Origin of the sequence: Thalassovita sp., from assembly GCF_034670005.1 — a bacterium.
Taxonomy (GTDB): domain Bacteria; phylum Pseudomonadota; class Alphaproteobacteria; order Rhodobacterales; family Rhodobacteraceae; genus Thalassobius.
In genome coordinates, this window is record NZ_JAXMOH010000010.1 from 1 (window position 1) to 57671 (window position 57671).

Consider the following 57671-nt stretch of genomic DNA (forward strand, 5'->3'; position numbering starts at 1 on the left):
CCCTTGAGCATCGAACGCCGAGGGAGGCATATTGGCACGGTCGAGAACAGAAATTGGCAGCATGAAACTTAAATCGGATACACCTTAGAAAGGCTGCAAACCTGTCCGGAAAACTGGGACCACTTCAACTGTCTGGACAGCGAATCCGAGGTTAACCTCACCCGCATCACCCGTTCCAAGGCATTGAGCCGAGGTGCAGAAGGCTTGGAACGTATGGCGCAGCTTGCGCACCGGTTGTCTCATGATCGTGCAAGTTGTGAAACCATCTGCGCTAATATGAGCGCGCATTTTGCCGAAACGAAAGACACTGGCACCCTTATTGATGAGATTCGACATGAGTTGGCGCGACTAGAACCTGTTGTCGACAACCTGAAAGGCAAGATCGCGCAACTGATGAACACGCCCGGTGGGGCAGCTGAATTGGTCCCAGACGACAAGCGGAAGTCCGTGGACATGCGTCGGCAACTCGTTGTTCAAAGCTGCTGCCATATCTGGATGGATGCTGGCAGAAAGGTAAGCTACACGACCAAGTCACACGATCCGGGCGCCCCGCAGCGAAGCGGCCCGCTGATCGCATTCATACAAGCAGTCGTAGGTTTCGTGACCATCCCCTCCAAAGAAATTCCGGTCGAAACCCTTCGAAGAGACATTGATAGGTTCAAGAAGCTTCAACAAGCACCGGACCCACTGAGCACACCGCCGGAGAGAGGATAATCGGCTTAGGAAAAAGCTGACAAATGTTAAGCTTTACAAATGATTTGTGACCGCACATCCCAGATCGACATCCGCAAACTGGCGAAGATGGTGACCGCAATACCCGAAGTCATCGACTTCGCGGGTGAGCGACTTGTGACCACATGGTCAGAAACTGCCTTTGGTGGTCGCAGGCAATGGTTTCTGTGCCCCGGCCCAACATGGCCATCGGCGGGATCACCTCGCCATGAAACTGAAAACAGCCGCGTGAATTCTACGGCTGAGTCCCATTAGAAAAGTGGGGATTACCGTGTGTCTGGCCTCGAAGTTGCGGCCTTTCATGCGCCGCGGGTCTTTTAAGGTGCGTTTTCGCCCGAAAAATTGGGACCACTAATGCCGGGCGGGTCACGGTTTACAGCTCTCTCTTTCCGAGGGTTATCCGCGCGATGTCAAGCCATGCTGCGCGCTGTTCTTTGTTCATTGAGCGAAAGGCCTCAACAAGCAATCCCTCTTCGGCCTTATCGGGCGCATCAAAATCGACTAGTTCGGTGGGAGCAACGCCGAGCCCCAGCGCGATATTGGACTGGTTTTCGGTTGTAAGTTTCCGCACCCCGCTCTCGATCTGGGCAAGATAGGCACGCGAAATTCCGATCTTCTCAGCCAGTTCTGCTTGTGTAAGTCCCGCTGCGGCTCTCACTTCTGCGATTCTAATTCTCATCGTTTCCCCGGTTTCTCAGGCTTGGAAGATTGCAGCGATTTAATTGCCAGTTACGCTAAGTTGTGAGCTCACATCAACTATCATCGTGGACATTAAAGTGCGGATCAGCACCACTTAACCGGTCCAATCCACTTAGTGGCGTATGGACCGCTATTCCACATCCTTTGGTGGTGAATCTTGACAGTCCTATTTCATATCACCTAGGAAGCGCTCGACCGGATTGGGGCGCTTGACGACATTGAGCGCGAGATCACCGCTATTCAATAGCCTCCACCCGAACCCGCCCCAGCCCTTCAACCGCGTGCCAGCCGATATGGGCGCGTTCGGCGATGCGCAGGAGTGGCCAGATATCCGAAAGATCTCCACGCACAAAAAGGCTTCCGGCGAGGGTCGGGTCCTGCCGGGCCTGCCGGTGGCGATTGGGGCTCGCGTAGCGACCTAAACGCAGGGCTGTGAGATCATAGTCGAAATCGCGCAACCGGCCCGCGAGCGCCGCGCCCACTGCCGGGTCCAGCGCCACGCCATTCCATCGCCCGAGCGCATCGGAGCGGCGCAAAGCGCGGGCGAGAATGGTGTGCGGTTTGGCAACAGCATCGGCACCGCTGGCATCCATCGGTGAAAGAAAGGTGAACCGGATAGCCACGCACCGCAATCTGATGCACCGCATCGCGCTTGAAATCGTCGCTGTAGTTGCTTGTCCCCATGTCGGCCTCCTTGCCTCAAAGTTAGGGGGCAAAGTGTCTACAAATCTAGGGGAACCTCAGTCAGCATCAGCGCGGTGATCTCGTCGCACTCTTGCTCTGTCATTTTATTCTCCGTTGAGCTTCTTGCTAACAACACAACCTTATTGAAACATGTTGCAGGGCGCAAACGGTTTTTTTTCGATAGGTTGTGCTTTTTTTATTTTTTCTAGTTGGGCCACAGATGGGCCACTGTTTGGGCCACTGTTTGGGCCACATAACTAAATGATATATAATATTAAAACCTGATCGCTGGGCCACTGTTTGGGCCACTGTTTGGGCCACAGATGGGCCATAAAAGGAACAAATTAACAATCTTGGTGGTGGTGGCGCGCGAGTCCGAACATGGTTGCAATAGGTTTGCTTGTGGCATTATCGTCGCCATCAGCAGGCAACCGGCGTGAAGACACGGAGCGATGAGCAGTCAGGCAGACACCACCACCAGCACGGAATGGCTCGATCAGTTCGATCTATCGGATCGGCAGCGAGACTTTGTGCTTGCCTATCTGAAAGACCCCAACGCCAAGCAGGCAGCAATTGAGGCCGGTTACAGCCCCAAGACCGCGAAGCAGCAGGGATCGCGCCTGTTGACTAATGTTGACCTTCAAAGGGCTATCGCTCGGGGCCGGAAAGAGGCCGAGAAAGCCGCCATGCTGTCCGTCGAGGACGTGGCGGTCAGATGGGCCAAGATAGCCACAGTCGACGCCACCGAGCTGGTGGAGCATCGCATTGGGGCCTGTCGCTACTGCCACGGCATCGACAACGATTTCCAATGGAAAACAGAACGTGAGTTCCGTGAAGCCCTACAGAGCGTGGCTTACGAACTATTTGCCGAAGACGACCTTCGCGCCGCCGCAATCGCCAGAACCATCATCGACCACCGCCTGCCGAACGACTTGGGCGGATATGGATACCGCATCACCGTCGATCCTAACCCAGACTGCCCTGAATGCTCCGGGCTGGGCGTTGAGTACACGCGGATTGCCGACACACGCACAATGTCGCCAGAGGCCCGCATTCTGTTCGACGGGATCGAAGAGACCCGCCAAGGCAAGAAGATCAAGCTACAGGACCGGTCGAAGGCTCTGGATAGCCTCGCCAAGCACCTTGGCATGTTCGCGGGCAAGGTCGATCCAGAAGACACAGACCCGCTCACCGTCCTAGCTCAGAGGATCATGGGGAACGCCGCCGCCGTGCCGGTGCGCCCCGACCCGGAGCCCAGCCAGGGTGCAATTCCGCACCCGCTCGATGCTGCGTCTGCCGGACCCACTCCTGAAGTGAAGACGACAAAGAGGGCGACGTAGAGCCGTGCCTCAGCATTCCGAAAAATTCTGACGACGGACACCGTGACCATCAGCACCTCCGTCGCCCCGCATATGGCCGCGTTCATCTTCGACTCGGTTCAGCGCGCGAAGCCGATGTGCTTCTCAACGCGGTCAGCCAGTTGCCGGAAATCGTCAGGAAAGGCTGTCACGTATCGACAATGCCTGACAATCGCGGCCGTCATAATGTGAAGGCAGTTCATGCTTTCGAGGCCGAAATTTCCGTTGGCGGCGGCGACACGGTGACTGTGTGGTCACATGCCCGCGAAGCACCAGTCCGCTATTTCTACGATCTGACGGGTGATGTCGGCGCTGGTGCGTCAATTCGCACCGAGGGCAACTCGCAGCGCGAGATGGTTCCTGCATTGGAAGGCAACGCCGACCGGAAGAACTTAGTGCAAGTGGCCGGCGAAAATCAATGCCGCGCCCGCTGGCTGGGGCGAAGCCGAAGGGGGGGGGCGCCACGCCCCACGCCCTTCGCCTTGAACGGAGGAGATGCGATGGCAAACCCCATGCCCGGCGACCACCCGGACCTGAAGATGGTCAACCCCAATGCGGCGGCGATCGATATCGGCTCGACCATGCGCATGGCTGCCGTGAACCCTGACGCTGACTCTATGCCGGTGCGCGCCTTACACCCTCAAGCTCGTCCACCTGCGAGAACGTGAAAGCTGGCTCCGCCCCTGGTGGCCGCTCATCATCTGCCGCTATGTGATTTGGTATGTCCATTCTCCAAGCGGCATCGGGCATGTCGCTGTCTGGACCCGTGGCCGGGGATGGACCGACAATATCCAGCGCAAGCGCGTGAAGACTTGGGCGGAAATGCACCGCAAGGGATACCGACGCAAGTACCCGATCTACGCCCCGATCATCGCCGGTAAATTCCTTCTGCGTGGCATTCTCGGAAGCAAGCGGGCGGACGCATGAGCCTCACCTGCTGAACTGTACCACCTTGGCATCGCTCATGGTCACGAAGTCGGCCCATCGCTGCATGAGAAAACGCCGCCTTTCGAGAAGGTCAGACCGCGCGTAGGATCGCTCTACCTTGTTACCAACAATGTGCCCCAGCGCCGTTTCAGCCACGTCATAGCTTGCCGCTTCTGTATCCTGTGCCCATGTCCTGAACGATGTGCGGAACCCATGCAACCGCCCGGCCTCGCCAAGCACATTCAAAACCTTCGACACGGCCACATCAGAGACAGGGTTCTTCCCGCCCCGACATGGAGACGGGAAGATGAAACCTGATCCGCCGGTTAGTTCCCGAGTAGCCTCGATCACCTCCAGTGCGGCAGCGGACAGCGGCACACGAAAATTGGATGCGTCTGCTTCTGAACCTTTCATCCGCTCCGCAGGGACCGTCCACACGTCGCCTTCGACCTCCTCATATCGCGCCTTCCGGATCGCGTTGCTGCGCATTGCAGTAAGGATCGCAAACCGCAGCACTAGGTGCGTTGACCGGTCTGGCGCGATCCGCCGATAGAGGTCTGGCACGTCCTTCCAGGGCGTTGCTGGAATAGGCTTCTTTCGATGGTTCACGAAACCGAGCATCATTTCGGCTGCGTCACAGATCATAGGATCAACATCGAATTGCGACAGCCGGGCATGTGTCAGGACGATCCGTGTCCTCTGGATAGCCTTCACCGCTGTTGGGTGCATCTTCCGCCAGATCGGTTTGAGTGCGGCGTGAATGTGGGTCTGGGTAATATCCGTCACCGGCATGTTGCCGATAGCTGGGATCACGTAAAGCCGCAGAGGCGACAGCCATCGCCCCGCCTCCCCATCGCGCCGCAACCTCGCCTTGCGCGCCTCGAATGCTATATCTACCATTTCCGCGAATGTCGGGACTGCCTGCGCGGCCACACTCTCCCGCGCCGTTTCGTCCATGATCCGCTGGCGTTCCTGAATTGGGTCTTTCCCATCCCGCACAACCGCAGACCACTTTTCGCGCTCTGCTCTCGCGTCAGACAGCGAAACACTCGGGAATGATCCCAATCCCATCTCGCGGCGTTTTCCTTTAAGGCTGTATCTGAAAATCCAGTTTCCACCGACTTTGGCGCCAACAAATCGGAGCCCGCCGCCATCCTCAAGCTTTTGCCCATGCTTCGCGTTTCTGATCTGAACTGCGGTTAGCTTACTGATCCCTGCCATCGCATCCCCCATCGACCCCCCCAGCCAACCCCCCAGACAGGACCGGCTGTGTTGCTACATTCTGCAACACTCTATGCGCTGTATTGTTTGCAGGGTGCAATAATAAAAGGGGAATACAGCATCATACTACATGTAGCAACTGCTACATGGTGCGCACCGCCCGCACCACTTTTCAGTGCAAATCTTTGAAATTATTTAGGGTTGTAGGGTGAGGTATGATGCAGCCCCCATTCAGCCCCCAATTTTCAACCACTAAACTAAGTAGTCATCGCTCGAATAAACACACAGATAACTCAGACCTGCCCCCATCCGTACCTGCTGAAAATCCACGCACCAAGAAGCAACCCCAAAGCCATCACGCGCCACCTACGCCGCTATGATTAGAGCAGTACCCAGACCGATGCCGATCCAGCCAATCTTATATTGGCATGTGAATTTTGCCGATCATGTTTTCGCAGCCCCCAACCAGTTCGCTATAATGCTCGGCGGGCGTTTAGGCGTTTGAGTATCTGAAACCGCACGGGCCGGGACAGATACACAGAGTTCAGGATACTCCCTTCCTGCCCATCTTGATTACCCTCTTTTGCAGGCTGGCCGGGTAGCTCGCGCAAACATGGCTACGGCTCTTCAATCCCAGTTCGGATTTATCGCAAAAGGGGGGGCGCCCGCGTTTTCAATATCAAGGCCAGCAGCCAATAGGATATCTTCACGATATCGAAGGCCAACCAGTTGAACGCCGACAGGCCGATTGTCTGCTTCACCGGTCGCCACACAGAGTGAAGGCACGCCGAGTGTTGGAAGAGCCCGCTGAGTAAGTTGCGCCTCCAGCATGGCCGCAAATGCCTCTTCCGAACTCACATCCTGCTGTTGCGAAAAGGGCAGGGCCCCAGAGACTGGACAGATCAATACGGGATAGTTTTGCAGGAACAGCTCCCATTCCCGCACCAGTGCCACGCGGGCCTGGAGCGCATGCATCAGGTCATCGAACCCAACCTCGCCAGCATTTCTGGACATTTGCTCGAACACGAACTGAGAATCCGGTTCCGCCTCGCGCTCTATCATGTCCTTGGCGCCGAACTGTGTGTCGGCCATCCAGAGGCAAGCATTGATTTCGGCGGCACGACGCATTGGCGGGCAGTCCACTTCGTCAACAGTCCAGCCAGCCGATTTCAGTTTTTCTGCCGCATTGATCAGAGCTTTGCGCACCTCTTCGGCAACAGGCATGCCATCCGGCGCTATTGTCAGCGCCGCACGTTTTGGGAAATCCCGATTGCCGATTGGAACAGGCACATACCACGGGTCGCGAAGATCGGGGGCCGCCATGGCTGCCAGGGAAATCTCGAGGTCGGCAATGGATCGTGCGATCGGCCCAGAGACGGCCATCATCTGCGCACCGATAAAGCGGTCCGCTGCGGAAGAATTATAAGCCGGAACCCTGCCAAGCGTGGGGCGTAGACCGTGAAGCCCGCAGGCGTAGGCAGGGTAGCGGATGGACCCTGCGATATCCGTGCCGTGACCTACGGCACACAACCCGGCTGCTACGGCTGCCGCTGCGCCACCGGACGACCCACCCGGTGTTATCGCTCTGTTTCGCGGGTTCAACGTCTGCCCGTGCAGATTATTGTTCGTGAACCAGCGCAGCGAAAAGGCCGGGGTGTTGGTGCGTCCGACGATCACGGCACCCGCTTTGCGGATGTTGGACACCACTGGGCTGTCGTCCTGCGCCACCAGATTTTCCTGCAGGGTGATCCCATTTGTTGTGGCATGGCCTTTCTGGTCGACATTCACCTTGATCGTAACGGGGACACCGCAAAGCGGGCCTGGATCCTCGCCCTTTGCAATGGCGTCATCAACCTGGCGGGCGGCCTGCAAAGCTTCTTCGGGGAATTCCTGCACCACTGCGTTTATCTTCGGGTTAATGTCGGCGATACGCGCGAGATGTGCCTCGGTCACTTCAGTTGCTGAAATGGTCTTGCTTCTCACCGCCTTGGCGATTTCGGACGCAGTCATTTGCCATAGTTGTGACATGAGTTCTCTCTTCTTTCTCTTTTGGTCAAGCTTTGCACGGATCGCGCCGCAGAGACTATGGAAAGAACAAAAAAAATTAAAACGGGCGTGAACGGGCGATATTCCCATAGTCCGTTCCGTTTGTTGCAGTAAATGCGATCGAAGGAGCAGCACGAAACCGCGACAGGTCCAAGAAAGGCACGCACGCCTTCTATCGCCGCAGAGGTCTCAAACGGAACGCTTCCATCACGCCGCAAACTGGCCCAAAATCTCTGACGACGGACACGGGCGGCAACCACAAAATTTGCGCATACCGCCGCACATTTTCTGGCCCGTCTCTTAAAGCAGCAGTGGTCGGAGTTCGCTGCGCGCAGCATCTTTATCAAGATGCTGCTGCATTTATTTTCCTGCGGTGATGGTGCATCACGCGGCGCGCACGCCGGGACTGGCCCAGACAGTGCGCGGCGTTACCTCAGCCGAAGACGAAAAAGCAAAGCTTGTTGCCGTCGGGATCGCGCACATAGGCACCGTAGAACCGGTCCGGGATGCGTTGACCCGGCTGTCCCTCGTCGGTCGCACCCAGCGACATCGCCCTGTGATAAAGCGCTTCTGCTTCGTCCTTGGTGCTGGTCGGGAAGGCCACCATCACACCATTGCCAGGTGTCGGGGCTTCCTTGTCATAGGGTTCGCAAACCGCCAGCATCGGCTTCCCGCGCTCGGTCCCGATAAAGGCGATGCGCCCGGAATCGATGACGACTTTCGCGCCCTGATCCGCGAAAAGGTCGGTGTAGAATTTCTTTGCGCGCTCCATATCGGAGACGCCAACAGTCATGTAGCCGATCATTCATTTGTCCTTTGTTTGGATGATTTTTTTGTCCATCCGGCCAGTCAGGCCGGGTAGAAATTTTACCCCTCGAACCCGCCAAAGCGCCGGTTCAGTTTGCGCATCCCGCCGATCCAACGGTCGTAGTTTTCGGTCTTGGCACGCATATAGCTCAGCACTTCCTTGTGTGGCAGCACCAAAAAACTTTCCTCGCGGATCGTCTGCACGCAGGCCTCGGCTACCGGTTCAGGCTCCATCATACCATCGATAGCCGCGACGTGATCCTCGTGGCCGCGCGTCATTTCAGTTCGTACCGCCTGTGGGCACAGCACCGAGACCTTGATCCCCTGATCGCCATAGCTCATCGCCAGCCATTCGGCCAAGCCCACGGCGGCGTGTTTCGTGACGCCGTAGGGGGCCGAACCGACCTGATTGAGCAGTCCCGCCGCAGAAGAGGTGTTGAGCAGATAGCCTCCGCCCCGCGCGGTCATTCGTGGCACCAGCGCGCGCGCGGCCCAGATATGGGACATCACGTTGATTTCCCATATGCGTTGCCAGTCATCATCCGGCACTTCCACCCCTCCGGCCAGGGAAATGCCGGCGTTTGAGCAGAACAGGTCGATGGGTCCGATGTCACGCTCTACCGTATCGATCAGCGCGACGATCTCGTCGGCCTTGCCGACATTCACCTGATAAGCCGTGCCTCCGATCTCGTCCGCAGTCGCTTGCGCGCCATCAAGATTAATGTCGACGCAGACGATGTGGCGGGTGCTCTCCTGGGCAAAGCGCAGACACATCGCCCGCCCAATCCCGCTAGCCGCCCCTGTGATGACGACGATTTTGTCTTTAAGTTCCATAATCTTATGTCCACATATTGGAGCCGCCGCAGACGGTAAGCGCCTGCCCCGTCATATAGCGGCTGGCGTCAGAAGCGAGGAATACTGCGAGACCGGCGAAGTCCTCCGGCTCGCCCAGGCGGCGCAGAGGGATTTCCTCCTTAATGCGCGTCTCGACCTCCGGGTTTTCCCATAGTTCGCGTGCGAACTCGGTCTTCACCAGACCGGGGCAGATCGCATTGAACCGCAGGCCCTTGGGGCCGAACTCGGCCGCCAGATTGCGCACCAGACCGATCAACGCCAGCTTGGACATACCATAGGTGCCCAGCATGACGGAGGGTTTGAACGCCCCGATGGAAGAGGTAAATGCCATCGACCCGGTCCCGTTTGCCACCATGTCCGGTGCCACCATCTGTGCCAGCCACAAATTCGACTGCACGTTGACGTTCATCGTCTTCTCATAAGCATCATCGGGGATTTCAGATGTTTTGCCGTAATAGGGGTTCACGCCCGCATTCCCGATTACCACGTCAATCGGCCCGGCCAGTTCGTGTGTCTTGTCCACCAGCGCCTGAAGCTGATCCTTGTAGCCCACATTGCACGACACTCCGTGCGCCCGGCCTTTGCCCCGCGCATTGATCCCTTCCGCCGCTGCATCCAGCTGATCCTGCTTGCGCGCGGAAATCACGACCGTCGCGCCGTGATCAGCCAAGGCGGTGGCCATCGCGAGTCCCATGCCCTTGGATGCGCCGGTCAGCAGCGCGACCTTGCCGGTTAAATCGAACATACTCATCCTGCGACCCCTCCTGCCGGTTCGGTCATCGCAAATGCCGAACGAATTTCACCAGCCAGCAGACCCAGTTGATCTGGCGCGCCGGACCAGCGGTCCGCGCGACCTTCGCACAGACGCTGGAATTCATCCGACATCAGATCGACGTTTTCGCGAATATGATTGATCACGACGGCCGAAAGCGGCCTGGCCTTCTCGGGTATGTCGAGATTGTTCAGTTCAAGTGGTGTGCCCTCAGACATTGGTGCCTCCCTTGTTTCTATTTTCCGTTTCCCCAAAACGAGAGTGTTACTTGTTCACCCAGTTGGGTGCGCGTTTTTCGACGAAGGCGTTAACGCCTTCCTTGAAGTCTTCGGTCTTTGCCAGATCAGCGATAACTTCGCGGGAATAGGCAATGCTGCCCTGCACCCCGTCGCGGGCGTTCATGTCGTTAAGTACCCGCTTGGTGGCTTTCACGGCAGAGGGCGAGACGGTGCAAAGCTGCTCGGCTTTCTCCATCGCCTTGGCCATCAGTTGACCGGCTGGGTGAACCTCATTCACACAGCCCAGTGCAAGCGCCTCCCGGGCGTCGATCGTTCGTCCCGTCAGCATCATTTCCTGCGCAGCCAGCCGCCCGATATAACGGGACAGGCGCTGCACACCCGAAGCGGCGGCAAAGAAGCCGACCTTAACTTCGGGCAAAGCGAATTTCGCACTCTCCGAAGCGAGGATGATGTCGCAGGACAGTGCGGTTTCAAACCCGCCGCCCATGGCAAACCCGTTCACCGCGGCGATGATAGGCTTTTCCAGGTCAAAGCGTGAAGATAAGCCAGCAAATCCCCGGTCGGTCATCTTGGCTTTGCTACCGCCCTGCGCAGTGGCCTTCAGATCGTTGCCCGCCGAAAATGCCTTCTCCCCTGCGCCGGTCAGCACCGCCACCCAAAGATCCCGGTCCGCCGCGAAGGCGTCCCAGCAATCGGCCATCTCGTTGTGCATGTCTACATGCACGGCGTTATAGACCTCGGGACGGTTCATTGTGACCACTAGGATATGACCCTGCTTTTCGGTCTTGATATAGTTATAGCTCAAACTTTCAGCCCTCCGGTATCGATCTCTGTGAACTTGCCACCCTCTTTGACCAGCCTGCGCAATGTTTCTGCCGGCGTGAACTCGGTATCCTCGGCACCCAGCTTTTCCATCCGGTCGAGGACGGCCTGCGCCCCAACCATGTCGCCATAAAGCATCGGACCGCCCTTTTCAGGCGGCCAGCCGTAACCATAGAGCCAGACCACATCGATATCCGAGGGGCGCTGTGCCTTGTTTTCTTCGAGAATTTTCACCGCCTCGTTTATCATCGGATAAATGCAGATTTCGACGATCTCATCGGCACTCATGCTGGAAGGTTCCGCGCCGGTGATGTCACGGATGATTCCGGCCGTCACATCCGACGGAACAGGCCGGCGGGTTTCATCGTAGTCGTAAAATCCAGCCTGCGTCTTCTGCCCCCGCCGGTCCAGTTCGCACAGCGCGTCGCGGATCGGGTTGTCGGTTTTGGCCCCTTTGGACCAGCCGATGTCGAGACCTGCCAGATCGGACATTTGGAACGGCCCCATCTTGAACCCGAACTGGTTAAGCGCGGCATCCACATCCCAAGGCATGACCCCCTGATAGACCAGCTTATTGGCTTGTTTCTGCCGTGCGAACAGGATGCGGTTCCCAACAAAACCGGGGCAGACACCCACCAGCGTGGCCACCTTATTGATATCCTTGGCCAAAGACATGCAGGTCGCTACGACATCATCCGCGGTATGCTTGGCACGCACGATTTCCAGCAGTTTCATCACATTGGCGGGCGAAAAGAAATGGAGCCCAATCACATCTTGTGGCCGCGTCGTCATCCCGGCGATCTCGTTGATATCCAGCGCCGACGTGTTCGTGGCCAGGATCGCGCCGGGTTTCATCACGCGATCCAGTTCGGTAAATATCTTGCGCTTGAGGTCCATGTCTTCGAACACTGCCTCGATCACCAGATCGCAATCCCCCAGATCGGACAATTGCAACCGCCCGTCAAATCGCGCCATGCGCGCCTCGACCTCGTCCTGCGGAAAGCGGCCCTTGTCCGCCGATCGCTGATAGTTGCCGCGCACGACCTTCAACCCACGGTCCAGCGCCTCTTGTGTGGTCTCTACAATGGTTACGGGAATGCCTGCGGTAGCGAAATTCATCGCGATGCCACCACCCATAGTCCCGGCGCCGATGATGCCCACGCTTTTCACCGGCCGGTGCGGCGTGTTTTCGGGCAGTCCCGGCACCTCCCACGCATCCTGTCCTGCTTGTGCGATGTAAGCGCCGATTTCGTCTTTGTTCAAAGTGTTCATGTTCTTGCCTCTAGCTTTTCCAGACATGCCGTGCGCAATCCACGGCGGTCGATCTTGTCGGTTGCGCCCCGCATCAGGGGGCTGTGCTGACACCACAGATGTGTCGGCGTCTTGAAGGTGGCGAGATGCCCGTCCAACGCTTGCGCCATCTGCGCCTGGGTCAGCGTTGTGCCCTCGCGCAATTGAACGACGGCACCGACCGTTTCGCCCAAACGGTCGTCAGGGACCGAAAACGCACAGGCCTCCAAAACTTGTGGCAGCTGGTGCAGCGCCCCTTCGACATCCAGACAGGCGATATTCTCACCACCACGAATGATGATGTTTTTCTTGCGATCGAGGATGGTCACAAAGCCCTCTTCGTCGATCACGCCCAGATCACCGGATCGCAGCCAGCCATCCTGTATCGTCTCGGCGGTGGCCTCGGGCTTGTTGAGATAGCAGCGCATGTTGGCTGGACTCTTCACCGTAATCTCGCCCAACGTGCCCACCGGCACTTCGTTGCCCGCGTCATCAAGGATTTTAAGTTCCTGTACCGGCGGATGCAGTTTGCCCGCACTCTCGGGACGCTCAATGTAATCGTCACCGATCATCCCGACGCCTAGCGCGTTAGTCTCGGTCATGCCCCAGCCGGTGGCGATACCTGCATTGGGGAAGGTCTTGGCCAGCTGTTTCACTTGCGCACCAGGCCGCTTGGCCCCGCCTGAGCCGATGTAATCCAACAGCGGCAATGTCTCGCCCATCTCTTGCGCTGCCAGCATCAGTTCCGCAGACTGCGTAGGCACGCCCAAGAACCGCGTGATGTCGTGTTCCAAGATCAGTCGCACGGCCTTTTCCGCGTCCCATTTATGCATCAATGTGATTTTTGCCCCAGCAGGCAGGCTAAGCAAAAACAGCGGATGTGTTGCCGTCACATGGAAAAGCGGTGTCACCACCAGCGCCGACGGACGCGGTGGTTCTGGTACCCCCGGTTCGGGCGGCGTAACCAGCGGTGCCACGACCGACTGCATCAGCCAGCTGAACACAGCATTCACAGCGCCCCGATGTGTCTGTACCACCCCCTTGGGATGGCCCGTCGTTCCTGAAGAATACATCACTGCGAAGTCGTCATCAGTGTCTATCGAAACTTCGACCGCATCCGCGCTGCTGGCGCCGCTCCGTAGAACGCTGAAGTCATGATCCGCATGACCTTCCGCATCCCGGATGCCGACGATTGTTAGTCCCAGCGTTTGTTTCAAAGGAGCCAGCCGCTGTGCCCGTGGCCCGTCGGCAAACACTACCTTCGCTTCACTGTCGCCCAAAGCATAGTCCAGCTCTTCGGTGGTCCACCACGCATTCAAAAACACCACCGTCGCCCCGATGGACGAAATCGCAAGCACCGTCACCAGCATTTCGGGATAGTTGCGCATTGCAATGGCGACCCGGTCGCCCTGCCTCAGCCCCAGATTATCACGTAAAGCAATCGACATCCGCCGTACGTTTTCGGTGAACTGCGCAAAGGTCAGCCGCTCGTTTTCGTAGACGAGATATTCCAATGCGCCATCGCCATGTTGCGCCCAACTCGCCGCCAGAAGGGCGGGGACGGTTGGCGGAACGTTCTTGAACGCTTTGTACGTCACACCACGAACCTCGGTCAGCTCCACTTCGAAGGTCGGGTCGGTGCTCAAGACGTGCCGCACCGCTTCTTCTGGCGTCATCCCCGTCATAGGCACACCTTCCGGGCGCGCTTGAGAGCGATTATTTTATGCATGTTTTTCTCCTCCCGATGCAGAGGAACACGTCCGATTCTAGTGGCGGATGTGCGTCTCTGCTTCTGCTAGCTTATGCATGCAATTGACCGGAGCCAATACCGCAAGGCAGAATTTTATTCCGCAATATTCTTGGCGCGGAGAACGGTGGATAGGAACCGGCGTCGTTGATCGCTAAAGTAAAAAAATGCCGGTTGAGGTGAGGTGCCCCTAGATTTGTAGACGCTTTGCCCCCGAATTTTGAGGCAAGGAGGCCGACATGGGGACAGGCAACTGCGCTGCTCCCCACCCTTGGACCGCCGGAAGCTGGATTTTTCCGGCTTTTGCGGCGCATTCCAAGTTGGTTTCAAGCAACCGGCCGGGGCTGGTCTGGCGCATGCCCCGCAGGACGTTCAGAGTTGGTGCCACAAACAATCCCCTTCCTGAACGGCGAAAAGCCTGCACCGTTCAGGGTACCGGATGGATGTGTGCGGCCCGCGCTCTGTTTATTCCTTCACGTATGGCTTGCCGTCAGCCGCGGGTGGGCGGGCCCGGCCAATCAGGCCAGCGACAACGATCATCGTTGCGATATAGGGCGCCATCGACAGGAATTCCGAGGGGATCGGCGTATTCAAAAGCGCAAGCTTTTGCTGGAGAGAGTCGGCAAAGCCGAAAACCAACGCCGCCATGAGCGCCCCGACCGGGTGCCAGCGGCCAAAGATCATCGCCGCCAGCCCGATGAACCCACGCCCGCCGGTCATGTTTTCATCGAAGCGTCCGACCGATCCCAGGGTGAACCAGGCGCCACCGAACCCGGCGACCATACCGCCAAGCGTGACGTGGATGTAACGGGTACGATAAACATTAATCCCCAGCGTATCGGCGGCGCGCGGGTGTTCCCCGACCGCCCTAGCGCGCAGACCGCTGCGGGTGTGGAACAGGTAATAGGTCGCAAGGGCCACCAGGATCAGTGCGCCGTAGACAAAGATGTTCTGATTGAACAGCATCGGCCCGATCACCGGCAAATCGCCCAGCAGCGGGATCTTAACCGCGCGGAACACCGGGGCGTTGTTCAGGTGGCGCAGTTCGGAAAAGACTTGCGAACTGACATAACTGGTCACGCCCAGAACAAAGAGATTGATCACCACGCCAGCGACGATCTGGTCCATCCGATAGGTGACGACAAGTGCCGCGAGGATGAAACCGAAAGCCCCCCCGACCAGCACCGCGGCGACCAGTCCGCCCCAGCCGCCCAGCAGTGACCCGATCAGCGCCCCGGTAAAGGCACCGGCAAGCAACATCCCTTCGATGGCGATGTTGACCACCGCCACGCGTTCACACAACACACCGGCAAGCCCACCAAGCGCGATCGGCATGGCGCGCACGACAGTGGCCTGCAACATGCCGGTCAGAGAGAACGATTTGCCCGTCGTTGCCCATACGAGGAAGGCAAAAACCAAGATCGCCAAGCCGATGCCCAATGACAGAGAGGTCCAGCGGGTTCCGCCACGGATAAGCTCGCGCGCCCCGAGAAAGGCGAGAAGCGCGGCGGCGATATAGGTGAACGGTGCGGACGGAATGACGAGGTTGGGCAGCGCAAAGGGATCAGTCGGCCGGGACAACCGGAAGGTCGCGTCCCCAGAAAGACCCATGCCAAAGACCAGCACGACAAAAAGCGCCAGCAGGATCAAAAGACCACCGACGATCCGGGATTGGCGTTGCTTCCCGGTTTCAATATGTTGGGTGGCAATAGAGACCTCGGTCACGTTGGTCATTGCGAACCTCCAGAAGCGTTGTCAGATTTCCTGAAACCCCATGGGAAAATTGCGCGCACCAGAAGCGGCGCAGCGATGAACACGATGATCAGGGACTGAATGATGGCGATCAGGTCGATTGACACGCCCGCATCCACCTGCATCTGCCGGCCTCCCGCTTCGAGTCCGCCGAATAGCAGGCCGGCAACCAGGATGCCGACCGGGTGCGACCGTCCGAGCAGGGCAAGCGCGATGGCGTCGAACCCGATCCCGGCCGAAAATCCCGGGCTTGCCCGGTCAAGTACGCCCAGCACCTGCGCCGCCCCCGCGAGCCCCGCAAGCGCCCCGGCCGTGCCCATCGCCGCAACAATGACAAGGCCCGATTTTATCCCCGCATAGCGCGCCGCATCCGGATTTTCACCACTGGCACGGAAGGCAAAGCCAATCTTCGAGCGGAACAGAAGCCACCAGACAAGCGCGACCGCGCCAAGCATCAGGAACAACCCGGCATGCACCCGCAGGTTCGGATCCAGCCAGTCCAGCAAGCGTGGCAACTGCCCCGCGTCGGGCACCGATTTCGAAATCGGGTCGGACCTGCCTTCTTTCTGGATGAATGGTTGTCGCAGCAGGTAATTCAGCAACTGAAACGAAATCAGGTTCAGCATGATCGTTGAGATCACCTCATGCGCGCCGGTCGTGGCTTTCAAAATCCCTGCGATTGAGGCGTAAAGCGCCCCGACCACCGCCCCCGCAAGAAGCGAAAGCGGCATCAACAGCAAGAATGGGAGACCGTCAAAGGTGAACGAAAATACCACGGCCGCCGTGCCGCCCAGCAGAAGCTGACCCTCTGCCCCGATATTGAACAGCCCGGCCCTGAAGCCAAGACCGAGCCCGAGCCCGGCCAGTACAAGTGGTATCGCGGCCGTCAGTGTTTCTGAAATCGCATTGAGTGACCCGACAGATCCGCGGGCCAGAGCTACGAAGCTTTTGCCGATTGTGGGCAAATCGACACCGGTTGCTAACATGATCAGGGCGCCGAGGATCAGGGCCACGATCACCGCGAAGACCGGAACGATCACCAGGTCTTCGAAACCCTGCCGTCCGCGTGACGTGCGCTTGAGAAGCGCCCGGCCTGCGTCGTCTAGTTCGCGTTTGCCAATGGATGTGGTCATGCCGCTGCGCCTTTCGTAGCCCCCGCCATTGCCAGACCGATCGCGTTGCGATCCGCCTTGCCGCCGGTATTGTCGAATTCCGCCACGATCCGGCCCTTGAACATGACCAGTATGCGGTCGGACAGAGCCATGATTTCATCCAGTTCGGACGACACGATCAAAACGCCGTCGCCTTCGTCGCGGCTGCCGATCAGGCGCTTGTGGATGTATTCGATCGATCCCACGTCCAGCCCCCGCGTCGGTTGCGATGCGATGACGAGCTTGGTTTCGCGTTCCAGTTCGCGCGCCACGACCATTTTTTGCTGGTTGCCGCCGGACAGATTGCCCGCCTGCAGGAATACGCTTGGCGTGCGAATGTCGAAATCGACGCAAAAGGCAGCGGCGGTTTCGGACACATGTGGCCAGTCGATAGAGGTGCCGCTGGAATATTCTTCGTCATAGTAGGAATTCAGCACCATGTTCTCGGCGATGGTGAAATTCGCGATCATGCCGGATTTATGACGGTCCTCGGGGATATGCGCCATGCCACGGCGGTGGCGTTCGCGTACCGACATGCGGGTAATGTCATCGCCATCAAACACAATGGTTCCCGAAGATACCCGTGTCAGACCGGTGATGGCCTCGACCAAAGCGGTCTGGCCATTACCCTGCACACCGGCAATTCCGACGACTTCGCCGGACTTGACCGTCAGGCTCAGATGATCGACCGCGATCTCATCATTGTCGCGCATGACCACAAGGTTATTGATGTCGATCATCGAGCTGCCCGGTGTGGCCGGGGATTTGTCGACGGTGAAGCTGACAGGTCGGCCTACCATCATTTCGGCAAGCTGCTCTTCGGTCAATTTGCGCGGGTCGCCTTCTCCGGTAATCCGCCCGGCGCGCAGCACACTGATGCGGTCCGAGATTTCGAGGATCTCGTGCAGCTTGTGAGTAATGAAAACGATTGCCTTCCCCGCGTCCCGAAGCGATTTCACGATTTCAAAGAAATCTTCGACCTCCTGTGGGGTCAGCACCGCGGTCGGTTCGTCGAGGATCAGCACATCGGCCGACCGGAACAGGACTTTCAGGATTTCAACGCGCTGTTGAATGCCGACGGGCAACTCTTCGATCAGCGCATCCGGATCGACTTCAAGCCCATATTTGTCATTGATTTCGCGGACCTGCGCCCGTGCTGTGTCGAGATCGAGGTGATCGAACCGACCGGTCGGTTCGACGCCCAAAATCACATTCTCGGCAACGGTGAAGACAGGGACCAGCATGAAGTGCTGGTGGACCATACCGATACCGGCCGCGATGGATGCGCCCGGCCCATCGAATTTAACCGGCTTGCCATCGATCAAAATTTCGCCTTCGTCCTGATGGTAAAGACCGCAAAGCACGTTCATCAGGGTGGATTTGCCAGCGCCGTTTTCGCCCAGCAAACCCAAGACTTCGCCACCCTTGATTTTCAAATTCACAGCGGCATTGGCCACTACAGGGCCGAAACGTTTGGTTATTCCGCTTAGTTCGACATCCATTGATTTCGCTCCCTGCCCGAAAGGGACCGGCGCGCCATTCCGAAAACGGGCGCGCCGGGGTTTTGGTCTTAGCCTCCGACTTTGATGGAGCCGTCGATGATGCCTTGCTTGATTGCTTCGACCTCGGCTTTCAGGTCTTCGGGGATCATGTCTGCCATGTCATGATAGGGGGCCAGGCTGACCCCGCCATTTTCCAAGGTGCCGACGATCACGCCGCCTTCGAATTCACCCTTCATGGTCGTTTCCGTCACTTGGTAGACGGTCGAATCCATACGCTTCATGATCGAGGTGAGATAGACATGTTTCTTTGCCGGATCGGTGAGGTAAAGGTCGGCATCCACGCCGACGATCTTAAGCGCCTCGGTGCCCAGCTCGTCTGCCAGTGCGGCAGACCCAAGTCCGACAGGGCCAGCAACCGGCAACACGATGTCGGCACCTTCGTCATACAGGTTCTGCGCATAGGCGCGCCCGTCATCCAGCGATTCAAAGTTGTTGGTGAACAGGCCTTCACGGCTTTCCGGGTTCCAGCCCAGCACTTGCACGGTGGTGCCCTTCTGTTCGTTATAATATCCAACCCCGGCCGCGAAACCGTCCATGAAAATGGTCACAGGCGGAATGTTGATGCCGCCGAAGGTGCCGACGATACCGGTTTTGGTCATCCCAGCCGACAGGTAGCCAGCAAGGAACGCGGCCTGATCGGTTGCGTAAACCTGACCCAGGACGTTCGGGATCGTCGGGTCATAGGCAAAGTCCACGATGGAAAATTTCTGATCGGGATTCGCTTTGGCCGCGTTGGCGGTCGCGTCGCCCAGCAGGAAGCCGATGGTGAAGATCACGTCGCACTGGCCGCCCAGAAGCGAATTGACGTTCGCCTCGTAATCGGATTCGGCTTGTGACTCGAGGTAACGGCCCTCGACCCCCAGCTTTTCCTGTGCGTCCAGCACGCCCTTCCAGGCGGTCTGATTGAAGCTGTTATCGTCAATCCCGCCGGTATCGGTGACCTGGCAGGCCGTAAAGGCCGAGGCAGAGGCCGCAGTGGTTAGAATCAACGCCGAGGCGGCCATGCCGCGCAGGAAATATCGCGTGAAAGAGGTCATTTTTTTTCTCTCCCTGTTGGAAACGGGCAGAACTTGTGCTCTGCAAATTCATTGATCGGGATTTCTCCCGTTGAAGTGGTATCATGGCCTCGATTTATAGTTATTTGACCAATTAGTATATTAACTTAACGCGGTTGTTTTGCTTTAAGTCAATAGCCCTCTCACGTGTGAGCGCAGCCGAAAGTGAGATCGCCAACGCAATCGGTTTGTCGATAGCAGCAGGTTCGAAAAGGAAACTCAACCGCAACAGATTAGAATGATCCGGCGGAATTTTTATCCGCTAGTCAACACCAACTGTTGGATGCCGGTTTCAATCTGTCTCTTTTCCTTGCGAAGGAGGGGCCGGGCGTTTGCTTTCTTGGACCGACTGATCTTTTGCATCGCACAGAGTCGCGGCGGTGTCCCGGCATCTTGGGCGATGCGTTTCAATTGCCGCCGGTTTCGTAAAAAGCGTTTCGACATCTTGAAGGTCGTGTGGCGAAGCGCAACACTGGCGGTGATCAAGGCGCCTATGAGACGACATAACAGGTCGTGGATCGATGGGGTCGGGAAATTCCCCTGATGTCTGAACCAGACCGGCAAAAAGAAAGATGAGGCAATGGCAATCGAAAAAAACATCCCCGAAGAGACCAAAAAACCGCTGCGGGTCATGCTGGCAAACGCCCGTGAAAACTTGCGCAATGCCTGTGATCAGCTCAATATCCACCCCGACGTCTACGAAGAACTGAAATGGCCGCGTGAAACATTGGCCATCAGCCTGCTGATCCGGATGGATGACGGCAGCCGTCGTTCATTCAAAGCCTGGCGGTGCAGATACAACGACCGGCGTGGCCCGACCAAGGGCGGCGTGCGCTTCCACCCCAATGTATCGCTCGATGAAATCGAAACGCTGTCATTCTGGATGACCTTCAAATGCGCCGTGGCGAACCTGCCATTCGGGGGTGGTAAGGGCGGCGTTTGCGTCGACACGAAACAGCTGTCAGCGAACGAGCTTGAGCGGCTCAGCCGCGCCTATATCGAAGCTTTTGCCCCGTTCATCGGACCCGACCGCGATATTCTGGCGCCGGATATGTATACCAATGGGATCGTGATTGCGTGGATGTCGGATGAATACAGTTCGATCACCGGGCAGGCCTCTCCAACGGCCATTACCGGCAAGCCGCTGGCCTTTGGCGGTACCGTCGGGCGCGTCGACGCCACCGCACGCGGCGGATATATCGCGCTACGCCATCTGGAAAAATCGCTCGACCTCGAACCGGACAAGTCCACCGTTGTAATCCAGGGTTTCGGAAACGTGGGGTATCATTGTGCTAAGCTTTTGCATGCCGACGGCTACAAGATCGTCGGTATCAGTGATTCCTCGAGCGGAATTTACGATCCCGCGGGTCTCGATCCGTTGGCGGTCATGCAGCACAAGCACGAGACCGGTAGCGTCAAAGGTGCCAAGGGGCACGGCAAAACAAAAAACATTACCAACGCCGAACTGTTGGAACTGGAGTGCGATGTTCTGGTGCCCGCCGCACTTGAACGGCAGATCACGGCTGAAAACTGCGACCGGATCAAGGCCCGTGTCATTCTGGAAATGGCCAACGGGCCGCTTACCCCGGAGGCCGACAAGTCGTTGACCGAGGCCGGTCACATCATCGTGCCCGACATTTTGGCCAATGCCGGCGGCGTCACGGTTTCACATCTGGAATGGGTGCAGAACCGGTCCGGTTTCTACTGGGATGAATCGCGTGTTCGAGATCACCTCAAGACCACGATGGAAACCGAAACCCAGGCGGTCTGGGCGCTGCATAATGAAATGAACCTGTCGATGCGCGAAGCCGCTTATGTTCACGGGTTGCGCCGGATCGCCGAATCTGTCGAAGCCCGCGGTACTCAGGCCTATTTCGAAGATACCTGACCGCGTGGTTCAGCCGTCATGGGTTACGTGACGGCGATTGGCTGGCGGCGCAGACCATCGCGCCTCCAGCCAATCCCGCTATCAATCGTGGTTTTCCAAGATAATATGCCCCACCGCGGTATTGGATGCCGGGACGTGATAGTGGCGGTGTACTTCGGTCACCTTGTCGTCCAGCGCGCCGCGCATCACCAGCCACATCACCATTTCGATCCCTTCGGACCCGGTTTCGCGCAGGAATTCCAGATGGCTGATCTGCCGCGCCTTGTCGGGATCGTTCGCGATCATGTCGAGAAAGTTCCGGTCCCAATCGGCATTGATCAGCCCGGCGCGTTCGGCCTGAAGCTGGTGGCTCATGCCGCCGGTGCCATAGATATGGACATTCAGATCCTCGGGGTAGCTGTCGATGGCACGACGGATCGCCTTGCCAAGGTTGTAGCAGCGGTTCGCGGTCGGGGCCGGGTATTGCACCACATTCACCGCCAGCGGAATGACCGGGCAGGGCCATGCGCCATCCTGCGGGATTTCGCCGAACATCACCGACAATGGCACCGTCAATCCGTGGTCGACTTCCATCTCGTTCATGATGGTCAGGTCGAATTCATCCAGGATCACCGATTGCGCAATATGGCTGGCAAGCATCTGATGTCCCTTGACCACCGGCACTGGGCGCGGTCCCCAGCCTTCGTCCGCAGGGGCGAATTCGGCGGCGCAGCCAAGCGCGAAAGTCGGGATGCAAGAGGCGTCGAACGCCGTGCAGTGGTCGTTATAGACCAGGAAAATCACATCGGGTTTGTTTTCCTTGCACCATTCGCGGCTGAATTCGAACCCCTTGAAGACCGGTTGCCAATAGGGTTGTTCGGTGATGTGGGTGTCCATCGCCACGCCAATGGCGGGCACGTGCGAACATCCTATACCTGCGGTGATTTTCGCCATTATTCTTTCTCCCATTCGGATTTCGACCGATTGCCCTCGATGGAACGTCCGCCATGCAACATCATGTCGCGATAATCTTCGCGCGCCATACCTGTCATTTTGGCTGCAAGGTCCTGAAAGGTGATCCCGTCAAACGAAGCCAGTTTCGAGGTGTAGTAGATGTTGCCGCCCAGCTCCAACAGGTGGTTCCACGCGCGATCGCGCACGGCCTGTTTCTGTTCGTCGGTCATCGCATAGCGCGTCATGTACTCTTCTGGATCGTCGCGGAACGCCTGACGGTTCTTCTCAAGCCGAAGCGAGATGCAAAACTGATTCAGCCAGTAGCCTTCGCGCGATCTGTCCGCATCGAAGACAAAGGTTCCGGGGATATCGTCATAGTCTTTATCAGCCATATCCTGTTCTCCTGTTTGCGCGAGGTCGGGCGCTTTCTTTGGTGTTTCTACCAGTCTGTCCGCGCGGCTTCCACGGCCATTATGTGAGGGTGTCGAAAACGATCTTGAACGCCAGAACCGCAAGAATGAGCAGGGTCAGCCGGTCGAACACCGCGCGCGACAGGTGACGCCCGATCCATGCGCCGACCGGCATGAAGCCGATCAACGGGATCAGCGACAGTATGCTGTAGATGAAACGTTCCGTCGTCATGATACCATAAGCCAACTGAACCGGCAGCTGAGTCACGCCAAGCGCGATGAAAAACAATGCCACCGTGGCGATGAACATTTCGCGTTCCAGCCGGATCGCGTTGAGGAAAGTCAGCGAAATCGGGGCTGACAGGCCCGATGTCCCCTGCAAGGCCCCGGCCACGATGCCCACCGGCACCGCCAGATGCCGGGCCAGCGGCCAGGGCAATTGCCAGGCGGGACGGGCCAGCCGGAAGGTGATGTAAGCGATCAGCGCAACCGCCACGATCAGCATCAGCACATCAGGCCGCCACCCGGCCAGAGCGACAGTGCCCAGACCGGCCCCAACGCCACCGGCCAGAGCGAAACCGATGGTGAAGCGTGGTGCGGTGATCGCGCGCCGGTATTTCAGAAACTGCCACAGGTTGGGAACGATATTTGGCAGAACGAAAACGGCGACGGCAAACTGGACATCGCGCAGCAGCACCATAAGCGGCACTGCCAGCAGCGGCGCACCCGCCCCGACAGCGCCCTTGATGATGCCACCGGCGGCAAAGGCCAGCCCGATCAGGATAATGTCAGTCGGTTCCATGGGACCCCTTCAGAAAATCCGCGACCAGCGCCGCGACCTTTAGCGGCTTTTCTACCGGTAGGAAATAGGTCGCTCCGCCCGAAGTTTCGGTCCAACCAGAGTTGGATTTTCGCACCAAACCGGCATGTTCGGGCGCAGGAGGCGGGGTATCAGGCCGTCACTTCGAGATCCGAGAAGCTTTCTACCCGAAACCGTTGCAGAATCAATTCCGTTGACCAGTGGTCCCGCTCAAGGCCAGCCTTGAGCTTTAGCGTGTCGAGGAACTCGCGGGGATCGGGCAGGCTTTCCCAGACGGCTGGTAACAGGACACCGCGGCGTCCAGCCGAGGACAGGATCAGACCATCCAAACCGGGTGTGACCCGCGATAGTGCTTCTTGTTCATTGCTGAACTGGATCTTTTGCGCTTTGCTGAGAACCGCCAGCTTGATCCGCATTGCGGGCAGCTCTGTCGCTGTGACGGGTGGAAATCGCGGATCGCGGGTTGCCGCACCGATGGCGTTTTCGACAACGTCCTCGGCCAATGCCCGATGCGGCACAACCGACCCGATGCAGCCGCGCAACTGTCCCTTCAGTGTTAGGGTGACAAAGCTGGCGGCACGGGTTTGCAACGCAACAGCGGTGCGATTAGGGGCAGGGGTGTTCGATTGGCTTCGTGCCACCCGCCTGGTGATCGCGTTCCGCGCAAGGTCCAGTAATTCCGCGCGCGATCCGTCGTTCAGCATCGCAGTGTCGATCGGATAGAAGGCCCAGGCGCCATAGCCAACAACGCGGGATCGATCCCCGCTGACGTCTGCACTGTCGCCCATGCCAAGTCTCAGGGCCTTGGTCCCCTGACCGGCCTGTGACAACAGCCAGCCCTGTAGACCTTTGGAACCGCAGGCATGGGATGGGGTCAATTCAGCGGCCGCGCCCATTTCCAGCAGACGCGCAGTTTCGGCATCTTTCTCACGGGCCTCGGACTGGGACAGGAAATGGCTTAGATCGGAAGACAGCACAAACAGGGTTTCCGGACTTGCCAGAGCATCGATTGTTGTAGCGACCTGCGTGGCAGGCACATCACCACAGACCAGTGGTACTATCTGTGCCTCGGGCCAGAGCGCGCGAATGAAAGGGAGCTGGGTTTCGATACCGTGTTCGTTGTCATGTGCCGCGTCTTTTTCATGCGCGAGGCCCGCCTCAGTCAGCATCGTACATGCGATCCGGTCGATGCGCAGCGGCCCAAGCGGTGTCGAAAACACGTCCTGCGACGGAAAGGCGATGCCGCGGAACGGATACCGGTGCGATGGCGATAATACCACCACGCGCGCAGGCGTCCAGGTCACCGCGCCATAGGACAGCCCGGCAAATCGGCCTGAATAGGCATATCCGGCATGAGCGGCGACGATGGCGCGTGGCGCTGCCGCGGAAACGCTAGTGGCCGATCCCAGATGCGCCTTGACCTCGGCTGCGAGGGCGGTGGGATCGGCAGGGAAGAAAGTGCCGGCGAAACGGCAACCGCGCTCGGACATGGTTCACCTATTGTTGCAGCGCCCTACCACAGGGGCGATTGATCCCTATATAGTTTGTGATCACAAAATTTGGAGGGGTCAGCTTGAACACAGCACGTTTTTGGTCGTCCCGGCCCGAAGACGGGCGGCTCGTATGCGAATTATGCCCGCGCTACTGTGCCTTGAAACCGGGGCAGCGCGGCCTGTGCTTTGTTCGCAAGGCGGAGGGGCAACGCATCGTGCTCGACACCTATAATCGATCTTCCGGCTTCTGCGTCGACCCGATCGAAAAGAAGCCATTGAACCATTTTCTACCCGGAACCCCGGTGCTGAGCTTTGGCACGGCCGGGTGCAATCTGGCCTGTAAGTTCTGCCAGAACCACGAGATTTCCACCAGCCGTGAAGTCGACAGCCTGACCGATCACGCCACGCCCGAAATGATCGCGGATGCGGCGGCGCAGGCTGGTGCGGCCTCGGTCGCCTTTACCTATAACGACCCGGTGATTTTCCACGAATACGCGGTGGACATCGCGCAGGCCTGTCACGCGCGGGGCATTCGAAGCGTGGCAGTGACCGCCGGGTACATAAACGCGGAACCGCGCGAGGAATTTTTCGCTCACATGGACGCGGCCAATATCGACCTGAAGGCGTTCAGCGAGGCGTTTTATCACAAGCTCACTGCCTCGCATCTGGCTCCTGTTCTGGAAACGATCGAATACGTGGTAAAAGAAACCGATTGCTGGGTCGAACTGACGACGCTGCTGATCCCGGGCTGGAACGACAGCGACCGGGAACTGACCGAGATGTCGGAATGGGTGGTGGACCGGCTTGGCCAAGACGTGCCGATCCATTTTTCCGCCTTCCACCCCGACCACCGGATGCCTGACGTGCCCGCCACGCCGCAGGAAACCCTGCTGCGCGCGCGCGACATCGCCAAGGCGGCTGGTGTGAACCATGTCTATGTCGGCAACACCCATCACAAGGACGGGCAGTCAAGCTATTGCAGCGGTTGCGGCGAACAGGTGATCGGCCGCGACTGGTACCGGCTGTCGGACTGGGCCCTGACCGATGACGGCCACTGCCGCAGCTGCGGCGCCGCGTTTTCGGGGGTGATCGACGGCCCACCGGGCGACTGGGGCCGCAAGCGGCAACCCCTGCGGATTGCCTGATCTGCCCTTGCGCAGGCGAACAGGCTGCATTGCGACCGTCTCTCGGATTCCTACCCAACGGCCTGCTTATTGTCAGGATCAGATAAGCGATGGACCAGATTCGGCGGTATCGTCCTGTCCAAATGTATCCTTTGTCTGATTTTCCCGCCGGACCAATCCAAGGTCATACAGGATTGCAAGCGTTGCAGGGGTGACGAACAGGGCCAGCAGAGTGGCCCCGGTCAACCCAAAGGCCAGACTTGCCACGATGGGGCGCAGGAACTGCGCTTGCGTGCTTTGTTCCAGCAGCAACGGGCCAAGTCCTACAACGGTGGTCAGCGAGGTCAGGAAGATCGAGCGGAACCTGTCGCGGACGGCTTCTTGTCCGGCGACGAGCATGTCTTCGCCCTGTGCAAAGCGGTCCTTCATGAATGCGGCGAGCAGGATCGAATCGTTCACCACGACACCGGCAAGTGTCGCCAGACCGACAAGGCTGGGCAGGGATATCTGCATCCCCAGCGCCATATGCCCCCACATCACCCCGATCAGGCTGAGCGGGATTGCCGCGATCACGACCACGGGCTGTATAAAGCTGCGGAACTGGAAGGCCAGGATCAGGTAGACCCCGATCAACCCGATTGCCATATTGCGGGCCAGCGACGATCCGGTGGTCGCGGTATCCTCGGCTTCGCCCAAAATGCTGACCGACACGCCGGGACGTTTTTCGGCCAGCCCGGGCAGGTAGTCCGCCTTCAACGCCGCCATCAGTTCACGCGAATTTGCCACGGCTGGGTTGATAGCCCCCTGAACCGCGACCGTACGCTGACCATCAACACGGTTGATCACTGCAAAACCGCGCCCCTGTTTGACATCGGCAACCGCTGTAAGGGGCACCAAGGCACCACCAGTGCCGGGAATACGCAGATCGAGGATGTCCTGCATGCTCATGCGGTTGGTGGCCGCAAGGCGGGCGACGACATCCAGCGGGCCAAGCCCGTCGCGCACCTCCAGCGGGGTATCCCCGCGGAAGCCCGCGCGCAGTTGCGTCGCCACATCCTGCGCCGTCACACCAAGCGCAGAGGCTGCTTCCGGGCGCATCGTGATGATGAATTCGGCCTTGCCCGGTTGCAGATCGAAGGTGACATCACGCACCCCCGCGAAGGAACGGAAAAATTTCCGCATTTCCTTTGCCGTGGTGCGAAGCTGGTCCAGATCGTCGCCTTGCAGGCGGATGTCGATCGGTTTGCCGCCAGCCCCGCGTTCCTTGTCCGTGATGCGGAAGGCTGCCATATCCGGCATCGGGCCGACCAGTTTTTTCCATCGGTCGACGATCTGGGTGACTTGGGTGTCGCGTACGCCAGCGGGCAGCAGCTTGGCGCTGACTGTGGCCATGTGAGCCCCGGTTTCCGGGGTGTCGGCATTGGCGCTGTAGGTCACGGTATAGCTTTGAATCAGGGGCTGTTCGTCGGGCTGATCGGGGGTCAGTTCCGAATTTAGCTTGTCCAGTGCGGCGACCACTTTGGCAACGCGCTGTTCGGTCCGGCCCAACGGCGATCCCTGCACCAGCAGCAGCCGGGCTTCAACCGTGTCGCTTTCGAGCTGCGGAAAGCTTTGGTACTTAATGAAACCGCCCGTATAAGGCGCCAGCGATATCAGGATCAGAAACCCTGCCAGCCCCAGCGTGAAATAGCGATAGCGCAGGCTCAGTCCTGACAGCGGTACAACCACGCGATCACGCAGCCCGTCGAAGGCACCGTTCACCAAGCGCGATACACGGTTAGGCCGCAGATCGCCCTTGAGCGAATGCCGCATATGGTGGGGCAGGATCAGGAAGGCTTCGAACAGGCTGACGATCAGCGTGATCACCAGAACGATGGGTATGTATTTTAGCACCGCGCCAATTTGCCCATCCATGAAGCTGAGCGGGCCAACAATCATCACCGTGGTCAGAAACGACGCCACCACGCCCGGCGCCACTTGCCGGGCACCATTGACGGCCGCGTCAATTGCGCGTTCGCCGGCCTGACGGCGGCGCACGATGTTTTCCGAAATCACGATGGAATCGTCCATCAACAGCCCGATCGCCACCAGCAACGCGACCATCGTCATCATGTTGATGGTATAGCCCAGAAGCTGCATCATGAATATGGTTCCGAGGAATGACACCGGCAGGCCCATCGCGACCCAGAAAGAAAAGCGGAAGCCGAAAAACAGCCACATCACGGCCAGCACCAGAACCAGACCCTGAATGCCGTTTACCCCGATGATGCGCAGACGGTCGCGGGTGTTCAGCGTGGAATCCTGCGAAATCGCCAGCTCTATATTGCCTGGGGCAACGGCTTGGGCCTGGGTCATGACCTTATCCAGCGCCGCCTTGACCCGTAGCGAATCCTGCGCGGCGGTTTTGTTGACCTGCACGATCGCTGCGCGGGCACCATTGTAATAGGCGGCCTGGGCGGGATCGGAAAATTCTTCGCGGATCGTTGCAACTTCGCCCAGCCGGATTTCGGCGCCGCTGGTCGACCCGGTCAGCGGGATGGCAGCAAATTCGCCGATAGTTCTCTTTTCGCCCAGAAAACGGATCGATGCTTCGCCCTGACGCCCTGCAAGCGTGCCCGCAGGAACGTCAAGACTGTCGCGGGTCAGAATTGGAACGATATCGGCAATGCTCAGCCCGTGGCGTTGTAGCATGGCAGCGTCAAATTCGATGGCGATCTCGCGGTCCGAGAACCCTGCGATGCTGACCTGCGAAATTTGTGGGTCGGCTTTCAACTGTTCCGCCAGCATATCTGCATAAGACAGCAAAACCTTTGGGTCCTCCGGTCCGGTCACGGCAATTGACGCGACCGAGGCCACCCGTTCCACGATCCGGGTGACCGGATCGTCCGCGCGGTCAGGGAATTGTCCGATTGCATCCACCGCAGCCTTCAGGTCGTTATGAAACCGGGTCATGTCCGCGCCTTCCACCATCACGGCGACGATTACGGCCATGTTGTCGCGCGACAGGCAGGATAGTTCGTCAAGATTGTCGACGGCGCGCAGCGGGTCCTCGGCTACCTGACAGATGCCGGTTTCCACTTCGGCGGGCGATGCACCTGGATAGGCGATGCGGATTTCCACTTCGGACGGCGGCGTCACCGGGAACGTATCGCGCTGCAAGGTTGGTACTGCGGCGATGCCCAGAACCAGAAGCGCCAACATCAGGATATTGGCCGCAGTGGGATGAACGGCAAACAGACGGATCATTGCTTGGAACCCTTGCCCTGGCCACTGGCCGCCAGCGCGATCTGGGCGGCCAGTTTTTTATCTTCCATCGGCTTGACCGTCATTCCCGGCACGGCGATGGCGGGATCGGTTACGACCAGCTTGTCGCCCTCGGATAATCCGTCGCTGACAACCGCGATATCGCCGATAGTATAGCCAATCGTAACATCCCGATTTTCGAGCGTGCCCTCGGACGATACGACTAGCGCCTTGCCACCCCGCACCGCATCCAGCGGTGCAATCAGCGCGGGGCGTTTGGGCGCCATCAGGATGACTTCGACAAAGGTGTTGCGCCGCAGCGGAGGACGTGCGCCCGCCTCGGCCTGCTCATAAGGGTCTTCGACCCGAACAACGATGGCGGTGCTTTGTGTTCGCGGATCAATCGCTTCGCCGATGCGGTCGATTTTTGCGTTCCACATCACCGAATGGCCCGGCGCGGCCAAACGCACCTTGGCCTTCAGGTCAAGGACAGTTGCGCCGTCGCCCACCGCCCGCAACAACGGCCCGATCCGGCCCATCGAAAATTGAGCCGCGATTTCCGTGGCGTCCAATCCTTCGGCAGTCAAAAGGGTCTGCCCGCGGTTCACCACCTGACCCAACTCGGCAGACACTTCGCCGATGCGGATGTCATAAGGGGCCGTGATTTTGGTGAATTCCAGCGACCGCGCCACTGCGGCCTGCTGTGCCTTCAATACGTTGCGTTCGGCGGCGTTCAGCGACAACTGGCTTTCAACCTCGACCACCTTGCTGCGCGCCGACAGTTCGGCCCGCCGGGCGGTGTCCACCCTGGCTTGGGTCGACACGCCTTCTTGGGCCAGCGATTTCTGTCGGTCCAGTTCGCCGCGGCTCAAATCAAGATCGGCGCTGGCTATGTCGAGGCTGGCTGCGAGCGTCTGATCCTTGACCGCAAGTGCCGCCAACTGCGCGTCGATCTGCGCCAATGCCAGTTTCAGATCGGTATCATCAAGCCGCAACAGGACTGCGCCGGCATCCACGGTTTTGCCATTGGCCAGATCGGGCGCGGTTTCGACAACTTCGGCTTCGACCCGTGCGATTGCACGCCATTCGCGTGCGGGTTCCGCAATGCCGAATCCGCTGACGCGCGGGACCAGATCGACCGGGGTCATTGTTAATACCCGGACTGCGGTCGGTGGCCGCTTGCTTTGTTCCGCAGCCGGCGGCTGAGCCAAGTTGCCCGAATATGCAACAGTCAATGCCCCGAATGTTATCGGGAGGCTAACAGCAAGGAGGCGAGAGAGTAATCGGATCGCTTTCGACATTCAGCGTTCTCTTTCAGGTCAAATGGCGGACAGGAAATATTTAGTATTCATTCTGGCGAATATGAGCATGACTTGACGCGGATCGTAAAGCCAAGTTTTCAAATCATAGTAGAAAAATTCCAGGTCCGGATTTGCCAGCCTGTTATCGCCTTACGTTGACCCGGGGCAGGCTTGTCAGAGAACTGGCCACGTCATTTTTAGTGATAAGTCCGCTCTTGCAAATCCACGCTGGCGATTGTTTCTTCGCATATCGTCAGGAATGTCGCTTCGGCATCTGACAACCGACGGGCCGGGTTGGTCAGAATGTAGATATTCACCAACGGAAGGTCATCATAGGGCGGCATCTGTCGCAGGCGCCCGCGCTCGACGTCCCGCGCGGCGACATGCAGGGGCAGGGCGCCGATGCCGATATCTGCCACGATCATCCGTCGCAATTCGTGCAGGTTCGATGATACGCCGCGCCATCCCGTTGCAATCTTTGCCCGCGCCCTGAGCCGGGCGACCGGTTCCAGCGGACCATTTTCGGTTTCGGTTTGAAACGACACGGATGGTTCGCCCGCCAGATCGGCAAGCGCAATTTCCTCGCGGTCGAACAGACGGTTGCGAGGGCCGCAGAACAGGCCGAAATATTCCCGGTACAATACCGTTGCCTTCAGGTTCAGGGGAATCTGCGGCAACAGGCATATCCCGATGCTGGTACGGTTCTGACTGATCCTCGCCGCGACTTCTTCGCTTTCTGCGACGGTGAAAGAGAAGGTCACCTTTGGGTGCCGCCTGGCGAATTCATGCAGCACATCATCGAAATGATCCGAAATAACATGGCTGGCGATCGCTACCGAGATATGGCCGCGCAATTCCTCGGTGGAGACTTCCAGAAGCGCTGGCAGTTGCGATACCGACCCAAAGATAGAAGAGCATTCCGAATAGAGGATCTGCCCCGCACGCGTCACTTTGAATTCATTGGGTTTTCGAATGATCAGGCGCTGCCCCATTGCCTGTTCCAGCCGCTTGAGAGCAGACGAAATCGTCGGTTGTTTCAGCCCTAGGAAATCGGCAGCTCGGGAAATGCCGCGCTGTTCCACCACAACCATGAATGTGCGCAGAAGATTCCAGTCAAGCTGCCAGGGAAATCGTTGTTCATAGGGCTTCATTATAGATTTCAACGATAATTAGAATTTGTATTATTTATTTGCATGATGATGTGGCCCCATGCAAGCCTTTTCGACAAGGTGTAAAGCCGCCACCTCGCGTCTGGCAAAGACCCAGACCGAGCTACAAAAATAGAGAAACCAATGGGAGAGAAAAAATGACCAAGCGCAGAACCCTTTTGAAAACCGCAATTGCCGCGGGCAGTCTTGCTCTGGGCGGCATCATGATCACCGCGCCGGTAATGGCCGACGAACTGGACACGCTGAAGGAAAAGGGCGTGATGCGGATCGCCATGTCGGGCGCCTATCCTCCGTTCAATTTCGTCAATGATAAAAACGAAGTCGTCGGGTTCGACCCTGCGATCGGCACCGAGATTGCCAAGCGCATGGGGCTTGAGGCGGAAATCGTCACCACCGCATGGGACGGCATCATCGGCGGTCTTCTGGCAAACAAATACGACGCCATCGTCGGTTCCATGACAATCACCGAAGAGCGTGACGAAGTGGTCGATTTCGTTGGCCCTTACTATTCGACCAAACGCGCGGTTTTCACCAAACCCGACAGCGGCATCACCAGCGTATCGCAGCTGGGCGATGCGAAAATGGGCGTCACCCTTGGCGAAACCCACGAAGAATGGGCCCGCGAACAAGGCTACAACGTGCGCACCTACAAAGGTCTGCCCGAGCTTCTGCTTGAATTGCAGAATGGCCGCGTTGACGTCATTGCCAATGACTCGATCGCCGCGATCCTCGCGATGAAGCAAAACGGCTATGACTTCGTGATGCTGCCCGATCTCGAAACCGAAGCTTTCGGTGCCGGTATCGCCATCCGCGAAGGCAATCCCAAGCTCGCAGCCGAAATGCAGGCCGCGCTGGATTCGATGATGGAAGACGGCACCTACCTCAAGATCGCCGAAAAATGGGTCGGCGGCGACATCCGCTGAATTCTCTGAATTCATCTTGGAAGCCTGTGGCACGCCGGTGATCCGGCGCGCCATCCCCAGAGGTGTGGGCGAAATGCAAACCGAATATGGTAAACTGACTTGGGAAGAGGTGCGCGACGCTGACAAGGACCGCGTCGTCATCCTCAACGTGTCCGCGACCGAAGATCACGGGCCGCATATGCCGCTCGACACCGATACGGTGCTGGGCATGGCGGTGGCCAATGGTGTGGCGGACATGGCACCCGAAGAGGTGCTGGTCATGCCGCCCATTGCCTATGGGTTCAATGAACATCACAAGGATTTTCCCGGCGTTATCTGGATTCAGCCGGAAACCCTGATCGCCTTTGTCACCGACGTGACGAAATCGCTGGCCCATCACGGGTTCCGCCGCATTCTGTTGCTGAATTCGCACGGGTCCAATCACCCTGTACTGGACCTTGCAGCGCGCAAGACGGTGATCGAAACCGGTATCATCTGCGTGTCCGCTTCTTACTGGAACCTGTGCAGCGACCGGATCAACGCACTGCGCAATTCCGAGGTCGGTGGCATTGCCCACGCGGGCGAATTCGAGGCCGCGATGTATATGCATCTGCACCCCGAACTGGTCGATCTGAGCAAGGCAACGAACCAGAACCTGCACGATCCGGACACCAAATTCTTCAATCTCGACCTAGCCAAGGGCGGCGGCAAGGCGATGCTGATGCGCTGGTGGTCCGAGGCCTCGCCCGACGGCACCATGGGCGACCCAACCGTCGCCGATGCCGAAACCGGGCGGAAATTTCTTGAAGCCGCGGTCGAGGAAACGACGGCGCTGGTGCGCGAAATCCGCGCCCTGCCGATCCTCGAACGCAAAGATCATCACTAAGGGAAGGACGGGCCGATGGATGTCGAACTGATGCTGAAGGTCTACCCCTATTTCATAAAGGCGGCCTGGGTCACAATTGAGCTTTCGGTGCTCACCACGATCCTGGGGTTGATCTGTGGGGCGCTTGGGGCGGCGGCGCGGTTGTCGCGGTTGCGTGTTTTGCGCATCATCGGCGTCACATATGTCAGCTTCATCCGCGGCACTCCCGCGCTGATTCAGCTTTTTATCCTCTATTTCGGCGGTCCTCAGATCGGCATTCAGCTTGACGCCTTCGAGGCGGGGGTGATCGGGTTGGGCGTCAATATCGGTGCCTACATGACCGAAACCATTCGCGGCGCGATCATCGCCATCGACAAAGGACAGGCCGAAGCGGCACGTACTCTTGGCATGAGCCGCTATCTCAGTATGCGTTACGTGATCCTGCCGCAGGCCGCACGTCTGATGATCCGGCCTTTGGGGGTGAACATCAACGCGTTGATCAAGGGCACCGCGCTGGTTGCCGCGATCTCGGTGATCGAGCTGACCTACACCGCTCAGCGCTATATCGGGTCGACCTACAAACCCTTCGAGATGTTCCTGATCTCGGGCGTTCTCTACATGATCATCATCTACATCACTGGCCGCGGCATTGCCTGGCTCGACCGCAAAGCGCGCATCGTCTGAGCGGCGCGAGGCAGAGGGAGAAACGATATGGGGCTGGATTTCACGGTCATTCCGAAATACCTCGACGTTGTCATGCTCGGCGCGTTGTGGACCATCGCGATTACCGTCGCATCGGCGCTGGTAAGCTTTTTCGGCGGTATAGTCTTTGCGGTGATCGCGCTTTATGGCCCGGTTCTGGTGCGGCTGCCGTTCCGCGCCTTTGCATGGCTGTTCATGGGCACGCCGCTGCTGCTGCAATTGTTCCTGATCTATTTCGGACTGGTGCAGATCGGTATCGACCTGCCAGCCTTTGTCGCGGGTGTGATCGGGTTGGGGCTGCATTTCGCGGTTTATAATTCCGAACTCATTCAGACCAGTATCCTGGCCGTTGACAAGGGTCAGATGGAAGCCGCCCGCACGTTGGGGCTGAGCCGAGGGCAGGCCCTGCGCAAAGTCGTGGTGCCGCAAGCGGTGCGCGACGTGATCCCGCCCATCGGCAACAACATGATTGCGCTGCTAAAGGACTCGGCGCTGGTGTCGGTGATCGGGGTGTCGGAACTCACCCTGTCGGCCCAGCTGGCCATCGGGCGTACCTACCGGCCGTTTGAATTCTACGTACTGGCGGCCGTGTTCTATTACATCATCAACCTCGGGATGGAGGCCGTTCTGCGCCGCATCGAACGCAAGATTCAGGCCGCGCGCTGACGGCGATGGAGATCAAAATGATGACTGACCAAAAACCCTTCGTCGATATCCGGCATGCTCAAAAAAGCTATGGCACTCTTGAAGTTCTCAAGGATATCAGCCTGCAAGTGCAACGCGGCGAAATCGTCGCGATCATCGGGCCATCGGGATCGGGCAAAAGCACTTTGCTGCGTGCGATCAACGACCTCGATCCGCTGACGGGCGGCGAAATCTGGCTGGAAGATACACAGATCAACAAGGACCTGCCGCATCGCCAGTATGAAAAGCATATCAACGAAGTGCGCCAGAATATCGGCATGGTGTTCCAGCACTTCAACTTGTTCCCGCATCTGACTGTGCGCGGCAACATCACGCTGGCGCCGAAGCTTCTGAAAGGGATCAACGAGGAAGAGGCCAACAAGCTGGCCGAAGAGCAGCTGAACAAGGTCGGTATGCTGGAACGTATTGATTACTATCCATCGCAGCTGTCCGGCGGTCAGAAACAGCGCGTCGCCATTGCGCGCGCGCTGGCGATGAAGCCCAAGGTTATGCTGTTCGACGAAGCGACTTCGGCGCTCGACCCGGAACTGGTCGAGGAAGTGAACCTGGTGATGAAAAAACTCGCCGAAGAACATATGACGATGATCATCGTCACCCATGAAATGGATTTCGCGGCCTCGGTCTGCGACCGGGTCTTGTTCATGGATCAGGGGGTCGTGGTCGAAGAAGGCCCGCCCGAAAAGATATTCCGCAATCCCGATCAGGACAGAACCCGCGAATTTCTGCGCAAACATCTTGCAGGTGCAAAGTGAACGACCAGCCATCCCATCTTTTCTATCAATCGCGCAATCCCCGTCCGTTTCTGGACCGGGGCGAAGGTATCTATTTGTTTGACCAGTCGGGCAAACGTTACATCGACGGTTCGTCGGGCGCGATGGTATCCAATATCGGCCATTCCAATCCGCGCGTTCTCGCCAAGATGAAGGCGCAAATGGACAAGGCGACCTTCGGGTACCGGTTGCATTTCCGTACCGAAGCATCGGAAAATCTGGCAGCCAAGACCGCGCAGATGATGCCGGAAGGTCTGGATCGTGTGTTTTTCGTTTCGGGTGGCTCCGAAGCGGTGGAAAGCGCGGTAAAACTGGCGCGACAGTACAAAATTACCCAAAATGAGGCGAGCCGCTGGAAGGTGATTTCCCGCTTTCCGTCTTACCACGGCTGCACGCTTGGGGCGCTGGACCTGACCGGATATGATCCGCTGACACGGCCCTTCGCGCCGATGATGCGCGGTATGCCAAAGATCCCGGCACCGGCCACCTATCTTGACCGCGACAATCTGACTGAACATGAACGCGGTCTGAAATACGCCGAAATGCTGCGCGACAAGATCCTGTCCGAAGGCCCCGATACGGTTCTGGCCTTCATCATGGAACCGGTGGGGGGCGCATCGACCGGCGCATTGGTTGCGCCCGACAGTTATTACGGCCGCATCCGCGAAATCTGCGACGAATTCGGTGTGGTGCTGATCTATGACGAGGTGATGACAGGGGTGGGCCGCACCGGACGTTTCCTTGCTGCCGAACATTGGGGGATCACGCCCGATATCGTCGCGATGTCCAAAGGTTTCGGATCGGGTTATGCGCCGCTCGGCGCGACCGTGGCGGGCACCCGGATCGTCGATCCGATCCTTGATGCAGGTGGGTTCCAGCATGGGTTTACCTATGCCGGCAATCCGATGGCCTGTTCGGCGGGGCTTGCGGTGCTGGAAGAAATCGAAGCGCAGGGGCTGGTCGCCAATGCCGCCGCGATGGGCGACGTGTTGATCGCCCGTATGCGCGGGTTGATGGCACGCTATCCGTTCATCGGCGACGTCCGTGGCAAGGGCTTGCTCACCGCTTTCGAATTCGTTTCTGACCGGGACACGATGGAACCGCTGCCGGTGGGGCTGAACGCGTTTTCGCAGCTGGTAGAGCTGGCTTATGAACGTGGACTCATAATTTATTCGCGCCGCACCCGTGGTGGCGCGGCGGGCGATCATTTCCTGCTTGCCCCGCCACTGATCATCACCGAAGCCCAGATCGACGAAATGATGGCCCTTCTAACCGACAGTCTGGATGCCTTCGCCGCCGGTGCCGGTCTTGAGGTGGAGCCATCGGCATGACGATCCGGGTTGCCAGTCCCGCTGATGCCCCGGCGATCGTGGCGATGCTCGCCCGGTTGGCGGATGAAACCGGTGATGGCGCTCGCTTTGCGTCTACACCCGACACGGTCCGCGCCCACGGCTTTGGTCCAGCGGCGCTGTTTCAAACCATGATTGCGGAACAGGACAGCCATGCCACTGGCATCGCGCTGTTTTTCCGGCACTATTCCAGCACACGTGGGCAACCCGGGGTATATGTACAGGACCTGTGGACCGCGCCCGACGCGCGCGGTCAGGGGCTGGGCGCGCGTTTACTTGCTGCCGTGGCGGATCACGCACGACGTGGCTGGGGCGCGTGTTACATGGCACTGACCACGCACGGCCATAACGATGCGGCCCGGTCCTTCTATGCCCGGCTGGGGTTCACCGCGCAGGCGGACGATGTCCCGATGGCGCTTGACGGGGCCGGCTTTGCGGGACTCGGCACCGGTTCGGAGGCCGTCGCATGAGACTGCCTGACAAGACCACCGCGATTGAAGACGCGCTTGCCGGAATATCCGACGGTGCCACGGTGATGATCGGCGGCTTCGGGGTGCCCGGCACGCCTTTCACACTGATCCACGAACTGGTGCGGCAAGGGGCGCGGAACCTGACGGTGATCAAGAATGACGCGAACGAGACAGATATGGGCGTGGATCATTTGCTGGCCTCGGGGCAGGTCGCGCGGCTGATCACCACCCATATCGGCCTTAATCCGCGCGCCATCGCACAGATGAATGAAGGCCGTCTGGAGGTAGAATTCAACGCGCAGGGTATACTGGCCGAACGCGTGCGGGCCGGTGGGGCAGGGCTGGGCGGTATTCTCACCGATATCGCAGAAGACACCGAATTGGCCCACGGCAAACAGCGGCTGGAAATCGACGGTAAACGCTACATCGTCGAAACCGCGCTACGCGCCGACGTCGCTCTGATCCACGCTGACCGCGCCGATGCGTTCGGCAATCTCGATTACGTTGCCACCGCGCGCAATTTCAACCCGCTGATGGCCATGGCTGCAACCCGCGTGGTTGCGGAGGCCGAACAGGTTTTGCCGATGGGGGGCTTGTCCCCAGACGAGGTCCATACGCCGGGGCCTTTCGTCGATCACGTTGTCGAACTCACCGAGATTAGCGAGGAATACGCCATTGTCCGACGCTAGAAACCGCATGGTCGCCCGGGCCGCACTTGAAATCGCACCGGGCATGGTGGTGAATCTGGGGATCGGCCTGCCGACCCAAGTGGTGAACCATCTGGCCGCCGATTTCCCGGTCTGCCTGCATACCGAAAACGGGCTTGCGGGCATTGGCCCAACCCTGTCGCCGGACCGGGCCGACCGGAACCTGATTGACGCGGGCGGGGCCTATGTCTCGACCATACCGGGTTCGTCCTTCTTTGATAGCGCGGTGAGCTTTGCTCTGGTTCGGTCGGGGCGGCTGGATCTGACCATGCTCGGGGCTTTCGAAGTCAGTCAGGCTGGGGATCTTGCCAACTGGAAAGTACCCGGCAAATTTTCCCCGGGGCCGGGCGGCGCGATCGAACTGGCCCAAAAGGCGCGGCGCGTGATCGTGCTTTCAACCCATACCGACCGCGCGGGTAATCCCAAGCTGAAAACCGATTGCGGCCTGCCGCTGACCGCGCGCGGCTGCGTGGCGCGCGTGTTCACTGACATGGCGGTGATCGACATCACACCGGGTGGGTTTGCGCTTGCCGAACTTGCCCAAGGGGTGAGTATTGCCGAGCTTACCGAAGCGACCGGCGCACCTGTGGCCATCCCGACCGGCGACATTCCGACATTCTGAGGCAGATAATGGACCAAGACCTGAAAACCCGTATTCTCGATGCTGTTGACGCCGGATTTGACGACCAGATCGGATTTCTGTCCGAACTGACAGCGCATCCGTCCACCCGCGGCAAGGAACAAAGCGCCCAGACATTCATGGTCGAACAACTGGTCGCGCGGAATTACACGGTTGATCGTTGGCAGATCGACGTCAATGAAATCAGCGCATTACCCGGTTTCTCGCCCGTGCTTGGCCCATATGAGGATGCCGTAAACGTGGTAGGGGCCCATACTTCACGTACCCAAAAAGGGCGATCACTGATCCTGAACGGCCATATCGACGTGGTCCCTGAAGGGCCGCTCGATATGTGGGACAGCCCGCCTTACGAACCGCGCGTCGATGACGGCTGGATGTATGGTCGTGGTGCCGGGGACATGAAGGCGGGGCTTGCGTCTAACCTGTTTGCGCTGGACGCGATTGGGCGGCTTGGGCTGGCACCGGCGGCGGATGTGTTTTACCAATCCGTGGTCGAAGAGGAATGCACCGGCAATGGTGCGTTGGCCTGTCTTGCCCGCGGCTACAAGGCCGACGCCGCGCTGATCCCTGAACCTTTTGCCGAAAAACTGGTGACCGCGCAGATCGGGGTGATCTGGTTCCAGGTTCACCTCAAGGGGCTGCCGACCCATGTCGCCTATGCGGGCAGCGGGTCCAACGCGATCGAGGCGTCGATCCCGCTGATTGCCGCGCTGCATGAAATGGAAACGCGCTGGAACGCTCCTGAAAACCGGCCCACCGACTACGCCCACATGGATCACACGCTCAACCTCAATATCGGCAAGATCGAGGGTGGCGACTGGACCAGCTCGGTCCCCGCATGGTGTGTTTTCGATGTCCGCATGGCGATTTTCCCGGGACAAAGCATCGAGGCCGCCAAGGCCGACATCGAGGCGGTACTGATGGAAGCGGCGCGGCAGAATGATTTTCTCAGGAACTCGTTGCCCGAGGTTGTCTATCATGGCTTCAACGCCGAAGGATATGCGTTGTCTCAGGACGGCTCGGTCAATGCCAAGGCGGCGATAGGTGCGCTTGAAGCGGCCCATGGCACTGTGACCGGCAGCGCGCTCGACAAGGCGGCAATCACTGCAACCACCGACGCGCGTTTCTTTGGCCTTTATGCCGATACTCCGGCGCTGGTCTATGGACCGCGCGCCGAAGCGATCCATGGCTTCAATGAACGCGTCGAACTGGAAAGCATGCGACGGGTCACCCAGGCCACGGCACTGTTCATCGCCGATTGGTGCGGCCTCGAAGAGGTCTGAGACGCACCGTCGCTGTCCAAGAGGGGTGGCCCGATTAGTCCAGTGTTCGGCGGAATCGGGCCAGCGCGATCAGCGCAAAGAAGATCACGAACAGAATGAGGGCCGTCATCTGAGGGTGTATGTTGGCGGGGCCAGCCCCTTTCAGCATCACCGCGCGGATCATGCGCAGGAAATGTGTCAGTGGCATCAGTTCGCCGATCCATTGTGCCCAGACCGGCATGCCGCGGAACGGGAACATGAACCCCGACAACATGATAGAAGGCAGAAAGAAAAAGAACGTCAGCTGCATGGCCTGCATCTGCGACCGCGAAAAAGTGGAAATCGAATATCCCAGCAGAACCAGCGCCAGAACGAACACCAGCACCCCCAGCAGAAGCAATCCCAGATCGCCCACGAAGGGCACGCTGAACAGCACTTTCGCCGCACCCAGAACGACGATCACCTGCACCGCACCGACGCCGAGATAAGGCAGCACCTTGCCCAGCATGATTTCGGTGGCCGTGACCGGCATCGCCAGCAGGTTTTCCATTGTCCCGCGTTCTGTTTCGCGGGTCAGCGCCATCGATGTCATCATCACCATGGTCATTTGCAGGATCACGCCCAGCAATCCGGGCACGATGTTGTATTGCGTGATGCCTTCGGGGTTGTAACGGCGGTGGACGATAACGTTCAGGTGGCCGCGCGCGCTTTCTTCTACTTGGGATGCAATACCCATCTCATGCAGCAGCGCATCCGACGCCACGGTGCCCAGTGTCGATATTGCGCCCGAGGCAACGGCGGGATCGGTTGCATCGGCTTCGATCAGCAGGGTCGGGCGGTCGCCCCGGTCCACCCGCAGACCGAAATCCGACGGGATCGTCACCACGAAAGACACGCTGCCGCGTTCAATCAGGGCCTCAGCTTCGGCGGCGCTGACGGCGACGTGGTCAAAACGGTAATAACCGGTCAGTTCCAGCGCGCTGACAATCGCACGGGTATAGTGATCCTGTGTCGGCGCGACCAATGCAGCCGGCAGGTTCTTGGGGTCGTTGTTGATCGCAAATCCAAACAAGATCAGTTGCATCAGCGGGACGCCCAGCATCATCGCAAAGGTCACCCTGTCGCGGCGCATCTGGATCAGTTCCTTTGCCCAAAGCGCGGTCAGGCGGCGGAGAGAAAAAATACGGCTCATTGCATGTTGTCCTGACCGTCGGCCATGAATCGGATAAAGGCGTCCTCAAGGGTGGTTTCAGCCCGCTCGGCACGCACCCCGGTGGCCTTCACCGTATCCCTGACACTGCGTTCCAACGCGGCAGCGTCACGGCCCACCACGTGCAGTGTCGTGCCGAAATGGGTGACTTCATCAACGCCCGGATGCCCTTTCAGCATTTTCGCGGCTTGCGGCGTGTCCGGTCCATCCAGCACCCATGTGGTCAGCCCTGCCTTGGCCAGAACGTCGGCCACGGTGCCAGAGGCGACCAGTTTGCCATAGGAGATATAATTGATCCGGTGGCAGCGCTCGGCCTCGTCCATGTAATGGGTCGAGACCAGAACGGTCAGTCCATTTTCGGCGCGCAGATGAATTTCGTCCCAGAATTCGCGCCGCGCCTTGGGATCGACACCGGCGGTCGGTTCGTCCAGAAGCAAAAGCCGGGGATTGTGCATCACGCAGGCGGCCAGCGCCAAACGCTGTTTCCAGCCCCCCGACAACGTCCCCGCCAGTTGATCACGCCGGGCCGTCAGGCCCAGATCGGCCAGCGTGTCGCGGACAAATCGTTGCACTGGCTTCAACCCATAAAGCCCTGCGACAAAAGCCAGATTTTCGGCGATCGTCAAATCCTCATACAGAGAAAATCGCTGGGTCATGTATCCGATTTCGCGCTTGATCAGATGGCGTTTACGCAGATCGTGACCCAATACGCGGCCGCTGCCTTCATCTGCGGTCAGCAGCCCGCACATAACCCGGATCGTTGTCGTCTTGCCCGACCCGTTTGGCCCCAGGAAACCGGCGATTTCACCGCGTTCGACCTTCATCGAGACGTGATCGACCACAGTTCGGCCGTCGAATCTTTTGACCAACCCGGAAACGTCGATCACTGGCTCGGTCATTGCGCGATCTCTGGCAGAACGGCATCGACGATTTGGCCGGGCTTTAACCGTTTGTCACTCTTGCCGGGGCGCGCTTCGACCATGAAGACCAGCTTTTGGCGGTTCTCGACGGAATAAATAACCGGCGGGGTGAATTCGGGTTCTTCCGCGATATAGCTGACCGTGGCCTCGGCGCCATCGCCGCAGCCATCGCAATTGATCCGCAAACGGGTCCCTATTTCGATCGTCGAGAATGCGGTTTCCGGAATGTAGAGCCGGACAAACACCGTCCCGTCGGGTAGCAATGACAGGACCGGGGCCTGTGGCCCGGCGATTTCGCCCTCATTGCGCAGGATTTCCGTTACCCGGCCATCGGCGGGGGCATAGAGAGTGCGGCGGTTCAACTGCCATTTGGCGGCCTCGACGCGGGCTTGGGCCTGCGCGACATCGGCTTCGGCCGCGGCGATTTCATAAGTGCGCGCCGGAAGCCGCGCCACTGCAAGGTTGGCCTGAACCTCGACCACGCGCGAATTGGCCACGTCGAGCCGGCTTTGCGCTTCGTCAAGCTGCGCCTGCGGGGCAACACCACGCTCCACAAGGCTGGATATCCGCGCCGTTTCGCGGGCGATTTCCTTGGCTTGGGCACGGGCGGAGGCAAGGTTGGCCTCGATCACATTGATCTCTTCGGTACGGCGTCCTTCACTCAGATTGGCCTGACGGGCTTCGGCAGCGCGCAGGGCGGCGTCGGCTTCGGCAAGCGCAATCACAGCATCGCGGCGTTCCAGCTGCACCAGAACATCGCCTTTGGCCACCGCATCGCCCCGGTTCAAGGTCATTTCCTCGATCCGCGCTGACCCGACCGGCGCAATCAGCACATGTTCGGCTTCGACATATCCGGAGGCAAGCGGCAGGGCCGGTGCGCATTGCGTGAAAAGCGCAGAAATAATGGGAATAGCGCAAACGAAACTCATACACTGCCTCCGGTCTGTGTCACTTGGCCCGGCTGCAATGCCAGCGGTCCAATGTCCAGTTCAGACCGATTCCCGTTCGGCCTTTATCTGAGTATTTTATCGCGCTGATGATCGGAAAACAAAGGAAGCTTGGCACAGGGAGGGATGTTTCGGGAGAAGGATGGATTGAGTATGGGGTTCACCCCATAAAAATGCCTGCAAAACACCCGAAAAGACCCCCTGCGACGGGACTGGCAAGGAAGGAAAACCTTCGTATGAACCGGCAGGTCAGTCTGGCTATTCGCACGGTAACCATGATCCTTCTGACCCTTCCGCCAGTCGCAATCGTTCGGTTAATTCGGGCGTTGGCTGCGGTCGCCCGAAATAGTAGCCTTGAAACAGGAAACATCCCTTTTCTTGCAGGAATTCAAGCTGTTCCTGGGTTTCAACGCCTTCGGCGATGACGTCATGACCCAGTTCGATCCCAAGGCTGATGATCGCCCGGACGATCGAGGCATCGCTGCTGTCGGCCATCATGTCACGGATGAAATCCTGCGCGATTTTGATTTTGCTGACGGGCAGACGCTTGAGATATTGCAATGACGAATAGCCGGTGCCGAAATCGTCGATGGAAAACCGGATGCCCTTGGCGGCCAGCCGCTGCATAACCGCCGCCACTTCGTCGGGCCGTTCTGCAAGGGAACGTTCGGTGATTTCCAGCTCGAGATAACGCGGCGGCAGCCCCGCGCTGTTCAGCGCGGACAGCACGTCATTTTCGAATTCCGAGGTTTTGAATTGCAGGGTCGACAGGTTGACGCTGACCGTTGCCTGCCGCATCAGCCCCTGATCATGCCAGGCGCGCATTTGTCTGCAGGCCTGCTGCAATACCCAGGTGTCGATATCCAGCAACAGCCCGCTGTCTTCGGCGACGCGGATAAATTCGCCTGGGCCGCGAATGCCCTTTTCCGGATGATCCCAGCGCAACAGCCCCTCCACCCCGACCAACCGGTTGGCCCGGGTGTCAATCTGCGGCTGCATGTAGAGGACAAATTGCTGTTTCGTGAGAGCTTCGTGCAGATCCTCGATCAGGGTGACGCGCTGACGCAACCCAGCCTCTACATTCGCGTCGTGGAAACGGAAACCGTGGCGGCCTTCTTCTTTCACGCGATAAAGCGCGGTGTCGGCCTGGCTGAGAAGATGCGTCGGGTCGCTTTTGCCGGGCAGGTACAGCGCGATACCGATGCTGGCATCGGTGTGAATTCGGTGATTTTCGATTTTGAACGGGGCCGATAACCGCTTGATCAGTCGTTGGGCAAGAATGGCGGCGTCCTTCGTTTCCTGCAGGTTCAGTTGCAGTACCGCGAATTCATCGCCGCCCAGCCGTGCCACGACTGCGTCGTCGCGCACGGATGCTTCCAACCGCTTGCCGACGGCGGAGAGCAGCGCGTCACCGATCGGATGCCCCAGCGTATCGTTCACATCCTTGAAATGGTCGAGATCCAGCAGCAGCAGTGCAAAGTTTTCGTCATAACGTTTTGCCCGATGCACCGCATGTTGCAGCCGGTCATTGAACATCGCCCGGTTCGGAAGCCCGGTCAAAGTGTCGTAATTGGCCAAACGCTCTGTCCGCAGTTCCGATTTTCTGCGGGCTTCATCGGTCTGGTGGGCTTCGGTGATTTCAGCGATGGCCGACAGGAATGGCGTCAGCCGCTTGACCACCGCATCGTTATAGCCGCCCTTTCGGTTGGCCAATCCGATTTCGCCGATGATTTTTTCGCCCCGCAGCAGTGGGATACCCAGAAATGTGTCGAGCGGTGGGTGCCCCTGCGGCGTGCCTTTTCTGCTTGGGTGCTTGGCGGGGTCGTTGGCGATCACGACCTTGCCGGTGACGATGGCAGCACCGTTCAGGCCGTCAAAATCATAAAACCTGATTTCTTCGGATGCGTGATCGCGCATGAATTGCCGCTTATCGGCAGTCCCGGAAAGACCTGAAAGGGCCAGCGCCCGCATATAGGGCGTCCCGTTATCATCTGTGCAACAATCCATCAGGAAGCCGTATTCGCTATCGGTCAGTTTGAGCACTTCGACCAGAATTGTATCAAAGGCTGCCTGCGTATCTGCCCCGGCGATAAAACTGGACAGGGTGCGATCCACTATCTTGAGATCCTCACGCTCTGTTTCTATGGCCTGTTCCATCGCCTTCCGCCCGGTAATATCGCGGGCAATACCGATCGCGTTCCATTCTCCGTTCAGAAAGGCCGGGGCGATTGACAATTCGACCGGAATATCGCCGCGGTCCTTGGTCCGTATCAGAGTTTCGTGTGTGCCGCCAACGACCGTCCCTTCACCGGTTTCGCGAAAACGCGACCAGTTCGCCTTGTAGTCTTTACGCAACTCCGAAGGACCGAGACAAATATCAATGTTTTGGCCCAAAGCCTCGGTTTGGGAATACCCGAATATTTTCTCGGCGGCGGGATTCCACAACGTGATCGTTCCATCGTTGTCGACCACGATCACAGCGTCGAGCGCGGTATCGGTGATGGTCCTGAATTTCATTTCGCTTTCGCTCAATGCACGCAGAGCCTGTTCCTTTTCCTGCACCGAACTTGTCAGCTCTTCCGCCAGCATGTTCAGCCCAACCGCCAGCGCGTCGATTGTGCTGCCGGTGCCGGACGGTTCCAGCCGGGCGTCAAAATCTCCCGAAGCCAGCTGCAGGATCATGTTCAGGATCCGGTCCAGACTTTCGCGTGCCAGTTCGGGGGTTTCAATACTCACGTCTGATACCCTTTCAGCCAGGACACGGCCTCTGGTTCCGAGGTGAACAGTCGCATCGGATGTCGGGGTTTGTTCAGGCCCAGGAAGAAACTGCCCAGAACCTTGCTGAGCGGCGAACCGACAAGCATCGCACAGGCCGTCATACAGTCGGTGGCATGTTCGCTGCTGTAATACCGCCGGGCGTCCTGCGTCGCGCTCAGCGTTCCGGCCATGTCGACAATGACAGCACGTTTGCCACCATCGCAGAGTTCGCTGAGGGCGGCGATGGTTGCCTTGGCCGAAGCCAGATCTTCTTTGGTTCCGGGCAACATGCGCACCCGGACGATGCCATCCTCTCCAAGTACCGATTCCGCAGTCTGGGTAGTGATCTGTCTCTCCGCAGAAAGCGTTTCGGTTTGTGTTTCCGTGGTTTGCAGCCCGAAATCTTTGCCGTCCAAGGCGCCGTCCTCCTGTGCTGTGGGGGTGCGGGACCTGAAAGGGGCGCAGTCCGCAGCGGAAGTGTGGCGAGCTTCACTCAACAATTCGTAAAAATTGGATTTCTATTCAAAGTGTTCGAATATCGCCCTTTGCAGCGACATCGGGCGAAAAACCAAAACGGCGGACCTTTGCAGGCCCGCCGTGTCGTTTTTTCGTTTGGCCGACGGGAGGATCAGTCGGCACATTCCAGCAGCATCGTACCAGCCCCGGTATTCGAGATCGGGATGTGATAATTCTGGTGCAACGCGTTGACCTTGTCGCCAAGCGCCCCGCGCATCATCATCCACATCAGGAATTCGGTACCCTGCGCGCCGGCCTTTTCGACCAGCTCCATCCGGGTGATCTTGGTCAGTTCTTCCGGATCGTCGATGATCTTTTCCATGCAGTAGGTGTCGAATTCCTTGTTGATGAACCCGGCACGTTCACCGTCGAGCTGGTGGCTCAATCCGCCGGTGCCAAGGATCACGACCTTGATGTCCTCGGGGTAGGATTCGATCGACTTGCGTAACGCCTTGCCGAAGTCCAACGCCCGTTTCAGGGTCGGGATCGGGTGTTGCACGGTGTTGGCGCTGACCGGGATCGCGCGTGGCATGTTCGGGTTGGCATGGGCGCCGCGCCAGAACAGCTGCATCGGCACGGTGAAACCGTGATCGACCGGCAGTTCCTGACAGGACGTGATGTCGAATTCGCGCGCCACCATGCCTTCGATGATGTGCCAGCTAAGCTTGGCATCGCCGGGAAACGGCGGCAGTTGCGGAATGCCCCAGCCTTCGTCTTCGTTGACATATTCATGCGCGGCCCCGATCGCGAAGGTCGGCATCTTGTCGAGGAAGAACCCAAGCCCGTGATCGTTGTAGATATTGATCGCAACATCCGGCTTGTGCTTGTCGAGCCATTCCCACACCGGTGGGTAGCCGTCGAAGAACGGTTTCCAATACGGGTCGTCATACAAGTTGTTGGCAATCGCGTTGCCGACGGCGGGAATGTGGCTGGTGGTCAGCCCTCCGATAATCTTGGCCATGGATCAGTCCCCCTGCCTCAGCAGTTTTTCCTTGAATTCTTCGGTGGTCATGCCGGTCTGCTGGGCGCCAACGTCCTGCACGCTCAGCTTGAATATGCCGGCAAATTTGGCGAGGTAGTAAATATTGCCGCCAGCGGCGATCATCGCCAAAACGTTCTTGTCGCGGCAGGCTTGTTTCTGTTCCTCGTTCAGCCCAAATTTTTCCATATAGGCTTCGGGATCAGCGAGATAGGCTTCGCGCGCGGCGGCCTTATTGAAGGAAAAGCACATTTTGTTGAGCGCATAACCCTTCATCGCCATTTCACCATCGAAAATCGTGGTACCTTCGATGTGAACGTGATGGTCGAGGTCTTCCAGTTCCATGACGTTTCCTCCTTACGATTTCTTTTCTTCGGGCCAATACAGGCGCATCGGGTTGTCGATCAGCAGCTTGCGGCGGGCCTCGTCAGTGGTGGCGATCCGTGGGATCACGTCGACCAGTTGACCGTCGTCCGGCATGTGCGATTTCATGTTCGGGTGGGGCCAATCGGTGCCCCAAAGAACGCGGTCGGGAAACGCGTCGACCAGACGGCGCGAAAACGGCACCACGTCGTCATAGGGCGGTCCCGCCACGGTCAGGCGTTCCGGACAACTGACCTTGACCCAGATATTTTCGTTGTTGGCCATCAGGTCGACGAAACGGTCGAAATCGGGGTGATCTACGCCTTTCGACACGTCGGGCCGGCCCATGTGATCGACCACGATGATGCCCGGCAGGCTGGTCAGGAAGGGGGTCAGTTCTTCCAGGTCGGGGGCTTCGAAATAGACCACGATATGCCAGCCCAGCTTGGATATCCGTTCGGCGATGCCGGTGAAGACCTCTTTGGGGGTATCATCGACCAGCCGCTTGACGAAGTTGAAGCGCACGGCGCGCACGCCAGCCTTGTCCATCGCGTCGAGTTCCGCATCGGTTACATCGGGCGACACCACGGCAACACCGCGCGCCAACGGCCCTGCGGTTTCCAGTGCGTCGACCAATGCGGCATTGTCTGTGCCGTGGCACGACGCCTGTACGATCACGTTGCGGGAAAATCCCAGATGGTCGCGCAGCGCGAAAAGCTTTTCCTTGGGGGCGTCGCAGGGGGTGTATTTCCGTTTCGCAGAATAAGGAAACGTATCGGCTGGGCCGAACACATGGCAATGCGCATCCACGGCACCCGCAGGCGGCGTGTACTCCGGCACCTTGGGCGAAGGATGGAAGGGCAGGTAATCCGCGTCCATTGAGTATTATCCTTTTACTTAGGTCATCTTGGTTCGCCGGGGCTTGGCCCGGGATTGCGCTGAACATAAGACTTAAGCCCGGGAAACCCCAGTTCATTCCTTGTTGGTTCCAATTTGAAAATGTTATAGCATTGATGAATCTGGAGGGGTGAGATGCAGGTAACTCTGCCCAATGTCAGGCATTTACAGGCGGTGCGCGAAGTCGCGGGTTGCCATCGGATCAATGAGGCGGCCAAGCGCGTGCACCTGTCGCAACCCGCCGTCACGCAGGCCGTGGCAAAGCTGGAACGCGCGGTGAACGAACCGCTGTTTGACCGGCGGCCCGAAGGTATGTTCACCACCGAGGCAGGCAGGCTGTTCCTGCATCGGGTCAACCGGGCGCTGGATCTACTGAAAGAGGGCGAACGACAGGCACGGCGCAAGGCATCGCAGCCCGGGCGGCGGGATTTCCACCGCTTGACGACCTCGACCCAGCTCAGGGCGCTGACCGCAGTGGCGCAGACGGAAAATTTCAGCCATGCGGCCCGGCAGCTCGGGGTGTCGCAACCGGCTGTTCATCGGGCGGCAAAGGATTTGGAACGGTTGTCGGGGATGACATTTTTCGAACCGGTGCGGCGCGGCGTGCAACTGACACCGTCGGCGGACTCCTTTGCCTATTACGTGCGCCTCGCGGCGGCGGAAATGCGGCAGGGGGAATATGAAATCAGTGCCTTACAGGGGCGCGATTCAACCCAGATCGTAGTCGGGTCTTTGCCGTTGTCACGGCCCGCGATACTGCCTGCGGCGATGGATCGTCTGCTCCGTTCGACAGAAGGCGGGGTGCAGTTGCATTGTATCGATGCACCTTATGAAACGCTGTTGCGGGACCTGCGCTTTGGCGAGGTCGATTTCATTCTCGGCGCGCTGCGCGATCCCTTGCCTGCCGACGACGTGGTGCAGGAACCGCTGTTCGAAGATCGACTTTACGTTGTGGCAGGCAAGGATCATCCGTTGACCAAGCGATCCGGTCTGACGCTGGAGGATACCCTGTCCTTTTCCTGGATCGCACCACCCAAATCGACGCCCAGCGGCAGCTATCTGTTCGAAAGTCTGAAAATTCCGCAATTGCCCAACACGCCGGTGCGTATCGTGGCCAGTTCGCTGGCGTTGGTGCGCGGGTTGATGATGCGCGGCGATTACCTGACCATCATGTCGCGCCGACAGCTCGAGGTGGAAATGGAAATCGGCATGTTGGTGACATTGCCGATCGACCTGAAGGGCAGCGCCCGTTCCATCGGGTTGACATGCCGTGCCGGATGGGACCCGACGCCAACCCAGACGCGCTTCATGGACATGATCCGGCAGGAGGGGCTGAAATGGCATCGGTAGCCAATCTATAACAAAATTGAATGGTGCAGGCAGCTGTTTCAAATTCCTCCCCGGCACGGCACTATGATAGCTGCAGGCATGACCGAAGCTGTGGCACAGGCCGCACCGATGAGGGAGAGATTGGCATGAGAATTTGCGTTGCAGGTGCCTATGGCGCCTTTGGTATTAAACACCTGGACGCGCTGGCCGCGATCGAGGAAGTGACGGTGACCTCGGTGATGGGGCCGACCGCTGAAAAAATCGAAGCCCTGGCCAAGGAACGTGGTATCGGCCACTGGGCGACCTCGCTGGAAGACTGCATTGCGCGCGATGATGTGGATGCGGTGATCCTGGCGACGCCGACGCAACTGCACGCCGAACAGGCGATCGCGACGATGCGCGCGGGCAAGCCGGTCTTCATCGAAATCCCGATGTCGGATTCGCTGGACGACGCGCGCCGTATCGCAGAGGTGCAGAAAGAAACCGGGCTGACCTGCATGGCCGGTCAGGTGCGTCGCTTCAATCCCAGCCATCAATGGATCAAGAATAAGATCGACGCCGGTGAGCTGAAGATTCAACAGATGGACGTGCAGACCTATTTCTTCCGCCGCAGCAACATGAACGCCAAGGGCGAACCGCGCAGCTGGACGGATCACCTGCTGTGGCACCACGCCTGCCACACCGTCGATCTGTTTCAATATCAGACCGGCGAAGTGGCCTCCGGAGCTTACGGCTTGCAGGGGCCGAAACATCCCGATCTGGGCATCGCGATGGACATGTCGATCGGGATGAAAACGGAATCGGGCGCGATCTGCACCCTGTCGCTGTCGTTCAACAACGACGGACCGCTGGGCACGTTTTTCCGCTATATCTGTGACAACGGCACGTATATCGCGCGCTATGACGACCTATACGACGGCTACGAAAAACAGATCGACCTGTCCGATGTGGCGGTGTCGAACAACGGGATCGAGTTGATCGACCGTGAATTCATCGCCGCGATTCAGGAGGGCCGCAAGCCCAATGGCGATTGCCACGATGTGTTGGCGGCGATGGAAACGCTGGACCGGATTGAACGCAGCATGAGCTGATCCGACCCATTCTCACAATAAAAAGGCCGGGGCATGCTCCGGCCTTTTTCGTTGAGAACCCACTTTATCCCTGATGTTTCGCCGCCATTGCGCGCGTGATCGCCTCGGCCAATACCTTACGGCGAACCGGTTTTGTCAGGCGAATATCCGACGAGCCCAGTTCCGGTCCGCCGACATCGGCGTCGCGGGCATAACCGGACAGGAAAATCACTGGCAGATTCGGGTTGATCTGTCGCACCTCGCGCGCCAGATCCGTACCCTGCAATTTTCCCGGCATCACGATATCCGTAATCAGCAGGTCAAAGTCGGGTGAGTTGCGGAAGAGATCCAGCGCATCGTCGCCGCTGGGCTGCGCCTGCACTTTGTGTCCCAGCCGAATGAGAGTCGATTCCAGAATGGCGCGGACGCCATCATCGTCTTCGGCGACCAGAATGCGCAGCGTCGTTGCCTGCGCACCGCTGCCGGACGCGTTTTTCGCCGGGCTGTTCAAAAAAGTGCCATCCAGCGCCTTGAAGTAAAGCCGGATCGTGGTGCCCTGACCCGGGGCAGAATCGACGCGGATGGTGCCGCCAGATTGTTTGATGAATCCTTCAACCATCGACAGGCCCAGCCCCGACCCCTTGCCGGGGTGCTTGGTGGAAAAGAACGGTTCGAAAATCCGGTCGACAATAGCCTGGGGAATGCCGTCACCCGTATCGCTTATGCTCAGCATCACATAAGGCCCCGGCATCAGATTGCCGTCCGAATTGATATCTTCGGTCTTCAGCTCTTTCAGGGCGGTCCGGATTTTCAATGTCCCGCCATTTGTCATGGCGTCGCGGGCATTCACGATCAGGTTGAGCAAAGCCGAAGCTGTCGAACTGCGATCGACGCGGATGCGCGGCAGCGGGGTTTGCAGGTCGATCTGCACGTCGATTGTGGCGGGCAGGGTGCGTCCGGCCCAAGCTTCGGTTTCACGCACAACATCGTTGAGGTCGATGATTTCCGGCACAAGCCGTGCCCGGCGGGCGAAACTCAACATGCTTTTGGTCAGATCGGCGCCGCGATCAGTCGCCTGAATTGCGGTGTCGATAATGTTCAGACGGTCGTCGTCTTCGACATTCTCGTCCGTTATATCATCGCGCAGCAGTTCCAGACTGCCGCGCACAACGGCCAGTAGATTGTTGAAATCATGAGCAACCCCGCCGGTCAGCAGCCCGATGCTTTCCTGTTTTTGTGTCTGACGCACGATTTCGGCCTGTCGCGCGAATTCTTTTTCGCGCTCCTTCTTTTCGGTAATATCGGTGATGAAGCTGTCACGCCGGACACTGCCACCGGGCATCGCCGTCATCTGTCCATGACCTTCAAGCCATTTACGTTCGCCTGTGGCCGCGGTGATCGGCCAAATGAAATGCCACGGCGTCAATGTATTGCGGGCGCGTTCGATTTCTTCCCTTAATTCCTGCCGAAATTCCGGATCGACCATGTCCCAGGCAAGCTGAGAGTTCGCCATCGCAATTTCTTTGGAAACCCCCCAAATTCCCTGACAGCTATCAGTGATGAAATCGAGACGTTCGCTGCCATCTTCGAACATGATGTAGGATGTATAAACCCCCGGGACGTTTTTCATTACGCTCTTCATCCGGGCATCGGTGATTTCCATCTCGCGGATGGTTTTTTGCCGCGATACCGCCAGAATATTCGCAGTCACCATTGGGAACAGGATCAGCGCGGCGACAAAAAGCATAAGCAACCGATTGTAAAGTAACGAGCTTTCCGCCACTTCCCAACCCATGGCAGGGCGCGTGTAGATCGACCAGCTGTCGCCGGGGACCAGTATTTGCGCCGTCACCGGGTGGTCGTTTAGAAGATCGGGCGGGCCGAAGAAGATGTTATCTGAAGCATTGTCGTCAGTGCTGACTGCGATGGTCGCCGAGATATCGCTATTGGGATCGGTGACGCCGGTTGCATCCAGAAAAGCGCCCATATCGAAGACAAGCGACAAGACGCCCTTGAACTGCACCGTTTCATCGCCGGAAGCATAGACCGGCACACGGAAGATGAAACCCTTGCCGCCCTGAACAAGATCGACCGGCCCGACCAGAACGACCTGCCCGGTGTCGCGCGCGTTCAACACGGATTCGAGTTGGGCCGGTACATTGCGATAGTCCAGACCGATGGCCTTCTCATTTCCCTCGACAGGGTGCACCCGGGTGATAACCAGGTCAGGTGCCCAAGCAATGTTGATGACTTCGGGAAGATCGGAAAAAATCTCGGACACGAACAGGCTGAATTCGGTCTGTGAAATTTCCCCGCTGCGGCTGAGATGCGACGCCAGTCCGCGTCCCAAATGCAGGCCGCCATCAATCTGGCTTTGCAGACGGGCGCGCAGGACTTCTGTTTCGTTGACAACATCTGCTCGGGTGGCCTGCCCTGCAAATTCCCTTGACTGAAAATCGAATACGAATGCCAGAAGCACGGCAGCAATAATCGCAACCAAAGACGGTAAATAGTTCAGAGGGGACGGTTTACTCATCAATCGTTCTTATCAAACCTTTGGTTGGGTTTTTAGGTCGGGTTTCGTATCAGCTTAGTCAGCAGAGTTTTGCATTAAAAGGGATTCTTCTTCGCTGCTTATACTAATTCCACTGCCGCAAAGGTTGTGTCCATGGCTGCTCTAAATTTATTAGCGAAAGTTGCGCTTTCCATGCAACGCTGGGGGCGAATTTTAGTTTAGGTTAGTCACTGGCCAAATGAGGCTGCTTCGTGTCGTGACTTTCCCAAATGCCTGTTCTAAGTCTTGGGCGACCGAGAAGGAGTGCGATCATGGACGGAACCTTTGCTGTTCTCTTCCTGCTGGCCGGTCTGGCCGATATGAAAATGAACCATTGTCAGGACGGCTGCATGGCACAAAGCCAATTACCGGCGCGGATCGCGGTGTCGGGGGGCGACGTGCAGTTTCAAGACGCCAGCATCGGGCGGGAACTTTACGTTCGCTACGATTTAAATCGCAGCTATGGCCCGTTCCAGCCCGCCTTTGGCGCCTCGATTACCGATGACGGTGACGCATGGATCGGGTTCGGTGCGGTCTGGACCGGGCATTTCGCACAGGACCGCGCCTATGTTCAGCTGCATTTGATGCCGGGGCTTTATGCGCAGGGCGGCGGCCCTGACGTGGGGTTTCCGGTCGAGTTCCGCTCCGGGGCTGAAATCGGATACGAGGCCCGCAGCGGTTTACGGATTGGCGTCAGCTATGATCACCGCTCGAATGCCGATATCAAAGCCACCAATCCGGGGTTGGAAACCGTACAATTGCGGGTCAGCGTCCCACTGCGTTAGAGGCGTATAATCCGATTGCAGTCGTCTTGTCCCGGTCTCGCGTATCGGCCGGATGATCGTGTCGGATAATCGTTTCCGTTTTTCCCCGTTGGGAACCCTAAGGCGGCGACAGAAAAGCCCCGCACAGTGGCGGGGCTTTCCGAAATCACAAGGCCAGCCCATTTATTGCGGAATGGTGCCTTCGATTCCTTCGACATAGAAATTCATGCCTGCCAGGGTGCCGTCATCGGCCACTTCGCCTTCGGCCAGCCAGGGGGTACCATCCTGTTTGTTCAGGGGTCCAGTGAAGGGGTGATATTCACCGCTGGCGATCGATGCTTTCAACGCCAGTGCGTGTTCTTTCACCTCGGTCGGGACCGCATCGGAAATCTCGCCGATGCCAACCATACCTTTGCCGATTCCGTTCCAGGTGTTGACGGTTTCCCAAGTGCCATCGATCACCGCCTGGGTGCGTTCGATGTAGTAGGGGGCCCAGTTGTCGATGATCGAGCTGACCCGCGGCATAGGGGCGTATTCGGACATGTCCGATGCCTGACCGAAGGTGATCACGTTGCCAGCGGCCTGAGCGGCGGCCTGCGGTGCGGTGGAATCGGTATGTTGCAGAATCACGTCTGCGCCCTGTTCGATCAGAACCTTGGCCGCGTCGGCCTCTTTCGCAGGATCGAACCATGTATAAGCCCAGACGATCTTGAACTGCACATCCGGGTTCACCTTCTTGGCGTGGATATAGGCCGAATTGATGCCGCGGATCACTTCGGGGATCGGGTAGGACCCGATATAACCGACGACATTTGATTTGGTCATTTCACCGGCGATGGTGCCCTGAACCGCGCGACCTTCGTAAAAACGGGCGGAATAGACCGAAACATTTGGTGCTGTCTTGTAGCCGGTGGCGTGTTCGAATTTCACGTTGGGAAATTTCTTGGCCACATTGATCGTCTGATCCATGTAGCCGAAAGAGGTGGTGAAGATCAGGTCAGCGCCTTCCAGCACCATCTGGGTCATCACCCGTTCCGCATCCGGGCCTTCGGGCACCGATTCAACGAACACGGTTTCGACCTTGTCGCCGAACTTTTCCTCGACGGCCAACCGGGCTTGGTTGTGTTCATAGGTCCAGCCACCATCTCCGACGGGGCCGACATAGATGAAACCGACCTTGGTCTTTTCTTCCGCGATACCGGCAGTGGCCAGCCCCAGAGCCATTGCGGCGCTTGCAAGCAGAGTTCTTCTTTTCATGTTGGATTCTCCTTTTGAACTTCAGGTTTTCAGGTATTTCAATCGTTGCTTTTCGAGCGCCGTAAACGCTCCCGATACGCTTTTTCTTCCGCGCTGCTTTCGATCTTTTCGAGGCTTTCTTCGATATCCTCGATATCACGCCCGACCAGAGCCGAGGTGATGACGCCGGCGGGCACGGCAAAGACACCCATGCCCATGAACAGGATCAGCGATGTGAACAGCTTGCCGCCCAGAGTGATCGGAATGACGTCGCCATAGCCGACCGTTGTCAGGGTGATGACGGCCCACCACAGGCACGCGGGAACCGAGGTGAACACGTCGGGCTGGGCTTCGTGTTCGAAGAAATAGATGCCAACGGCACTGATATAAATCAGGAACAGGGCGATGATGTAGAACAACGCCAGTTCGGCATGTACGCTGACAAAGGCCTGGCTAAGCCGCCTCAAAGCGCGGCTGTAGCGGATGACTTTGAGGATCCGAACCATCTGCATCAGTCTGAGCAGCCGGATCGCGGCGGTGCCGCCGACCGTCAGGAACAGGCTGGGCATCCAGGCCAAAAGGTCGATGACGCCCCAGAAGGACAAAATATAGTGCAGCGGGTGCTTGGCGGCGAAAACCCGCAGCAAATATTCGCACATGAAGACGGTGACAGCGATCCGTTCGAACCATAACAGTGCCAGCCGGGCATGGTCCGGCAGCGTCGGCACGGTCGAAATGGCAAAGGCGATTGCCGTGAGCACGATCAGCCCGTGCAGCGCCAGCGCCACCCAGGACCCAAATTTCTTGTCGCGGCCATCCAGAATGTCCCGGACCCATTCCTGAGTGGCCGGATCACGTGGTTTAAGTCCCAGCATGGAACCCTTTCCCCAAGGATGCAGGTGCCCGCGACCGGTCCGCCGACATGATGACCAGCACCAGAATGGTAATCAGATAAGGCGACATTGCCAGATATTCGACCTTGAAGGGGACGAAAATTCCCCTGGTTGCTACTTGGAAAATCAATCCAATAAAGGCGGTTCCAATAAATAACGCATTTCTGAACGATCTGGGGCTCTTACGGTTTTTAAACTGCAATACCAATACGAAAGCCGAGCATCCAAAAATGATTGCTCCGATAGAAGAAACAGGAAACTGAACACCTGCCGCCTGAAGGTTCAACTGCAACACGCTCACCCCGCCGAACAGGCCCGCGCCCAGCATCACCCGCCAGGGTTTCCAGCTGGCAAACACCACCAGCGCCAGCGCGATCCAGCCAACACCAGAAGTCATGCCTTCGGTCCATTGCGGCACCCGGATCAGGCTGATATAGGCACCGCCCAATCCCGCGCAGGCACCACCGAACATGATCGCCAGCACCCGGATGCGCACAACCTTATAGCCAAGCGCATGGGCGGCATCGTGGTTTTCGCCCACCGCGCGCAGGATCAGACCAGCGCGGGAATATTTCAACACTGCCCAGACGATCAGCGTCAGGAAAAAGGCCAGATAGACCACGAAATCGTGGCTGAAAAGGATCGGTCCCAGAACCGGGATATCGGACAGCAGCGGGATATCGGGTTTTGGAAACGGGGGTGGTTTAACACCCTGGTAGCCCTGTCCGATCAGCGATGACAGGCCCAGCCCGAACAGCGTCAGC

Annotated in this window: 52 protein-coding genes (1 of these 52 running past the window's edge); 18 read left to right on the forward strand and 34 right to left on the reverse strand. The window is 58.4% G+C overall.

Features of this window, described 5'->3' with window-relative positions:
• The first annotated feature begins 204 nt into the window (after positions 1 to 204).
• Positions 205 to 714 carry a hypothetical protein gene (locus VOI23_RS15085; protein ID WP_323785755.1) on the forward strand — a complete coding sequence of 170 codons (510 nt, stop codon included), beginning with the start codon at positions 205 to 207 and terminating at the stop codon, positions 712 to 714.
• Between the two features lie 391 nt (positions 715 to 1105).
• On the opposite strand, the gene VOI23_RS15090 is transcribed toward VOI23_RS15085, so the two are convergent.
• Positions 1106 to 1411: a helix-turn-helix transcriptional regulator gene (locus VOI23_RS15090; protein ID WP_323785756.1), complete on the reverse strand. Its 306-nt coding sequence runs from the start codon at positions 1409 to 1411 to the stop codon at positions 1106 to 1108.
• Positions 1412 to 1667: 256 nt separating this feature from the next.
• The gene (gene cas6 / locus VOI23_RS15095; protein WP_323785757.1) at positions 1668 to 2054 is read right to left on the reverse strand and encodes a CRISPR system precrRNA processing endoribonuclease RAMP protein Cas6; all 387 of its coding nucleotides are present in this window, start codon (positions 2052 to 2054) and stop codon (positions 1668 to 1670) included.
• 513 nt (positions 2055 to 2567) lie between these two features.
• On the opposite strand from cas6, the gene VOI23_RS15100 reads away from it, so the two are divergent.
• A complete protein-coding gene (locus VOI23_RS15100) occupies positions 2568 to 3455 on the forward strand; it encodes a terminase small subunit (protein ID WP_323785758.1) in 888 nt (295 codons plus the stop codon).
• 116 nt (positions 3456 to 3571) lie between these two features.
• On the forward strand, positions 3572 to 4141 hold the full coding sequence (locus VOI23_RS15105; protein ID WP_323785759.1) for a hypothetical protein: 570 nt from the start codon (positions 3572 to 3574) through the stop codon (positions 4139 to 4141).
• A gap of 262 nt (positions 4142 to 4403) precedes the next feature.
• Here VOI23_RS15105 and VOI23_RS15110 read toward each other — a convergent pair whose 3' ends face one another.
• The 13 genes from VOI23_RS15110 to VOI23_RS15170 form a co-directional block, all read right to left on the reverse strand.
• The gene (locus tag VOI23_RS15110) at positions 4404 to 5621 is read right to left on the reverse strand and encodes a tyrosine-type recombinase/integrase (RefSeq protein ID WP_323785760.1); all 1218 of its coding nucleotides are present in this window, start codon (positions 5619 to 5621) and stop codon (positions 4404 to 4406) included.
• 627 nt (positions 5622 to 6248) lie between these two features.
• Positions 6249 to 7757 (reverse strand): amidase family protein, encoded by a 1509-nt coding sequence (locus VOI23_RS15115; RefSeq protein ID WP_323785761.1) that lies wholly within the window; start codon positions 7755 to 7757, stop codon positions 6249 to 6251.
• 343 nt (positions 7758 to 8100) lie between these two features.
• Entirely contained in the window at positions 8101 to 8472 is a 372-nt protein-coding gene (locus VOI23_RS15120) for a VOC family protein (RefSeq protein ID WP_323785762.1), read from the reverse strand.
• 62 nt (positions 8473 to 8534) lie between these two features.
• The gene (locus VOI23_RS15125; RefSeq protein WP_323785763.1) at positions 8535 to 9308 is read right to left on the reverse strand and encodes an SDR family oxidoreductase; all 774 of its coding nucleotides are present in this window, start codon (positions 9306 to 9308) and stop codon (positions 8535 to 8537) included.
• A gap of 4 nt (positions 9309 to 9312) precedes the next feature.
• Positions 9313 to 10080: an SDR family oxidoreductase gene (locus VOI23_RS15130; protein ID WP_323785764.1), complete on the reverse strand. Its 768-nt coding sequence runs from the start codon at positions 10078 to 10080 to the stop codon at positions 9313 to 9315.
• Positions 10077 to 10319 carry a hypothetical protein gene (locus tag VOI23_RS15135; protein ID WP_323785765.1) on the reverse strand — a complete coding sequence of 81 codons (243 nt, stop codon included), beginning with the start codon at positions 10317 to 10319 and terminating at the stop codon, positions 10077 to 10079. The genes VOI23_RS15130 and VOI23_RS15135 overlap by 4 nt, the downstream gene beginning before the upstream one ends.
• Before the next feature lie 46 nt (positions 10320 to 10365).
• Positions 10366 to 11145, reverse strand: a complete 780-nt coding sequence (locus VOI23_RS15140; RefSeq protein ID WP_323785766.1) for an enoyl-CoA hydratase-related protein — start codon at positions 11143 to 11145, stop codon at positions 10366 to 10368.
• The gene (locus VOI23_RS15145) at positions 11142 to 12434 is read right to left on the reverse strand and encodes a 3-hydroxyacyl-CoA dehydrogenase (RefSeq protein ID WP_323785768.1); all 1293 of its coding nucleotides are present in this window, start codon (positions 12432 to 12434) and stop codon (positions 11142 to 11144) included. Before VOI23_RS15145 ends, VOI23_RS15140 begins: the two co-directional genes overlap by 4 nt.
• Positions 12431 to 14137, reverse strand: a complete 1707-nt coding sequence (locus VOI23_RS15150; RefSeq protein ID WP_323785769.1) for a class I adenylate-forming enzyme family protein — start codon at positions 14135 to 14137, stop codon at positions 12431 to 12433. The genes VOI23_RS15145 and VOI23_RS15150 overlap by 4 nt, the downstream gene beginning before the upstream one ends.
• Before the next feature lie 527 nt (positions 14138 to 14664).
• Positions 14665 to 15933: an ABC transporter permease gene (locus VOI23_RS15155; RefSeq protein ID WP_323785770.1), complete on the reverse strand. Its 1269-nt coding sequence runs from the start codon at positions 15931 to 15933 to the stop codon at positions 14665 to 14667.
• Positions 15930 to 17084 (reverse strand): ABC transporter permease, encoded by a 1155-nt coding sequence (locus VOI23_RS15160; protein WP_323785771.1) that lies wholly within the window; start codon positions 17082 to 17084, stop codon positions 15930 to 15932. The genes VOI23_RS15155 and VOI23_RS15160 overlap by 4 nt, the downstream gene beginning before the upstream one ends.
• Positions 17081 to 18604, reverse strand: coding sequence for an ABC transporter ATP-binding protein (locus VOI23_RS15165; protein WP_323785772.1), 1524 nt, complete (start codon positions 18602 to 18604; stop codon positions 17081 to 17083). The genes VOI23_RS15160 and VOI23_RS15165 overlap by 4 nt, the downstream gene beginning before the upstream one ends.
• Positions 18605 to 18672: 68 nt before the next feature.
• Complete coding sequence (locus tag VOI23_RS15170) at positions 18673 to 19701, reverse strand: BMP family ABC transporter substrate-binding protein (RefSeq protein ID WP_323785774.1); 1029 nt, start codon at positions 19699 to 19701, stop codon at positions 18673 to 18675.
• Positions 19702 to 20299: 598 nt separating this feature from the next.
• On the opposite strand from VOI23_RS15170, the gene VOI23_RS15175 reads away from it, so the two are divergent.
• The gene (locus VOI23_RS15175; RefSeq protein WP_323785776.1) at positions 20300 to 21607 is read left to right on the forward strand and encodes a Glu/Leu/Phe/Val dehydrogenase; all 1308 of its coding nucleotides are present in this window, start codon (positions 20300 to 20302) and stop codon (positions 21605 to 21607) included.
• Between the two features lie 81 nt (positions 21608 to 21688).
• Here VOI23_RS15175 and VOI23_RS15180 read toward each other — a convergent pair whose 3' ends face one another.
• The 4 genes from VOI23_RS15180 to amrB form a co-directional block, all read right to left on the reverse strand.
• Complete coding sequence (locus tag VOI23_RS15180) at positions 21689 to 22540, reverse strand: class III extradiol dioxygenase subunit beta (protein ID WP_323785777.1); 852 nt, start codon at positions 22538 to 22540, stop codon at positions 21689 to 21691.
• Entirely contained in the window at positions 22540 to 22932 is a 393-nt protein-coding gene (gene ligA, locus VOI23_RS15185) for a protocatechuate 4,5-dioxygenase subunit alpha (protein ID WP_323785778.1), read from the reverse strand. Before ligA ends, VOI23_RS15180 begins: the two co-directional genes overlap by 1 nt.
• A 79-nt stretch (positions 22933 to 23011) precedes the next feature.
• Positions 23012 to 23752 (reverse strand): sulfite exporter TauE/SafE family protein, encoded by a 741-nt coding sequence (locus VOI23_RS15190; protein ID WP_323785780.1) that lies wholly within the window; start codon positions 23750 to 23752, stop codon positions 23012 to 23014.
• Positions 23753 to 23901: 149 nt separating this feature from the next.
• Entirely contained in the window at positions 23902 to 25260 is a 1359-nt protein-coding gene (gene amrB, locus VOI23_RS15195) for an AmmeMemoRadiSam system protein B (protein ID WP_323785781.1), read from the reverse strand.
• A gap of 83 nt (positions 25261 to 25343) precedes the next feature.
• On the opposite strand from amrB, the gene amrS reads away from it, so the two are divergent.
• The gene (gene amrS / locus VOI23_RS15200) at positions 25344 to 26408 is read left to right on the forward strand and encodes an AmmeMemoRadiSam system radical SAM enzyme (RefSeq protein WP_323785782.1); all 1065 of its coding nucleotides are present in this window, start codon (positions 25344 to 25346) and stop codon (positions 26406 to 26408) included.
• Positions 26409 to 26486: 78 nt separating this feature from the next.
• On the opposite strand, the gene VOI23_RS15205 is transcribed toward amrS, so the two are convergent.
• The 3 genes from VOI23_RS15205 to VOI23_RS15215 form a co-directional block, all read right to left on the reverse strand.
• Positions 26487 to 29633 (reverse strand): efflux RND transporter permease subunit, encoded by a 3147-nt coding sequence (locus VOI23_RS15205; protein ID WP_323785783.1) that lies wholly within the window; start codon positions 29631 to 29633, stop codon positions 26487 to 26489.
• Complete coding sequence (locus tag VOI23_RS15210) at positions 29630 to 30778, reverse strand: efflux RND transporter periplasmic adaptor subunit (protein WP_323785784.1); 1149 nt, start codon at positions 30776 to 30778, stop codon at positions 29630 to 29632. The genes VOI23_RS15205 and VOI23_RS15210 overlap by 4 nt, the downstream gene beginning before the upstream one ends.
• Positions 30779 to 31128: 350 nt before the next feature.
• Complete coding sequence (locus tag VOI23_RS15215; protein ID WP_323785785.1) at positions 31129 to 32082, reverse strand: LysR family transcriptional regulator; 954 nt, start codon at positions 32080 to 32082, stop codon at positions 31129 to 31131.
• Positions 32083 to 32237: 155 nt separating this feature from the next.
• On the opposite strand from VOI23_RS15215, the gene VOI23_RS15220 reads away from it, so the two are divergent.
• From VOI23_RS15220 to VOI23_RS15265, 10 genes are all read left to right on the forward strand, one after another.
• Complete coding sequence (locus tag VOI23_RS15220) at positions 32238 to 33023, forward strand: transporter substrate-binding domain-containing protein (protein WP_323785786.1); 786 nt, start codon at positions 32238 to 32240, stop codon at positions 33021 to 33023.
• Between the two features lie 73 nt (positions 33024 to 33096).
• Positions 33097 to 33888: a creatininase family protein gene (locus VOI23_RS15225; RefSeq protein ID WP_323785787.1), complete on the forward strand. Its 792-nt coding sequence runs from the start codon at positions 33097 to 33099 to the stop codon at positions 33886 to 33888.
• 15 nt (positions 33889 to 33903) lie between these two features.
• Positions 33904 to 34551: an amino acid ABC transporter permease gene (locus VOI23_RS15230; protein ID WP_323785788.1), complete on the forward strand. Its 648-nt coding sequence runs from the start codon at positions 33904 to 33906 to the stop codon at positions 34549 to 34551.
• 27 nt (positions 34552 to 34578) lie between these two features.
• Positions 34579 to 35235, forward strand: coding sequence for an amino acid ABC transporter permease (locus VOI23_RS15235; RefSeq protein ID WP_323785789.1), 657 nt, complete (start codon positions 34579 to 34581; stop codon positions 35233 to 35235).
• A gap of 20 nt (positions 35236 to 35255) precedes the next feature.
• Entirely contained in the window at positions 35256 to 36026 is a 771-nt protein-coding gene (locus VOI23_RS15240) for an amino acid ABC transporter ATP-binding protein (protein ID WP_323785911.1), read from the forward strand.
• Positions 36023 to 37375: an aspartate aminotransferase family protein gene (locus tag VOI23_RS15245; protein WP_323785790.1), complete on the forward strand. Its 1353-nt coding sequence runs from the start codon at positions 36023 to 36025 to the stop codon at positions 37373 to 37375. Before VOI23_RS15240 ends, VOI23_RS15245 begins: the two co-directional genes overlap by 4 nt.
• Positions 37372 to 37863, forward strand: a complete 492-nt coding sequence (locus VOI23_RS15250; protein WP_323785791.1) for a GNAT family N-acetyltransferase — start codon at positions 37372 to 37374, stop codon at positions 37861 to 37863. The genes VOI23_RS15245 and VOI23_RS15250 overlap by 4 nt, the downstream gene beginning before the upstream one ends.
• Positions 37860 to 38552, forward strand: a complete 693-nt coding sequence (locus VOI23_RS15255; protein ID WP_323785792.1) for a CoA transferase subunit A — start codon at positions 37860 to 37862, stop codon at positions 38550 to 38552. The genes VOI23_RS15250 and VOI23_RS15255 overlap by 4 nt, the downstream gene beginning before the upstream one ends.
• The gene (locus tag VOI23_RS15260) at positions 38539 to 39192 is read left to right on the forward strand and encodes a 3-oxoacid CoA-transferase subunit B (RefSeq protein ID WP_323785794.1); all 654 of its coding nucleotides are present in this window, start codon (positions 38539 to 38541) and stop codon (positions 39190 to 39192) included. Before VOI23_RS15255 ends, VOI23_RS15260 begins: the two co-directional genes overlap by 14 nt.
• An 8-nt stretch (positions 39193 to 39200) precedes the next feature.
• Complete coding sequence (locus VOI23_RS15265; RefSeq protein WP_323785795.1) at positions 39201 to 40493, forward strand: ArgE/DapE family deacylase; 1293 nt, start codon at positions 39201 to 39203, stop codon at positions 40491 to 40493.
• Between the two features lie 34 nt (positions 40494 to 40527).
• On the opposite strand, the gene VOI23_RS15270 is transcribed toward VOI23_RS15265, so the two are convergent.
• The 8 genes from VOI23_RS15270 to VOI23_RS15305 all read right to left on the reverse strand — a co-directional run bounded on the left by VOI23_RS15270 (position 40528) and on the right by VOI23_RS15305 (position 49043).
• On the reverse strand, positions 40528 to 41664 hold the full coding sequence (locus tag VOI23_RS15270; RefSeq protein ID WP_323785796.1) for an ABC transporter permease: 1137 nt from the start codon (positions 41662 to 41664) through the stop codon (positions 40528 to 40530).
• Positions 41661 to 42581 (reverse strand): ABC transporter ATP-binding protein, encoded by a 921-nt coding sequence (locus VOI23_RS15275; RefSeq protein WP_323785797.1) that lies wholly within the window; start codon positions 42579 to 42581, stop codon positions 41661 to 41663. Before VOI23_RS15275 ends, VOI23_RS15270 begins: the two co-directional genes overlap by 4 nt.
• On the reverse strand, positions 42578 to 43531 hold the full coding sequence (locus VOI23_RS15280; RefSeq protein WP_323785798.1) for an HlyD family secretion protein: 954 nt from the start codon (positions 43529 to 43531) through the stop codon (positions 42578 to 42580). Before VOI23_RS15280 ends, VOI23_RS15275 begins: the two co-directional genes overlap by 4 nt.
• 276 nt (positions 43532 to 43807) lie before the next feature.
• Positions 43808 to 46285 carry an EAL and GGDEF domain-containing protein gene (locus VOI23_RS15285; protein ID WP_323785799.1) on the reverse strand — a complete coding sequence of 826 codons (2478 nt, stop codon included), beginning with the start codon at positions 46283 to 46285 and terminating at the stop codon, positions 43808 to 43810.
• On the reverse strand, positions 46282 to 46722 hold the full coding sequence (locus tag VOI23_RS15290) for a hypothetical protein (RefSeq protein WP_323785800.1): 441 nt from the start codon (positions 46720 to 46722) through the stop codon (positions 46282 to 46284). The genes VOI23_RS15285 and VOI23_RS15290 overlap by 4 nt, the downstream gene beginning before the upstream one ends.
• A 212-nt stretch (positions 46723 to 46934) precedes the next feature.
• Positions 46935 to 47783 (reverse strand): class III extradiol dioxygenase family protein, encoded by an 849-nt coding sequence (locus VOI23_RS15295; protein ID WP_323785802.1) that lies wholly within the window; start codon positions 47781 to 47783, stop codon positions 46935 to 46937.
• 3 nt (positions 47784 to 47786) lie between these two features.
• The gene (locus VOI23_RS15300; protein WP_323785803.1) at positions 47787 to 48146 is read right to left on the reverse strand and encodes a protocatechuate 4,5-dioxygenase subunit alpha; all 360 of its coding nucleotides are present in this window, start codon (positions 48144 to 48146) and stop codon (positions 47787 to 47789) included.
• A gap of 12 nt (positions 48147 to 48158) precedes the next feature.
• Positions 48159 to 49043, reverse strand: a complete 885-nt coding sequence (locus tag VOI23_RS15305) for an amidohydrolase family protein (RefSeq protein WP_323785804.1) — start codon at positions 49041 to 49043, stop codon at positions 48159 to 48161.
• 153 nt (positions 49044 to 49196) lie between these two features.
• Here VOI23_RS15305 and VOI23_RS15310 point away from each other — a divergent pair, with 153 nt between their 5' ends.
• Positions 49197 to 50411, forward strand: coding sequence for a LysR family transcriptional regulator (locus tag VOI23_RS15310; protein WP_323785805.1), 1215 nt, complete (start codon positions 49197 to 49199; stop codon positions 50409 to 50411).
• Between the two features lie 125 nt (positions 50412 to 50536).
• Entirely contained in the window at positions 50537 to 51481 is a 945-nt protein-coding gene (locus tag VOI23_RS15315; protein WP_323785806.1) for a Gfo/Idh/MocA family oxidoreductase, read from the forward strand.
• 64 nt (positions 51482 to 51545) lie between these two features.
• Here the strand turns inward: VOI23_RS15315 and VOI23_RS15320 are convergent, their stop codons facing one another.
• A complete protein-coding gene (locus VOI23_RS15320) occupies positions 51546 to 53996 on the reverse strand; it encodes an ATP-binding protein (RefSeq protein ID WP_323785807.1) in 2451 nt (816 codons plus the stop codon).
• 290 nt (positions 53997 to 54286) lie between these two features.
• Between VOI23_RS15320 and VOI23_RS15325 the strand changes: the two genes are divergently transcribed.
• The gene (locus VOI23_RS15325) at positions 54287 to 54799 is read left to right on the forward strand and encodes an acyloxyacyl hydrolase (protein WP_323785808.1); all 513 of its coding nucleotides are present in this window, start codon (positions 54287 to 54289) and stop codon (positions 54797 to 54799) included.
• 162 nt (positions 54800 to 54961) lie between these two features.
• Here VOI23_RS15325 and VOI23_RS15330 read toward each other — a convergent pair whose 3' ends face one another.
• The 3 genes in view from VOI23_RS15330 to VOI23_RS15340 are tightly spaced (at most 38 nt apart) and all read right to left on the reverse strand, a layout consistent with a single transcriptional unit that may run on beyond the window.
• The gene (locus VOI23_RS15330; RefSeq protein ID WP_323785809.1) at positions 54962 to 56035 is read right to left on the reverse strand and encodes a BMP family ABC transporter substrate-binding protein; all 1074 of its coding nucleotides are present in this window, start codon (positions 56033 to 56035) and stop codon (positions 54962 to 54964) included.
• Positions 56036 to 56073: 38 nt separating this feature from the next.
• Positions 56074 to 56889, reverse strand: a complete 816-nt coding sequence (locus tag VOI23_RS15335) for an ion transporter (protein ID WP_323785810.1) — start codon at positions 56887 to 56889, stop codon at positions 56074 to 56076.
• On the reverse strand, positions 56876 to 57671 hold the 3' portion of the coding sequence (locus tag VOI23_RS15340; protein ID WP_416376539.1) for an ABC transporter permease. It continues 293 nt past the right edge of the window; 796 of the gene's 1089 nt are visible here — the last part of the coding sequence; its start codon lies beyond the right edge, outside the window; its stop codon occupies positions 56876 to 56878. Before VOI23_RS15340 ends, VOI23_RS15335 begins: the two co-directional genes overlap by 14 nt.

Bases quoted from the DNA above. Each gene is read 5' to 3' on its own strand.
- VOI23_RS15090 (WP_323785756.1), bottom strand. From the start codon at position 1,411: ATGAGAATTAGAATCGCAGAAGTGAGAGCCGCAGCGGGACTTACACAA.
- VOI23_RS15100 (WP_323785758.1), top strand. From the start codon at position 2,568: ATGAGCAGTCAGGCAGACACCACCACCAGCACGGAATGGCTCGATCAG.
- VOI23_RS15110 (WP_323785760.1), bottom strand. From the start codon at position 5,621: ATGGCAGGGATCAGTAAGCTAACCGCAGTTCAGATCAGAAACGCGAAG.
- VOI23_RS15115 (WP_323785761.1), bottom strand. From the start codon at position 7,757: ATGGGAATATCGCCCGTTCACGCCCGTTTTAATTTTTTTTGTTCTTTC.
- VOI23_RS15120 (WP_323785762.1), bottom strand. From the start codon at position 8,472: ATGATCGGCTACATGACTGTTGGCGTCTCCGATATGGAGCGCGCAAAG.
- VOI23_RS15125 (WP_323785763.1), bottom strand. From the start codon at position 9,308: ATGGAACTTAAAGACAAAATCGTCGTCATCACAGGGGCGGCTAGCGGG.
- VOI23_RS15130 (WP_323785764.1), bottom strand. From the start codon at position 10,080: ATGAGTATGTTCGATTTAACCGGCAAGGTCGCGCTGCTGACCGGCGCA.
- VOI23_RS15135 (WP_323785765.1), bottom strand. From the start codon at position 10,319: ATGTCTGAGGGCACACCACTTGAACTGAACAATCTCGACATACCCGAG.
- VOI23_RS15145 (WP_323785768.1), bottom strand. From the start codon at position 12,434: ATGAACACTTTGAACAAAGACGAAATCGGCGCTTACATCGCACAAGCA.
- VOI23_RS15150 (WP_323785769.1), bottom strand. From the start codon at position 14,137: ATGACGGGGATGACGCCAGAAGAAGCGGTGCGGCACGTCTTGAGCACC.
- VOI23_RS15155 (WP_323785770.1), bottom strand. From the start codon at position 15,933: ATGACCAACGTGACCGAGGTCTCTATTGCCACCCAACATATTGAAACC.
- VOI23_RS15160 (WP_323785771.1), bottom strand. From the start codon at position 17,084: ATGACCACATCCATTGGCAAACGCGAACTAGACGACGCAGGCCGGGCG.
- VOI23_RS15165 (WP_323785772.1), bottom strand. From the start codon at position 18,604: ATGGATGTCGAACTAAGCGGAATAACCAAACGTTTCGGCCCTGTAGTG.
- VOI23_RS15170 (WP_323785774.1), bottom strand. From the start codon at position 19,701: ATGACCTCTTTCACGCGATATTTCCTGCGCGGCATGGCCGCCTCGGCG.
- VOI23_RS15175 (WP_323785776.1), top strand. From the start codon at position 20,300: ATGGCAATCGAAAAAAACATCCCCGAAGAGACCAAAAAACCGCTGCGG.
- VOI23_RS15180 (WP_323785777.1), bottom strand. From the start codon at position 22,540: ATGGCGAAAATCACCGCAGGTATAGGATGTTCGCACGTGCCCGCCATT.
- ligA (WP_323785778.1), bottom strand. From the start codon at position 22,932: ATGGCTGATAAAGACTATGACGATATCCCCGGAACCTTTGTCTTCGAT.
- VOI23_RS15190 (WP_323785780.1), bottom strand. From the start codon at position 23,752: ATGGAACCGACTGACATTATCCTGATCGGGCTGGCCTTTGCCGCCGGT.
- amrB (WP_323785781.1), bottom strand. From the start codon at position 25,260: ATGTCCGAGCGCGGTTGCCGTTTCGCCGGCACTTTCTTCCCTGCCGAT.
- VOI23_RS15205 (WP_323785783.1), bottom strand. From the start codon at position 29,633: ATGATCCGTCTGTTTGCCGTTCATCCCACTGCGGCCAATATCCTGATG.
- VOI23_RS15210 (WP_323785784.1), bottom strand. From the start codon at position 30,778: ATGACCCCGGTCGATCTGGTCCCGCGCGTCAGCGGATTCGGCATTGCG.
- VOI23_RS15215 (WP_323785785.1), bottom strand. From the start codon at position 32,082: ATGAAGCCCTATGAACAACGATTTCCCTGGCAGCTTGACTGGAATCTT.
- VOI23_RS15220 (WP_323785786.1), top strand. From the start codon at position 32,238: ATGACCAAGCGCAGAACCCTTTTGAAAACCGCAATTGCCGCGGGCAGT.
- VOI23_RS15225 (WP_323785787.1), top strand. From the start codon at position 33,097: ATGCAAACCGAATATGGTAAACTGACTTGGGAAGAGGTGCGCGACGCT.
- VOI23_RS15230 (WP_323785788.1), top strand. From the start codon at position 33,904: ATGGATGTCGAACTGATGCTGAAGGTCTACCCCTATTTCATAAAGGCG.
- VOI23_RS15235 (WP_323785789.1), top strand. From the start codon at position 34,579: ATGGGGCTGGATTTCACGGTCATTCCGAAATACCTCGACGTTGTCATG.
- VOI23_RS15240 (WP_323785911.1), top strand. From the start codon at position 35,256: ATGACTGACCAAAAACCCTTCGTCGATATCCGGCATGCTCAAAAAAGC.
- VOI23_RS15250 (WP_323785791.1), top strand. From the start codon at position 37,372: ATGACGATCCGGGTTGCCAGTCCCGCTGATGCCCCGGCGATCGTGGCG.
- VOI23_RS15255 (WP_323785792.1), top strand. From the start codon at position 37,860: ATGAGACTGCCTGACAAGACCACCGCGATTGAAGACGCGCTTGCCGGA.
- VOI23_RS15265 (WP_323785795.1), top strand. From the start codon at position 39,201: ATGGACCAAGACCTGAAAACCCGTATTCTCGATGCTGTTGACGCCGGA.
- VOI23_RS15270 (WP_323785796.1), bottom strand. From the start codon at position 41,664: ATGAGCCGTATTTTTTCTCTCCGCCGCCTGACCGCGCTTTGGGCAAAG.
- VOI23_RS15275 (WP_323785797.1), bottom strand. From the start codon at position 42,581: ATGACCGAGCCAGTGATCGACGTTTCCGGGTTGGTCAAAAGATTCGAC.
- VOI23_RS15280 (WP_323785798.1), bottom strand. From the start codon at position 43,531: ATGAGTTTCGTTTGCGCTATTCCCATTATTTCTGCGCTTTTCACGCAA.
- VOI23_RS15295 (WP_323785802.1), bottom strand. From the start codon at position 47,783: ATGGCCAAGATTATCGGAGGGCTGACCACCAGCCACATTCCCGCCGTC.
- VOI23_RS15300 (WP_323785803.1), bottom strand. From the start codon at position 48,146: ATGGAACTGGAAGACCTCGACCATCACGTTCACATCGAAGGTACCACG.
- VOI23_RS15305 (WP_323785804.1), bottom strand. From the start codon at position 49,043: ATGGACGCGGATTACCTGCCCTTCCATCCTTCGCCCAAGGTGCCGGAG.
- VOI23_RS15310 (WP_323785805.1), top strand. From the start codon at position 49,197: ATGCAGGTAACTCTGCCCAATGTCAGGCATTTACAGGCGGTGCGCGAA.
- VOI23_RS15315 (WP_323785806.1), top strand. From the start codon at position 50,537: ATGAGAATTTGCGTTGCAGGTGCCTATGGCGCCTTTGGTATTAAACAC.
- VOI23_RS15320 (WP_323785807.1), bottom strand. From the start codon at position 53,996: ATGAGTAAACCGTCCCCTCTGAACTATTTACCGTCTTTGGTTGCGATT.
- VOI23_RS15325 (WP_323785808.1), top strand. From the start codon at position 54,287: ATGGACGGAACCTTTGCTGTTCTCTTCCTGCTGGCCGGTCTGGCCGAT.
- VOI23_RS15330 (WP_323785809.1), bottom strand. From the start codon at position 56,035: ATGAAAAGAAGAACTCTGCTTGCAAGCGCCGCAATGGCTCTGGGGCTG.
- VOI23_RS15335 (WP_323785810.1), bottom strand. From the start codon at position 56,889: ATGCTGGGACTTAAACCACGTGATCCGGCCACTCAGGAATGGGTCCGG.